Origin of the sequence: Streptomyces sp. NPDC060002, from assembly GCF_042737245.1 — a bacterium.
GTDB lineage: Bacteria > Actinomycetota > Actinomycetes > Streptomycetales > Streptomycetaceae > Streptomyces.
Genome location: NZ_JBHWUW010000011.1, coordinates 40,322 through 96,451 on the forward strand (window position 1 = coordinate 40,322; position 56,130 = coordinate 96,451).

Genomic DNA, 56,130 nt, shown 5'->3' on the forward strand with positions numbered 1-56,130 from the left:
CCAGGTCCGGATCACGGTCGCCGGAGGAAAGATCACCAAGGCGGAGGCCGTCCAGGCCCCCAAGGGCGGCACCAGCGACCAGAAGACCGCGCTGGCCGTCCCCAAGCTCAACGCGGCGGCGGTCGCGGCCGGCAGCGCCGGCATCGACACCGTCTCCAGCGCGACCTACACGAGCGAGGGCTACAAGAAGTCCCTCCAGTCGGCGCTGGACAAGGCGAAGGCGGCAGCGGGTTCGTCGTCCGGGTCCGGCGACGCGGGGGCCTCTTCCGGGGCCGCGCAGGCCAAGACCGTCACCGGCACCGTCGCGCAGACGCAGTACGGCGCGGTCCAGGTCCGGATCACGGTCGCCGGAGGAAAGATCACCAAGGCGGAGGCCGTCCAGGCCCCCAAGGGCGGCACCAGCGACCAGAAGACCGCGCTGGCCATCCCGAAGCTCAACGCGGCGGCGGTCGCGGCCGGCAGCGCCGACATCGACACCGTCTCCAGCGCGACCTTCACCAGCGAGGGCTACAAGAAGTCCTTGCAGTCGGCGCTGGACCAGGCCGGTGGCTGACACGGTGACCGAGTCGGCCGCGGCCCCCGCCGTGCTGCGTCACGCGGAAGAGGTCATGGGGACCGTCTTCTCCTTCGACGTCCGCGGCGGGGAGCCCGGGGCGGTGCGGGCGGCGCTGGAGGAGGCGATCGCCTCGCTGCACCGGGTGAACGAGGTGTTCAGCACCTACCGCGAGGACAGCCAGGTGTCCCGGCTGGTACGCGGTGAGCTGACCGTCGAGGAGTGCGATCCGGAAGTCGCCGAGGTGCTGGAGCTGGGCGCCGAGGCGGAACGGGTGAGCGACGGCTGGTTCAGCATGCGCTACCAGGGCCGGCTCGACCCGACCGGCATCGTGAAGGGCTGGGCCGCCGAACGCGCGGCCCGGCTGGTCGCGGCGGCGGGCGTGAGTGGGGTGAGCGTCAACGGCGGCGGGGACGTGCAGTTGCTGGGTGTCCCCGGGCCCGAGCGGCCGTGGCGGGTCGGCGTGTCGGACCCGCTGCGCCCGGGCGGTCTCGCCGCGGTGGTCTCGGCGGCGGGAGCGGACGAACTGGCGGTCGCGACGTCCGGTACGGCGGAGCGGGGCGCTCATATCGTGGACCCGCGAACGGGCCGCTCCGCGGTGACCGACCTGGTCGCCGTGACGGTGGTGACCCCCCAGCTGACCTGGGCGGACTGCTGGGCGACAGCCGCGTTCGCGATGGGGTCACGGGAGGCTCTGGCGTGGTTGGAGGCGTTGCCGGACGTGGAGGCGCTGCTGATCACCGCGGGCGACGAGGTGCGCTGCACCGGCGGACTCGCCGGACGTCTCGGCTGAGCCGCGGCCACGCGGGCGTGCGGTGCGGCACACCGGACGGACCGGCGGGACGACCACGCTGAACCGCGGCCGGACAGGCGATGCCGTCCGGCACACCGGACAGACCGGCGGGACGACCACGCTGAACCGCGGCCCGGCGGCCGGGCGGTGCCGTGCGCAGCCCGGCGCTGACGGGGTGCCGTCCCGCTGCGGCCGGGAGCGGCCCCAGCGGCACGACTCCCGCGGCCGAGCTGCTGAACCGAACCGTGCAGCGCGCGTGACTGCGTCTCCCCGGGGGCGCGGGGAACTGCGCGACCAGCCCCCACTCACCCGCAGCCGGCGAACCGGCAGTCGACGAACCGGCAGTCGACGAACCGGCAGCCGCGGACAACCCGAAGAACCTTTTCAGTGGCCGTTCTGAGCGAGCCGCAGCAAATGATCCGCGAGCGCCTGTCCGCCCGTCGGCTCCCGGCTGATCAGCAACAGCGTGTCGTCGCCCGCGATCGTCCCGAGGATGTCCTGCAGCTCGGCCTGGTCGATCGCCGAGGCGAGGAACTGGGCCGCACCCGGCGGGGTACGCAGCACCACGAGGTTGGCGGACGCCTCCGCGGAGATCAGCAGCTCCTGCGAGAGCCGCCGCATCCGCTCCTCCTTCGCCGACTCCCCCAGCGGTGCCCGAGGAGTCCGGAAACCCCCCTCGCTGGGCACCGCGTAGATCAGGTCGCCGTCGTTGTTGCGGATCTTCACCGCGTTCAGCTCGTCCAGGTCCCGCGACAGCGTCGCCTGGGTGACGCTCAGCCCGTCGTCGGCCAGCAGCTTCGCCAACTGGCTCTGCGACCGCACCGGTTGCCGGTTGAGGATGTCCACGATCCGGCGGTGACGCGCGGTGCGGGTCTGCGGCACGGCGGGCCCGCCCGCGCCCGGCTGCTCATGGTCCTGCGCCTGACTCATCGTCGTCTCATTCTCCGGTTCTCCGGATCGTCACTCCCCGCTCGCGGCTGCGTCGAGGATGCCGGTCAGTGCCCCGAGGAACGCCTCCGCCTCATCGTCGCCGAGGTTCAGCGGCGGCATCAGCCGGACGACGTCGGGGGCGGGTACGTTCACCAGGAATCCGGCCTCCTGAGCCGCCGTCCGCACCTGGGGCGCGCGGGGCTCGGTGAGCACGATACCCAGGAGCAGGCCCGCTCCCCGGACATAATCGATCAACGGGTGGCCCACACCCTCGATCCCGGTCCGCAACTTCTCGCTCTGCCGCTTGACGTTCTCCAGCAGCCCCTCGTTCTCGATGGTGTCGAGAACGGCGAGTCCGGCGGCGCAGGCGACGGGGTTGCCGCCGAAGGTGGTGCCGTGGTGGCCGGGCTGAAGCAGCTCGGCGGCCCGCCCGAAGGCGATCGTCGCGCCCAGCGGCAGTCCGCCGCCGAGGCCCTTGGCCAGCGTCACGACGTCCGGCAGGACGCCCTCGTGGGCCTGGTACTCGAACCAGTGCCCGGTCCGGCCGACGCCGGTCTGCACCTCGTCGAGCACCAGCAGCGCGCCGGTCGCGGCGGTGATCGCGCGGGCGGCCTTGAGATAGCCGGCCGGGGGCACCACGACCCCCAGTTCGCCCTGGATCGGCTCGAGGACGACGAGCGCCGTCTCCTCGGTGACCGCGGCGGCCAGCGCCTGCGCGTCGCCGAACGGCACATGGGTGACGTCGCCTGGCAGCGGCAGGAACGGGTCCCGCTTGCCGGGCTGGCCGGTGAGCGCCAGCGCGCCCATGGTCCGGCCGTGGAAGGCGCCCTCGGTGGCGACGACATGGGTCCGCCCGGTCAGCCGGCCGATCTTGAAGGCGGCCTCGTTGGCCTCGGCGCCCGAGTTGCAGAAGAAGACCCTGCCGTCCCGGCCGAAGAGTTGGAGCAGCCGTTCGGCGAGCGTGACGGTCGGCTCGGACATGAAGAAGTTGGAGATGTGGCCGAGGGAACCGATCTGCCGGCTGACGGCGTCGACGACGGCCGGGTGGGCGTGGCCGAGCGCGTTGACCGCGATGCCGCCGACGAGGTCGAGGTACTCCTTGCCGTCGGCGTCCCAGACCCGGCTGCCCGCGCCGCGCACCAGGGGCAGCAGCGGGGTGCCGTAGTTGTTCATGAGCGCGCCCTGCCACCGCGCGGTCAGTTCCTCGTTGCTCATGACGGCTCCCCCTGTGCCTCCGGCCGCGCGGCCGGCTGTGCGTGCGGCTTCTCGTCGGGCACGACCATCGTGCCGATGCCCTCGTCGGTGAAGATCTCCAGCAGGATCGAGTGCTGGACCCGCCCGTCGATGACGCGGGCCGTGTTCACGCCGTTACGGACGGCGTGCAGGCAGCCCTCCATCTTCGGGACCATCCCGGAGCTCAACTCCGGCAGCAGTTTCTCGAGTTGGGAAGCGGTGAGGCGGCTGATCACCTCGTCGCTGTTCGGCCAGTCCTCGTAGAGGCCCTCGACGTCCGTGAGGACCATGAGGGTTTCGGCGCCAAGTGCCGCAGCGAGTGCCGCAGCCGCCGTATCAGCATTGACGTTGTAGACATGTCCGTCGTCCTGGGAGCGGGCGATCGACGAGACGACCGGGATGCGGCCGTCGGCGAGCAGCGCCTCGATGGCGCCCGTGTCGATCGCGGTGATCTCGCCGACCCGCCCGATGTCGACCAACTCGCCGTCGATCTCGGGCCGGTGCTTTGTGGCGGTGATGGTGTGGGCGTCCTCGCCGGTCAACCCGACGGCGAGCGGCCCGTGTTGGTTCAGCAGCCCGACCAGCTCGCGCTGGACCTGTCCGGCGAGCACCATCCGTACGACGTCCATGGCGTCCTCGGTGGTGACCCGCAGGCCGGCCTTGAACTCGCTGACGATGCCGTGCTTGTCGAGGGCGGCGCTGATCTGCGGGCCGCCGCCGTGCACGACGACGACATGGAGACCGGCGTGCCGCAGGAAGACGACGTCCTGGGCGAAGGCGGCCTTCAGGTCCTCGTCGATCATGGCGTTGCCGCCGAACTTGATGACGACCGTCCTGCCGTTGTGCCGGGTCAGCCAGGGCAGCGCCTCGATGAGGATCTGCGCCTTGGGCAGCGCGGTGTGCTTGCGGGTAGTGCTCATGACGAGTACGCGCTGTTCTCGTGGACGTAGTCGGCGGTGAGGTCGTTGGTCCAGATGGTGGCCGTCTCGGAGCCGGCGGCCAGGTCGGCGACGATGTGGACCTCGCGGTAGCGCATGTCGACCTTCTCCCGGTCCTCTCCGACGCCGCCGTTCTTGCAGACCCAGACGCCGTTGATGGCGACGTTGAGCCGGTCGGCCTCGAAGACGGCCCCGGTCGTGCCGATCGCGGAGAGCACCCGGCCCCAGTTGGGGTCCTCGCCGTGGATCGCGCACTTGAGGAGGTTGTTGCGGGCGATGGAGCGGCCCACCTCGACGGCGTCGTCCTCGCTCGCCGCGTTGACGACCTCGATCCTGATGTCCTTGCTCGCGCCTTCGGCGTCCCGGATCAGCTGCTGACCGAGGTCGTCGCAGACGGTCCGCACGGCGGCGGCGAACTCCGCGTACCCCGGGGTGACCTCGGAGGCGCCGGAGGCGAGCAGCAGCACGGTGTCGTTGGTCGACATGCAGCCGTCGGAGTCGACGCGGTCGAAGGTGACCTTGGTGGCGGCGCGCAGCGCCTTGTCCAGGGTCTCGCTGTCGAGGTCGGCGTCGGTGGTGAGGACGACCAGCATGGTGGCGAGACCGGGGGCGAGCATGCCCGCGCCCTTGGCCATGCCGCCGACGGTCCAGCCCCCCTCGGTGACGACGGACGTCTTGTGGACGGTGTCGGTGGTCTTGATGGCGATGGCGGCCTTCTCGCCGCCGTGCTCCGAGAGTCGACCGGCAGCGGTCTCGACCCCAGGCAGCAGCTTGTCCATCGGGAGCAGGACGCCGATGAGGCCGGTGGAGGCGACGGCGACCTCGGCCGCGCCCAGCCCCAGGACCTCGGCGACCTTCTCCGCGGTCGCGTGGGTGTCCTGGAACCCCTTCGGCCCCGTACAGGCGTTGGCGCCGCCGGAGTTGAGGATCACGGCGGACACCTGGCCGCTTTTCAGGACCTGCTCGGACCACAGCACCGGCGCGGCCTTCACGCGGTTGGAGGTGAAGACGCCCGCGGCGGACAGACGGGGCCCGTTGTTGACCACGAGGGCCAGGTCCGGGTTGCCGTTCTGTTTGATCCCGGCGGCGATGCCCGCCGCCGTGAATCCCTTGGCTGCCGTGACGCTCACGGTGCGACTCCGATCGTGGAAAGCCCGGTGGTCTCGTCGAGCCCGAGGGCGATGTTCATGCTCTGGAGGGCGCCGCCCGCGGTGCCCTTGGTCAGGTTGTCGATGGCGCTGATGGCGATGATCCGGCCTACGGCGGCGTCGTACGCGACCTGCACCTGAACGGCGTTGGAACCGTGGACGGACGCCGTGGCGGGCCACTGCCCCTCGGGGAGCAGGTACACGAAGGGCTCGTCGGCGAAGGCCTTCTCGTACGCGGCGCGGACGGAGTCGGCGGTGACACCCGGCTTCGCCTTGGCGCTGCACGTGGCGAGGATGCCGCGGGACATCGGCACGAGGGTGGGGGTGAAGGAGACGGAGACCGGCTCCCCCGCCGCCGCGCTCAGGTTCTGGATGATCTCGGGCGTGTGCCGGTGGCCACCGCCGACGCCGTACGGGGAGACCGAGCCCATGACCTCGGAGCCCAGCAGGTGCGTCTTGGGCGACTTGCCGGCGCCGGAGGTGCCGGAGGCGGCGACGATCACGGCCTCCTGTTCGGCGAGGCCCGCCGCGTACGCCGGGAAGAGCGCGAGCGAGACGGCCGTGGGATAGCAGCCCGGGACCGCGATGCGCCTGGACCCCGTGAGCGCCGCGCGGCCGCCCGGCAGTTCGGGGAGGCCGTAGGGCCAGGTTCCGGCGTGCGCGGAGCCGTAGAACCGCTCCCAGTCGCCCGCGTCCGTCAGCCGGAAGTCGGCACCCATGTCGACGACGAGGACCTCCGGACCGAGCTGCTCGGCGACGGCGGCGGACTGGCCGTGCGGCAGGGCGAGGAAGACGACGTCGTGTCCGGCGAGGACGTCGGGGGTGGTCTCCTGGAGGACCCGGTCGGCCAGCGGCAGCAGGTGCGGCTGGAGCGCGCCGAGCCGCTGACCCGCGTTGGAATTGCCGGTCAGGGCGCCGATCTCGACCTCGGGGTGCGTGAGGAGCAGGCGCAGCAGCTCTCCGCCCGCGTACCCGCTCGCTCCGGCCACCGCCGCACGTACCACCATGACTCCTCCTCCTGGATGGCATGACTATACGTTTCGCTGCACGTTTATGCAATCCATCGCGGAGGCGGGGCCCGGAGCGATCTTTGCCCGGGCCGTGGGTCTGCGTAACCTCGACCCGATGATCGCCATGACACCGATATCCGGCCTGGACCTGACCGGCTTCACCGAGCGTGAGCCGGGGGTGTGGACCGACGCGGCGGGACTCGTCCTGTCGGTCCACTTCTTCCCGCTGATCCCGGACCTGCCCGCCCCGCTGCACGAGGCGGAGCGCCTCGGGGCAGGGCTCGCGCAGCTCGCGGCCGGGGCCGGTGGCGGGCTGATCGAGGCGGCGCCCGGCTCCGTGGACGGCGTCCCGGCGGTCCGCCAGCTGGTCAAGATGCCGTTGGGCAGCCGGCCCGGGCAGGCGTTCCTCGGCTCCTGGACCGTGCCCAGGGCCCAGTCCAGCACGGTCGTGAAGGTGCAGGCCGCCGAGGGCGCCACGACCGGGATGCGGGAGGCCATGATCATGGCGCAGGTGGGCCCGGCCGCGTACTTCCGGCCCCGTCCCTACGCGGGCGGACAACCGGACGGGCAGCCGGGCGGGCTGCCGTACCACGTCGGCGACGACGAGCAGTGGGACGAGCAGTTCCCCGGCCATCCGCTCACGCTCGTACGGGCCGCGCTGCGCCGGCTCACGCCGACGATCACCTTCGACGACCGTTTCAAGGCCCAGCCGCCGTTCGGCGGGCCGGCCACCCCGCAGTCGCCGCCGTCGCAGTCGCTGCCCCACTTGCCGCCGGCCAGGCGCGGCTGGTTCCGGCGCAAGGGCGCCTGAGGGGCAGGGGACGCCCGGCGGGCGCGGGCCGCGGCCGCCCACGCCCGCCGGATCTTCTACCGCTGCCTGATCCGCAGGAAGGTGATCGAGTTCGCCGGGAAGGTGTAGGTGAACTCGCCCGCGACCCCGGTGAAGGTGGAGGTCACCGGCGCGACCGGGGCCGCGGCCTCCGTGTTGACCGCGTCCGGCGCGGCGGCCAGCGTGGTCACCTTCGCCTTGGAGGCGACCTTGGCGCCACCGAGGTCGATCGCCGTACGGGCGTCCGCGGACTGGGCGTTGACGACCTTGACGATCAGGTCGCCGGTCTTCTTGTCCAAGGTGGCGACCTGGCGGAACGGCTCGGCCGGCTTGTCGTCGGTGAAGCTGCCCCACTCCTGACCGTCGAGGTAGAGGGTGACCTGGCGGCCCCGCACCTTGACGTCGATGTCGTAGGCGCGGCCCGTCTCGACGGACCCGGCCTTGGAGATCAGCGTCGATTTGCCGCCGTCCACGGCCTGCTCGACGGCGGACTGGGTGTTGTTCCAGCCGCCGAGGTTCCACCAGTAGTAGTTGCCGGTGTCCTTTACGCCGAAGGCGACGAGGAAGCCCTCCTTGCCGGCCTTCTTGGTGGCCTTCACCCGCAGGTCGTAGTCGTGCCAGCCGGCGTCACCGGCCGAGACCATGGTGTTCTCGGCGGCGGTGTCGGTCTGCGCGTACTGCCCGTCCTGGAGCGACCAGCTGCCGCCGCCCGTGTGCGTCCACTGCGAGGCGTCGCCGGAGAAGTCGTCGCTCAGCAGCGGGCCGCCGGCCGCGTCGGTCACCTTCACGTCGTCGTACGCCGCGCTGGTGGCCCAGGTGGACAGGCCGACGGCACCGGTGATGGGGCCCTGGAGGGACGGGGTGCCGGTGGCCGTGGACGGCACCACCCGGTCGCCCACGTTCGTCATGAACAGCTTCTGGACCTCGTAGTTGGCCGAGTTCCAGGAGGCGTGGTTGTTGAACCACACCAGGTCCGGGCTCCACTGCACATAGTCCTCGTTCGCGAACAGCGGCGCGTAGGAGGCGAGCTCGACGACGTCCGCGTTGCGTTCGAGGCCGGTCATGAAGGCGGCCTCGGCGAGGCCGTTCCTGAAGGCGTTGCCCCAGGAGGCGTACTCGCCGAGGAAGACCTTGGGGCCGCCGCGGTCGTAGGTGTCGTAGCGGTCGTTGTTCTGGAGGAACCACTGCGGGCTGTTGTAGTAGTGCTCGTCGACCATCGCGACGTCCGCGTCCCGGTTGAGCTTCCAGGCCGCGTCGAAGGTCGAACCCGAGTCGTCGGGACCGGAGTTGGAGATGACGGTGATGTCCGGGTACTTCGCCTCGATCGCGGTGCGGAACTGCTCGAAGCGGGCGAAGAACTCGACGGGCAGGTTCTCCTCGTTGCCGACCTCGAGGTGGGTGAGGTGGAAGGGCTTGGGGTGGCCCATCCGGGCGCGCTTCTTGCCCCAGGTGGAGGTGACCGGCCCGTTGGCGAACTCGATGAGGTCCAGGGTGTCCTGGATGTGACGCTTCAGGAGCGCGTCGTCGACGACGGCCTTGTTCTGGCCGCAGCCGGTCACCAGGGCCGGCACGACGGGCAGCGGCATCGCCCCGATGTCCTCGGCGAAGCGGAAGTACTCGTAATAGCCGAGGCCGTAACTCTGGTTGTATCCCCAGAAGTTGGAGTTGGTGGCGCGCTCCTCGACGGGTCCGACGGTGTCCTTCCACTGGTAGGAGCGGGCGCGCTGCCAGTCGGAGGCCTCGCTGTACTCCTGCATGGAGCCGGTGTTGACCAGACATCCGCCGGGGAAGCGCACGAAGCCCGGATCGAGGGCGGCGATCCTCTCGGCGAGGTCCTTGCGCAGCCCGTTGGGCTCGTTCTTGTACGTGTCACGGGGGAACAGGGACACCATGTCGAGGGCGGCCGCGGCCGAGGAGGCCACCGACAGACGGCCGGCACTGCTGGTGCGGGCGCCGGTGAAGGTCGCCCGGTACTGGACCCAGCCGCCCGTGCGCACGGCGACCTCGCGGGCGGTGGCCAGCGCACCGTCGGCGTCCTGGAGGCTCACGGTGAGCGTGCTGCCGCTCTCGGCGCGGGCCCACACCGAGAAGTCGTACTTCTTGCCCTGCTCGACCCGGACACCGGTGTTGTAGCCGGCGTTGGTCACGGAGGAACCGGCATTCAGGGAGAGGTAGTTGCGGTTGCGGTCGTTGAGGCGGCCCGCGTCGTCCAGGACCTGCGCGGCGCCGTCGACCGTCCAGGAGGTCAACGGGGTGTACGACCGGTTGTCGACGGTGGAGTACTCGAAGGACCGGTTCTGCACGAGTTCGGCGTACAGGCCGCCGTCGGCCGCCCGGTTGATGTCCTCGAAGAAGACCCCGTACATCGTGTCGTCGATCTTCGCGCCCTTGGCGGCGGGATCGACGGTGATGGCGTAGTCGGTCACGGACTCGGCGTGCGCCGGGGCGGGGACGAGGGCGGTGGCCGTCAGGAGGGCGGTGGTGGTGAGACCCAGTCTCCAGCGGGTGCGGGTGGCGCGGGTGGTGCTGCGTGACATGGATAACTCCGCGGCTCAGTGATGCGAGTTGTATGTCAGGGGGAACATCGTGTTCGAGATGTCGGACATCGATCAGCACTTCGAACGGCAAGATAGGGAGGAGGCCGAGACGCGTCAATGGGGCCTACGGCGACGGATGTGACGGAGGGCGGCACCGTATGGGCGAGTTCCGGCCGGTGCCGGACGCACTGGCGTACCTGGCGGGGAGCTGGCGGGTGCGGCGGTCGGTGCGGGACCGGAGGAGCGGCGACGAGGGCCGCTTCGACGGCGTCACCGTCTTCGGCCCGCTGGACGGGGGCGGATCGCCGGACGCGGGCGGACTGCCGGACGGGGGCAGGCGGCCGGACGCGGGCGGGCTGCTGCACGCGGAGTCCGGCACGTTCGTCTGGCTCGGGGTCCCCCGGCCCGCCGAACGCACCCTGCGCTTCCTGCCGGGGCCGACGCCCGGCACGGCGGACGTACGGTTCGCCGACGACCGCCCCTTCCACGACCTGGACCTGACGACCGGGCGGCACATCGCCGACCACCCCTGCTCCGCCGACCTCTACCGGGGCGAGTTCACGGTCCGGGACGCCGACCACTGGCGGACGGTCTGGCGCGTGGCGGGCCCCGCCAAGGACCTGGTGCTCACCACCGACTACGTACGGGTGGGCTGAGCCGAGGCCCCTTCGAGGCGGAGGTTCCAGCGGCCGGCCCGGCCGGTGACCGTGGTCGTCGACAGCGGACGCACATCGATGTTCCAGTACGTCGCGGGCGGCGCCTTCAGCGCGTACACCAGGGCCGCGCGGATCACGCTCGGCTCGGCGACGGCGACGATGCGGCCGCCGTCGCCCACCGGCCGGGTGTCGAGCCAGCCGGCGACTCGGGAGATGAACGCCAGCAGCGACTCGCCGCCGTGCGGGGTGGCGAGCGGGTCGGCGAGCCAGGCGTCCACCGCCTCCGGCTCACGGGCCATCGCCTCGCCCAGCGTGAAACCGCGCCAGCGGCCCATGTCGCAGTCCCGCAGGGCGAGCTGCACCAGCGGGGCGTAGCCGAGCGCGTCCCCGGTGGCACGGCTGCGCGGGGTCGGCGAGCAGTAGCGCAGCTCGGCGGCCGCGAGCGGCAGCAGAGCGTCGGCCACGCGCAGCACCTCGGCCCAGCCGTCCTGGTCCAGCGGCCGGTCGTCCTCGAAGCGTTCCGCGAGCAGCGAGGAGCTGCGAGCGGCGGCGACGAACGTGACCCGAAGTGGCATGCGGTGATGGTGAGCCGCGTAACTGCGCAGGTCAAGGGGTGTTGGCCGACGGCCGGAAGAAAACTTACCGGCGAGTCAGGACCTGCCGGACAAGTCGCCAAAAAAGCAGTGCCCCGCTCACGCCGTCCCGATCACGCCTTCCCGCGCACGGCGTCCCGGGCACGCCCTCCCACGCCCGTCGTCCCGATCACGCCTTCCCGCGCACGGCGCCCCGCTCACGCCCTCCCACGCCCGCCGTCCCGATCACGCCGTCCCGATCACGGCGTCCCCCCGGCCCCGCGCCACGCACGCCGTCCCGCTCACTCCGTCCCGGGCTTCTCGAAGATCAGCGCCATCCACTGGTCCGGCTTCTCCAGCGCCTCGAAGCCGGTCTGCCGGTAGACCCCGTGCGCGTCGTGCGTGGCGAGCAGGATGCGGCGCAGCCCGTGCGGCCGCAGGTGGTCGCGGACGGCGGCGACGAGAGCGGTCCCGATGCCCTCGCCGCGCACCGCCGGGTCCACGTACACGTCGCACAGCCACGCGAAGGTCGCGAGGTCGGTCACGACCCGTGCGTAGGCGACCTGCTCCCGCGACGCCGTGTCGTAGACGCCGAAGTTCAGCGAACCGGCGATCGCCCGCTCGTGCTTCTCCCGCTCGCGCCCGAGCGCCCAGTACGCGTCCGTGGACAGCCAGCGGTGCACCCGCTCGACGTCGACGCGGGCGGGTTCGGTGGAGATCTCGTAGCCCTCGGCGAGGGGCGGGGTGGCGTTCATGGCGTCCGTGGCGTTCATGGCCGGATCCTCACAGGGCGGCGTTCATCATGTCGAACGTTTTCCGGGGAACACCTCGTCGCACGCCGTCCGCAGCCGCCGCACCCCCTCCGCGATCTCCTCCGTCCCGGCGACGGCCGCGAAACTCAACCGCACATGGGCGGCCGGGGGTTCGGCACTGAAGTAGGGGCGGCCCGGGGTGAGGGCGACGCCCGCGCGCAGGGCGGCCGCCGTGAACGCGCTCTCTCCCCCGGAGCCGAAAGCCCGGGAGGCGCTCCCGCTGCCGTCGGGCAGGCGCAGCCACAGGTGGTAGCCCCCGGACGGGATGTGCGGGAGGGCCAGTTCGGGCAGCCGCAGCCGCAGCGCGGAGGTCATCGCGTCCCGCCTGACCCGCAACTCGGCGGCGATGGACCGCAGATGACGTGGCCAGGCGGGCGAGCCGACGAGTTCGAGGGCCGCTTCCTGGAGCGGGCGGGGCACGAAGAAGGTGTCGACGACCTGAATGGCGCGCAGGCGTTCCAGGGCCGGGCCGCGGGCGGCCAGCGCGCTGACCCGGAAGCTCGGCGAGGTCGCCTTGGTCAGCGAGCCGACGTGTACGACGACGCCGTCGGGATCGTCGGCGATGAGCGGGCGCGGCAGCTGCCCGGCGTCCTCGTGCGCGAGCCGCCGCACGAAGTCGTCCTCGACGACGAACGCGCCCGCCTCCCGCGCGATGCGCAGCACCTGCGCGCGCCGGTCGGGGGCGAGGACGGCGCCGGTCGGGTTCTGGAACAGCGGCTGGCAGACGAAGACCCGGGCGCCGGTCGCCCGGAAGGCGTCGGCGAGCAGTTCGGGTCTGACCCCGTCCGGGTCGACCGGGACCGGTACGGGGCGCAGCCCCGCCGCCCTGGCGATCGCGAGCATGCCCGGGTAGGTGGGCGACTCGACGAGCACCGGCGCGCCGGGCGGGGCGAGGGCTCGCAGGGCGGTGGTGAGTGACGTCTGGCCGCCCGCGCTGACCAGCACCTCGGCCGCGGTGACGGAGCCGCCGATGGTCCGCGCGAACCAGTCGCGCAGCTCGGGCAGGCCCTCCATGGGCGGCCGGCCCCAGGCGCCCGGCCGCCGACCGGCCCGGGCGAGGGCCGCGGCCATCGCCCGTTCCGGCTGCAACGAGGCGTGCAGATAGCCGCCGCTGAACTCGATCACGCCGGGTGGCGGGGCGGCCAGCGACACGATGACGCCGGTGGCGTCCACCGAGCGCGGGACGAGGTCGGCGGCGCCGTCCGCGCTCAGCGCGACCTCCTGCCAGGAGGTGTCGCCCACGGGAGCGGCGGTCGGGCGCGCCGGCCGGGCCCGGAAGGCGCCCGCGCCGGGCCGGGTGACCACCAGCCCCTCGGCGGCCAGCTGCGCCAGTGCCCGCGAGACGGTCACCGGGCTCACCCTGAACCGTTCGACCAGGGCCCGGCTCGACGGGAGCTTTCCACCGGGAGAGTAGCGGTCGAACTCCCGTCGCAGCTGATCCGCCAGCTCACCCACACTGCTACGCTCTTGCATGAAGACACAGAGTAGCGCTACCGACCGGTCGGCGATAGCGGTCAGCACCTCGGCCGGCACCCCGGCCGCCCACCTCGCCGGCGTCCCGGAGGCGAGTGGCTTCGGTACCCTCCTGGCCGCCCTCGGTGTCGTCGCCTTCTCCCTGACCTTCCCCGCGACCGCCTGGGGTCTGCAGGGGTTCGGCCCCTGGTCGCTGGTCGCCGTGCGCAGCGTCCTGGCCGCACTGATCGCGGGCGGGTGTCTGCTGGCCCTCCGCGTTCCGCTGCCCGCCCGGCGGCACTGGGCGGGGCTCGCCGTCGTGGCCGCCGGGGTCGTCGTGGGCTTCCCGCTGCTCACCACGCTCGCGCTGCGGACGTCCAGCACCGCGCACGCCGCCGTCGTGGTCGGCCTGCTGCCGCTGACGACCGCGTCGCTGTCCGCCCTGCGCATGGGGGCCCGCCCCTCCCGCACCTTCTGGGCGGCCGCGCTGGCGGGTGCCGCCGCCGTGATGGCGTTCACCGTGCAGCAGAGCGGCGGGGCCCTGACCACCGCCGATCTGTATCTGTTCGGGGCGCTGCTGGTGTGCGCGGCCGGCTACACCGAGGGCGGCCGGCTGGCCCGGGTCATGCCGGGCTGGCAGGTCATCGGCTGGGCTCTGGTGTTCTGCCTGCCGCTCACGGTGCCCGGCGCCGCCCTCGCCCTGGCCCATGAACCCGCGCATCCGACCGCGCACAGTGTGGCCGGGCTGCTGTGGGTCGCGGCGGGCTCGCAGTTCCTCGGCCTGGTCGTCTGGTACCGGGGCATGGCGGTCATCGGCATTCCGAAGGCCAGCCAGTTGCAGTTGGCCCAGCCCCTGCTCACACTGGTGTGGTCGGTGCTGCTGCTGGGCGAGCACCTCACGCCCGCAGCTCCGCTGACGGCCGCCGCCGTACTCGTCTGCATCGCCGTCACGCAGCGGGCGCGCGGCTAGCCACGGCAGACGTCCGTCGCACCCGGTGAGGAGGCCCCGCAGATGCGCGCAACCAAGGGCGACCAGTTCGTCCAGCACGGCAGGGTGGTCGGCCAGCACGACAAGGTCGGCGAGATCGTAGAGGTCATGGGCCAGGGAGGAAATCCCCCGTACCGCGTCCGCTTCACGGACGGGCATGTGGGCGTGTGCTCGCCCGGCCCCGACACCGAGATCCGTCACAGGACGGCCGAGGAACAGCGGTAGATCAGCGCGGGGGCTCCGCCGGCTGGCGGTAGTGGTCGGCGACCACCCGCGCCATCGCCCCGATCCGGTCCGTCCGCACGTCCTTGGCGGCGAAGAAGACATGCCCGCGCACCTGGGGGTGAGCGGCGGCCAGATCCAGGTGGTCCGACAGCTCGGCCGGGTTCTGCCAGGCCGCGGGCTGCGCCGGGTCGCCCGCCCGGTACAGGGCCTCGCCGAGGTAGAGGCGGGTGCGGCTGCCCTTCGCCACCTCCGACCACCAGGGCACGAGCTTGGCGTAGTCGGCGACCGACAGCCCGATGTTCCAGTAGAGCTGTGGGACGACGTAGTCGATCCAGCCCTCCCGTACCCACTTACGGGTGTCCGCGTGGATGTCGTCGTACGACTGGAGCGCCCGGGTGTCCGAGCCGCGCGAGTCGGTGGAGGCGTTGCGCCACACCCCGAAGGGGCTGATCCCGAACTGGGTGCCGGGCCGTACCGCCTTGATCCGGGCGGCCGTCTCCAGCACCAGCCGGTCGACGTTGTCGCGCCGCCAGGCCGCCCGGCTGGGGAAGGCGCCGCCGTAGGTGTCGTACGCGGCCCCGTCGTCGAAGGTCTGGCCGGCCACCGGGTACGGATAGAAGTAGTCGTCGAAGTGCACGGCGTCCAGGGGGTACTTCTTCACGGCGTCGAGGATCGCGTCCTGGACGAAGGCGCGGACCTCGGGCAGGCCGGGGTTGTAGTAGAGCTTCCCGCCGAACGAGATCACCCACTTCGGGTGCCTGCGCGCGGGGTGGGAGGCGACGAGCTTCGAGGGGTCGTCATGGGTCGCGACCCGGTAGGGGTTGAACCAGGCGTGCAGCTGCAGGCCGCGCGCATGCGCCTCCGTGACGGCCGTGCCCAGCGGGTCCCAGCCCGGTGACCTCCCCTGGGTGCCGGTGAGGACCTGCGACCACGGCTCGTACGGGGAGGGCCACAGCGCGTCCGCAGTGGGCCGCACCTGGAAGATCACCGTGTTGAGCCGCCGGCGCACCGCCAGGTCGAGCATGGCGATCAGTTCGGCGCGCTGCGCGGCGGCGGTCAGGCCTGGGCGGGACGGCCAGTCGCGGTTGGAGACGGTCGCCAGCCACATCCCCCGCATCTCGGTCGCCGCCCGCCGTTCCCCCACGGGAGCGGCGACCGCGCCCGTCGTGGTGAACGTCGACAGCGCTGCCAGCGCGAACGCCCGCCGGGTCAGTCGCCCCATCGCACACATCCCCACACACTCTGCGGATCCGCTCGGTCACGGATCGTCTCGCGCTCCAGCATGCCTCCACCCCGACGATCGATCATCGATACTTGCTAGTAACGTGCACGATCGGAGCAGGGCGGCCGGAACCCGGCAGACCTGCCCCTGCCATCTGAGTCAGCGCGGCGAAAGGGACTGATGTGACGGGCACCCCAGCGGGAGATCTCTCACGGGTCGGAGTGGTGGGCTGCGGCCAGATGGGAGCGGGCATCGCAGAGGTCTGCGCCCGCGCCGGTCTCGACGTCAAGGTCGCCGAGACCACCGGCGAAGCCCTGGAGATCGGCCGTACCCGGCTGTTGAACTCCCTGGCCAAGGCCGCCGAGCGCGGCAAGATCTCCGAGGAGGAGCGGGACGCCACCCTCGCGCGCCTCAGCTTCACCACCGATCTCGGCGAGTTCGCCGACCGTGATCTGGTCATCGAGGCCGTGGTCGAGAACGAGCAGGTCAAGACCGAGATCTTCCAGGTCCTCGACCAGGTGGTGACCCGTCCGGACGCGATCCTCGCCTCGAACACCTCCTCCATCCCGCTGGTGAAACTGGCGGTCGCCACCTCACGGCCCGACCATGTCGTCGGCATCCACTTCTTCAACCCGGCTCCGGTGCAGCAGCTCGTCGAGCTGATCCCGGCGCTGACCACCTCCGAGGGCACGCTCAGCCGGGCTCAGCTGTTCGCCGAGAAGGTGCTGGGCAAGCACGCGATCCGCGCCCAGGACCGGTCCGGCTTCGTCGTGAACGCGCTGCTGATCCCCTATCTGCTCTCCGCGATCCGGATGTTCGAGACGGGCATCGCCAGCCGCGAGGACATCGACAACGGCATGGAGATGGGCTGCGCCCACCCGATGGGTCCGCTGAAGCTGTCCGACCTGATCGGCCTGGACACCGTCGCCTCGGTGGCGCAGAGCATGTACGACGAGTACAAGGAGCCGCTGTACGCCGCTCCCCCGCTGCTCCAGCGCATGGTCGACGCGGGCCGGCTGGGCCGCAAGACCGGCTCGGGCTTCTACGCCTACTGATCACCCACCGTGTTCCTCACGGGCCCGGCGCTCCTCGGAGTGCCGGGCCCGCGGCATTCACACACCGTGTGGCCCTGGGAGCGCTGGTCGCGACGGTCTGGCAGGCGCTGGCCCACTGACCTGCTAGCCCTGGGCGAGCCTGACGTGGTGCAGCAGCATCAACGCGGCCGCCATGTTGGCGGCCGGGACCTCCCCCCGGGCGACCAGGTCGGGAACGACCTTGAGGGGAACCCATTCCCGGCGGTCCGACTCGAAGTCGTCCACCGGGTGTCCCACGTACTCCCCGTGGTCCGACCAGTAGATGTGATGGACGGCGTCGGTGAGCCCGTTGGACGGCTCCACGCTCATCAGGTGGTGCAGCGGCCCCGGCCGCCAGCCGGTCTCCTCCTCGAGCTCCCTGGCGGCCGCGCGGGCGATGTCCTCGCCGTCTTCCACGACTCCCGCCGCGAGCTCCCATCCCCAGCTGTCGGTGATGAAGCGGTGGCGCCAGAGCAGGAGAACCTCGTTGGCCCGGTTCACGACTGTCGCGACCGCTACCGGCCTCAGCCGTATGAGGAAGTGGTCGAGGTGCCGGCCGTCCGGCAGCTCCACATCTGCCAGGTTGACGCTGAACCAGCGGTTTTCATACACAGTTTGTTCGTTCTGTTTCGTCCACTGCACGGTTCTGCCACCTTCCGTCGAGTGAGTGGCAATATCGCAGCAGGAACTATGCAGCGTCGGCGTAGCTGCCGGTGTCGGCGCCCGCAGAGGTGTCGTGACGGTGTCGGTGATCGGTGGTGGGATACCCCGCCGTGCCCCGCCGTGCCCCGCCTACAGCGGTACGCGCAGTGCCCCGTCGATGAGTTCGGCCGCCTCGGCCGTGCCCGCGCAGCCGCTGCGCACCAGGTGTTCGCGCACCGCCCGGAGTCTGTCGCGCAGGCGCTGGGACTCCATTCCCCGGGCCTGTTCGGCCATCTGCACCGCGGTGACCACCGCCTTGTCGGTGTTCCCCTGGCGCAGTTCGATCGTGCTGAGCATGGCGAGCCGGTGCACCCGCCCCCGGTCGTGCGCCGGGGTGTCGACGGCGGCCGCGGCGTGCTCGGCGGCGGCGGCGAGGTCGCCGAGGCTGAGCAGCGCCTCCGCCACCTGGACGTTGACCAGGCCCGGTTGGACATAGCCGGTCTCGTCGGGCTCGTGTCCGCGCCGGATGCGATCGGCGGCGGTCTCGGCACGCCGGATGCACGACAGGGCGCTCGTGCCGTCGCCGAGGTGGGCGTACGCCTTGGCCTGCATCGCGTACAGGTCGGAGGCGAGGGCGGGCGTGATGTGCCGGCCCGCGGCCCGCAGCGCGGCCTCCGCGAAGGCGACGGCCTGCCGGTACTCCCGCATGAACAGCGACTGGTTGACGAGGAGGGCGATCACGTACGCCCCGAGTCCCCGGTCCCCACTGGCCTTTGCCAGTCGGAGCGCCTGGTGGAAGTAGCGCTGGGCCAGGCCGTGCGCGTCCGCGTCATAGGCGCAGATCCCGGCGACCGCGACCAACCCGCCGGTGGCCCGGTGCACTTGACGGCCCGTCTCGTCGGTGTAGCCGCCGCGCAGCAGGGGCGCCGCCTCCGCGTTCAGGAAGCCGACGATACGGCTGCGGGTCGCGATGCCGCCGGCCTTGCGGTACATCTGCTCGTAGTGGGCGCGGGCGGCCCGCAGCATCTCGAGGTCGGCCGAGGTGACACGGTGCCGGCCGCCCCGGGAGACGTCGACGTCCTCCGGCGGGTTCTCCCACTCCCACACCGGCATCACGGCCGGCGTGCCGGTGACGGCGGGCGCCCCCAGGAGGTGCGGGCGCTGCTGCTCGTCGGAGCGCCACAGGGCGGTGGCCCGCTCGACGAAGCCGGAGAGCGAGGTGCCGTGCGGGCCGGCCGGTTCGCCCGGCACGCCGAGGCCGATGTCGTCGAGGGTGACGGGCCGGTGCAGCCGCCCGGCGAGCACCTCGCAGATCAGGTCGGGCACCTGGCCCCGCGGCCGTTGGCCCTTCAGCCACCGGGCCACCGCCGTGTGCTCGTACCGCAGCGCGAGTCCGCGGGCCCGTCCGGCCTGGTTGACGTGGGCGGCGAGGCCCGCGTGCGAGACGCCCGCCTCGTCCAGGATCGCGTCGAGCAGAGTGTTGGGCTGCATGGGTGCCCCCCGGTGCCTCGGTGCCGTCAGAGTAGTGGGTTGGTCCTCACACGGGGTGTGAACGGAGTACGCGCATTCGCAGGGTGCGCGCGCTGTCGCGGAGCGTTCCCGGCCGGTTGACTGGAATGCCTCGCGAGAGGTTCGCCGGGCCGTCCGCTCCCCCTCATAAAGCGACGGCCCGGCGACTCGCTCGGCGGGTCGGGCCGGGCACCACAGGTGCGTTGTCGGCTGCGGATGTGTGGTGGCTGGTCGCGCCCGCGCGACGGAGCCGCTGATGTCACTGCCCCGCGCCCCCCGGGGGGCTGAACCCGCGTCCGTTCTCCAGCACCAGTAGATCGATGTCGTCCGTCGGTCCGCCTGCCGTGTGCCGTAGGAGTGCGGCCCAGGATCGTGCGCAGGATCTGCCGGGGTGACACGGGACGGTCGTGAGCCGCCTTGGTGAGCGCCTCCGGCAGGGAGAGGAACCTGCCCCGTGCCTCCCTCGCGTCCTCGGCGCCGTCCGTGAACAGGACCACGGACTCACCCCGGAGCGGCTGACCGCAGGGCAGGGGCGACACTTCGGCCGGCAGGGGGATCGGGGCCAGGGGCGGAAGGGGATCCGCCCGCGACATGGGTATGTCGTTGGTCAACATGTCGTTGGTCCCCCGTCCAGGCCCCCGACAACGCAGAACGGACCGGCCCCGAAAGGCCGGTCCGATTCTGTCGAGGTCCTGGCCCGGATGGACCGGTTCGCCTCGGATTGCCACTCGGACGAGTGAAGAAACCCAGGGGCGCGGGGAACTGCGCGGCCGGCCACGACGGAGTCGCAGCCGGCCGGGAACCGAAGCTCCCCCGACGCCCAACCGCTAACCGCGCAGAACCGCTCCCGTACGCTCGCCCGCCAGGGCGACCGCCGCGTCCCTCGCGGCCGACGCCTCGTCGACGGTCAGCGTCCGGTCGTCCGCGCGAAAGCGCAGCGCGTACGCGAGCGACTTCCGCCCGTCGCCGAGCTGCTCCGCGTTCTCGTACACGTCGAACAGCCGAATTGCCTCCAGCAGTTCACCCGCGCCTTCGCGCAGCGCGGCCTCGACCTCGGCGTGCGGGACGAACCTGTCGACGACGAGGGCGACGTCCTGCGTGGCCACCGGGAACGCCGAGATGCTCGGCGCCTGGGGCGTGTCATCGCCGACCTGCTCCAGGACGTCCAGGTCCAGCTCCATCGCGGAGGTGCGCGAGGGCAGCCCCAGTGCCTTCAGGACCCGCGGGTGCAGCTCACCGGCATGGCCGACGACACGCTCGGCGCCGTCGACGACGACCAGGAGCTCGGCGCACCGGCCCGGGTGCCACGGCCCGTACTGCCCACCGCGGACGACCAGATCGGCCCCGGCCTCACGGGCGACGGCACGCGCCGCCTCGACGGCGTCGGCCCAGTCCGCCGGACGGCCCTTGCCCCACCAGCCGGCCTGCTCGCGGGCGCCCGCGAGAACGGTGGCGACATGGCGCGGCTGCGCGGGCAGCACGGCGTCCAGCGACGCGATCTCCTCGTCGGTGGGACGGCGGTCGACGGGCAGGTGTCCGGCGACGCGCTGCTCCTCCTGCGGGAGGAACACCAGCCCGGTCTCGAAGAGCGCCAGGTCGTGCGAGCCCCGGCCGTCGTTGCGGCGCAGGGCGGCCAGCAGGCCCGGCAGCAGCGACGTACGGAGCGCGGGCTCCTCGTCGTTGAGCGGGTTGGTGAGCTTCACGACACGGCGGGCCGGGTCGTCGGCGTCCAGGCCGAGCTGGTCGAAGACCTGCTCGGCGATGAACGGGTGGTTCGGCGCCTCGACGTAGCCGGAGCCGGCCAGCACGCGGCCGACGCGGCGGTGGAGACGCTGGCGGTGGGTGAGACCGCGGCCCGAGGGCGGCCTGGGCAGCGTGGAGGGCAGGTTCTCGTAGCCCTCCAGCCGGATGACCTCCTCCGCCAGGTCGTTGGCCTCGGCGAGGTCGGGCCGCCAGGACGGGACGGTGACGATCAGCTCGTCCTGCCCGTACACGTCGCAGCCGATCTCCTGGAGGCGGCGGACGACGGTCTCACGGCCGTACTCCACGCCCGCGACCTTGTCCGGGTGGTCGGCCGGGACGCTGATCGTGTGCGGGGCGGACGGGGCGATGATCTCCGTGACGCCCGCGTCGGCCGTACCGCCCGCGAGCAGGACCAGCAGGTCGACCGTGCGCTGCGCGGCGGCCGCCGCGGCCTGCGGGTCGACACCGCGCTCGAAGCGCCTGGACGCCTCGGAGGACAGCTTGTGCCGGCGGGCCGTACGCGCGATCGACACCGCGTTGAAGTGGGCGGCCTCGATGACCACGTCGGTCGTCGGGGCGCCCCCGTTCCCGGCGGCCTCGTGATCGGCGATCTCGGTGTTCGCGCCGCCCATGACACCTGCGAGGCCGATGGGACCGCGGTCGTCGGTGATCACCAGGTCCTCGGCGTGCAGCTCGCGCGTCACCCCGTCGAGGGTGACGATCCGCTCGCCCTCCCCGGCCCGGCGCACGCCGATGGTGCCCTGGACCAGCGAACGGTCGTAGGCGTGCAGCGGCTGGCCGATCTCCGTCATCACGTAGTTGGTGATGTCTACGGCGAGCGAGATCGGACGCACGCCGACCTTCTGGAGCCGGCGCTTCAGCCAGATCGGGGAGCGCACCTCGGGGCTCAGACCGGTGACGGTGCGGGCGGTGAAGCGGTCGCAGCCCATCGGCTCGGAGACCTGCACCGGGTAGCCGAAGGCGTTCGGCGCCGGTACGTCGATCAGCGCCGGGTCGCGCAGCGGCAGACCGTAGGCGATGGCCGCCTCACGGGCGACACCCCGGATGGACAGGCAGTCGCCGCGGTTTGCGGTGACGGCGATGTCCAGGACCTCGTCGACCAGCTCGAGCAGCTCGATGGCGTCCTTGCCGACCTCGGTCTCCGGCGGCAGCACGATGATGCCGTGGCTGCCGTCGTCGCCCATGCCCAGCTCGTCGCCGGAGCAGATCATGCCGTGGGAGGTCTTGCCGTACGTCTTGCGCGCGGCGATGGCGAAGCCGCCGGGGAGGACGGCGCCCGGGAGGACCACGACGACCTTGTCGCCGACGGCGAAGTTGCGGGCGCCGCAGACGATCTCCTGGGGCTCGCCGGTTCCGTTGGCGGTGCCGACGTCGACGGTGCAGAAGCGGATCGGCTTCTTGAAGCCCTCGAGCTCCTCGACGGTGAGCACCTGGCCCACGACGAGGGGGCCCTTGAGGTCGGCTCCGAGGGGCTCGACGGTCTCGACCTCGAGGCCCGCCGAGACGAGCTTGGCCTGCACGTCACGGCCGGTCTCGGTGGCCGGCAGGTCGACGTACTCCCGCAGCCAGGAAAGCGGGACCCGCATCAGATCTCCATCCCGAACGGCCGGGTGAACCGGACGTCACCCTCGACCATGTCTCGCATGTCTTCGACGTTGTGGCGGAACATCAGCATCCGCTCGATGCCGAACCCGAAGGCGAACCCGCTGTACTTCTCCGGGTCGACGCCGCAGGCGGCCAGCACCTTGGGGTTGACCATGCCGCAGCCGCCGAGCTCGATCCAGCCCTCGCTGGAGCAGGTGCGGCAGGGGCGGTCGGGGTTGCCGACGGACTCGCCGCGGCAGACGTAACACACCATGTCCATCTCGGCGGACGGCTCGGTGAAGGGGAAGAAGTTCGGCCGCAGCCGGGTCTTCATGCCCTCGCCGAACAGCGACTGGACCATGTGGTCCAGGGTGCCCTTGAGGTCGGCCATGGTCAGGCCCTCGTCCACGGCCAGCAGCTCGACCTGGTGGAAGACCGGGGTGTGCGTCGCGTCCAGCTCGTCGGTGCGGTACACGCGGCCGGGGCAGATCACGTACACCGGCAGCTCACGGCCGAGCAGCGAGCGGATCTGGACCGGCGAGGTGTGGGTGCGCAGCACGACACCGGACTCGGTGCCGCCCTGCGGGCCCTGCACGAAGAACGTGTCGGCCTCGCCGCGGGCCGGGTGGTCCGGGCCGATGTTGAGGGCGTCGAAGTTGAACCACTCGGCCTCGACCTGCGGGCCCTCGGCGACCTCGTAGCCCATGGCCACGAAGACGTCCTCGATGCGCTCCGACAGGGTGGTGAGCGGGTGGCGGGCGCCGGCCGGCACGCGGTCGTACGGCAGTGTGACGTCCACCGCCTCCTCGACCAGCACGCGCTGGTCGCGCTCGGCCTCCAGCTCCTCCTGACGGGCGGCGAGGGCCTTGTTCACCGCGCCCCGGGCCTGGCCGACCAGCTTGCCGGCGGCCGCCTTGGCGTGCGGGGGCAGGGCGCCGATCTCGCGGTTGGCCAGGGCCAGCGGCGACGTGCCGCCGGTGTGGGCGACCTTGGCCTCCTGGAGTGCGTCGAGGGAGTCCGCGGCGGCGAAGGCGGCGAGCGCCCCGTCCCGCATGCGCTCGATCTCTTCCGGTTTCAACGCCTCGACCTCTACCGGGTCGTACGACTTATTCGGTGCCGACATCTCTTCCCGTGCTTCCGATTGGCTGGCTGAAGGTCCCCGTCACCGACTCACGCAGAGGTCAGAGGGCCGTCCATGGGACACAAGGGTGCCAAAGGCCGAGTCTAACGGGGTGGAGGTGTGCGCATGCGCCCGCGGGCCGCCCGGCAGGTTCTCAGGTGAGATACGCCGGGACGCTCACGGGCAACGTAAATCGGAACTCGGCGCCGCCGCCGGGGGCCCGGCCGACCGTGATGATGCCGCCGTGGGCTTCGACGATGCCCTTGACGATGTACAGCCCGAGGCCCGTGCCGCCGCGCTTGCTGCCCCGCCAGAAGCGGGTGAAGACGCGGTTCATGGACTCCTCCGGGATGCCTGCGCCCTCGTCGCTCACGGTGACCGATGTGCCGGTGTCCTCTCCCTCACGGGGAGACGCGGCGGGCGTTACGTCGATCGTGACGGTTCCCTCGCCGTGGCGCACCGCATTTTCCAGAAGGTTGCTGAGCACCTGGTCGACCTTGTCGGGGTCGGCCCACAGGGCGGGCAGCGGCTGTTCGAGGCGCAGCAGGAACCGGTCGGCGGGCTGTCCGGCCGCGACGTAGGCCTGGATGTGCCGTCCCACGGCCGCGCCCATGTCGACGGGCTGGCGGCGCAGCTCCAGCCGTCCCGAGTCGATGCGCGAGATGTCGAGCAGCTCGGCGATGAGGCGGGTGACCCGGTCCGCGTCGGCGTCGACGGTCTCCAGCATCAGCCGCTTCTGGTCGTCGGTGAACCGCGACCACTTGGCGAGCAGGGTGGCGGTGAAGCCCTTGACCGAGGTGAGGGGCGAGCGCAGCTCGTGGGCGACGATGGCGATCAGCTCGGCGTGGCTGCGTTCGGTGCGGCGGCGGGCCTCCGTGTCGCGGATCGAGACGACGACCCGGCGGACCGGTCCGGTGGGTTCGCCGCGGACGTACCGCACCGTGACGAGCACCTCGCGTCCGCCCGGCAGCAGCAGGTTGCGCTCGGGCTGTCCGACCCGGATGGCGAGGCCGCCGTAGGGGTCGGTCAGCTGCCACCAGCGGCGGCCCTCGAGGTCCTCCAGCGGCAGGGCCTTCTCGAGTCGCTGTCCGAGGGCGTCGGCCGCGGCGACGGCGGTGATGCGCTGGGCGGCGGCGTTGAAACAGACGACGTGCCCGTGTTCGTCGGCGACCACGAGCCCGTCGGGCAGGTCGTCGGGGTCGATGCCGAGGCCGGCGAGGTCACCGGCCGGCCGGGGTGCGGCGGCGTCGGGACCGGTCTGCGCATCCCGTGTACCGCTCATGCCGACGCTCATTCCCCGTACCCCACCTCTCAGACGACTGAGGGGCCCCCGAGCTGGTCACCCTACTAGCTCTCGGTGACGGAGCGGCACCCTCCGGAGGCGCGCTGTGCACGGGCCGATGCATAGAGACATACGGCGGCGGCGGTCGCGAGGTTCAGGCTCTCGGCCTTCCCGTGGATCGGAACCCGCACGACGGCGTCCGCGAGGTCCCGGGTCTCCTCGGGGAGCCCCCAGGCCTCGTTCCCGAACACCCACGCCGTGGGCCCGCCCATCGTCCGCTTGTCCAGCTCGTCGTCGAGGTCGTCGTCCCCGGCGCCGTCGGCGGCGAGGATCCGTACCCCCGCGTCCTTCAGCCCGGCCACGGCCTGTTCGACGGGGACCCCGACCGCCACCGGAAGGTGGAAGAGGGAGCCCACGGAGGCGCGGACGGCCTTGGGGTTGTAGAGGTCGACGGAGGCGTCGGTCAGGACGACGGCGTCGGCGCCCGCGGCGTCCGCGCACCGCAGGACGGTGCCGGCGTTGCCGGGGTCGCGCACATGGGCCAGTACGGCCACCAGCTTCGGCCGGGCGGCGAGGATCTGCTCGAAGGGCGTGTCCAGGAACCGGCAGACCCCGACGAGCCCCTGCGGGGTGACGGTGGTGGAGATGTCCTCGATGACCTGTTCGTCGGCGAGGTGCACCCGGGCACCGGCGGCGCGGGCCTCGCCGATGATGTCGGCGTAGCGCTCCGCGGCCTCGACGGTGGCGAACAGCTCCACGAGGGTCGCGTCGCCGCCGGCCCGGTGCGCGGCCGCCTCCCGGACGGCCTGCGGCCCCTCCGCGAGGAACAGCCTCTCCTTGCCCCGGAAGTTCCGCCTGGCGAGCCGCCGGGCGGCGGAGACCCGGGGAGAGCGGGGGGAGATCAGCTCGGGGGTGGCGGAGGTCATGGGGGGTTCGCTTTCACCAGTCACTCGGGTACGGACACAGCAGGACCCGCAGGCTTCGGGAGCCTGCGGGTCCTCACGTCACGTCGGCTCGACGCCGGCGGGGCGTCACGCAGCCTTGGGCGCGTTCACGTCCGCCGGGAGGGCCTTCTGCGCGACCTCGACCAGCGCGGCGAACGCGGTGGCGTCGTTCACGGCCAGCTCGGCCAGGATCTTGCGGTCGACCTCGATGTTCGCGGCGTTCAGACCCTGGATGAAGCGGTTGTAGGTGATGCCGTTGGCGCGGGCAGCGGCGTTGATGCGCTGGATCCACAGCCGACGGAAGTCGCCCTTGCGCTTCTTGCGGTCGTTGTAGTTGTAGACCAGGGAGTGGGTGACCTGCTCCTTGGCCTTGCGGTACAGGCGCGAACGCTGACCGCGGTAACCCTTGGCGGCCTCGAGGATCGCCCGGCGCTTCTTGTGGGCGTTGACTGCCCGCTTGACGCGTGCCACTTGTTTAACTCCTTGTAGCGGGGCCGTGGTGGGACTCACACGACCCGGAATCGATGGGTCCCGGTCTGAGATCAGGCGCGCTTCGCGCGCCCGACGTCACTTGCCGAGAAGCTTCTTGATCTTCGCGGCGTCGCCCGGGGCCATCTCGGCGTTGCCGGTGAGGCGACGCGTCACGCGGGACGACTTGTGCTCGAGCAGGTGGCGCTTGCCGGCGCGCTCACGAAGCACCTTGCCGGAGCCGGTGATCTTGAAGCGCTTGCTGGCACCGCTGTGCGTCTTGTTCTTCGGCATAGCGCCGTTATCTCCTCGTCGGTGGCGTTCCGGTGCCCGGTCGTGAAACCGGGCACGGTGGAACGTCGCTGGTTATCGGTTACGTCCTCGGGACTCGCGTCCCGCGGATCACGCCTGGGCGGGAGCCTCGGCAGGGGCCTCGGCGTCAGCCTCGACCTCGACCTCGACGTCGACCTCGACGTCGACCTCGGCGTCGGCCTCGAGGTCACCCTCGGCGCCGTCCTCGAAGTCACCCTCGGCGTTCACGGCGTCGGCGTCCGCGGCGTTCTGCGAACGGCCGGGGTTGGCCTTCGCCTCGGCCTTGCGGGCTTCCTGCGCCTGGCGGGCCTCGGCCATGGCCTCGGTCTTCTTCTTGTGCGGGCCGAGAACCATGATCATGTTCCGGCCGTCCTGCTTCGGGTTCGACTCGATGAAGCCGAGGTCCTCGACGTCCGACGCGAGACGCTGCAGCAGTCGGTAGCCGAGTTCCGGCCGGGACTGCTCGCGACCACGGAACATGATCGTGATCTTGACCTTGTCGCCCTGCTTGAGGAACCGGACGACGTGACCCTTTTTGGTGTCGTAGTCGTGCGGGTCGATCTTCGGCCGGAGCTTCATTTCCTTGATGACCGTGTGCGCCTGGTTCTTGCGCGCCTCACGGGCCTTCATGGCCGACTCGTACTTGAACTTCCCGTAGTCCATGAGCTTGCAGACCGGCGGGCGAGCGCTCGCCGCCACCTCGACCAGGTCGAGGTCGTACTCCTGCGCAAGCTCCAGGGCCTTGGCCAGCGGCACGATGCCGACCTGCTCGCCACTGGGACCGACAAGTCGCACTTCGGGAACGCGAATCCGGTCGTTGATGCGGGGCTCAGTGCTGATGGATCCTCCTTGGTAGCACCACACGGCGGTCTGGCGGACGGCCGCGTAACGTCTGTGTTCGGTAGTTTTATAACCACGCCGAAGCACAAAAAATGCCCCGAACGATCACATGCGGGGCTCCAAGCACTACCGGAGCACCGCCGCAAGGATCGCGGGGCGCACTACCGGGCGACTCCATCGTCCGTACGGAACGATGGTGGCCGCCTGACCGGGGTGACCCGCCATCCCTGGGGACGGTCGGGTGGGAGTTCGGAGCCTCCACTTGTGGGCCGGATCCGCCTGCTGAGGGGCACGCGTGTCCGACCGGTCGTTACACGAGATTACCAGTCTGCGTCAGGAACGGCCAATCGAGCCTCGGTACGAGGTCCGGACCGGCCTGCGCCTATCGTGTGGGGCATGAGTGAGACCTCCCCCGCCGGCTCCGCCGAGACCCCCGGTACCCCCGACTTCGACGCGATGACCCGTGACATCGCCGAGGTCCCCGCCGTCGAGGTGATCGTGACGGTCGCCGTCAACCTGATGAGCGCCGCCGCCGTGAAGCTGGGCCTCACCGAGGAGGGCGACAAGTACAAGGACCTCGACGAGGCCCGCAAGCTGATCCACGCCCTCGCCGGCCTGCTGGACGGGAGCGCGACCGAGATCAGCTCCTTCCACGCGGCGCCGCTGCGCGACGGTCTGAAGTCGCTCCAGCTGGCCTTCCGCGAGGCGTCGATCGTCCCGGACGAGCCGGGCCAGGGCCCGGGCGAGAAGTACACGGGCCCGATCTACGGCTGAGCCGCCGGTTCAGCTCCTCACGTACAGGGGCTCGCCCGGAGGCGTCGTCCCGGCCGGCAGCAGTGCCAGGTCGAGGCCGCGCACCAGGCGGGCCCTCAGTGTCTCGTCGGCGGCGAGCCGCTCGGCCACCGCCCGGGCCGCCTCGGCGGGAACGGCCGCCGGGTCGAGGACGAGGGCGAGGGTGCCGTCCGCCCGCCCCGGCCCGAGGTGGGCGCTGAGCACCTCCGGTGCGGCGGCCACGGCGGCCCGTACCGCCGCCCGCACCGCCGGATCGGCGAGCGGGTCGGTCGAGGTACGGCCCTCGGCGAGCGCCAGCAGCGCCGGTCCCGTCAGTTCGAAGGCCACCGGTCCGGCCAGGTCGAGGACGACCGTGTCCGCCTTCTCGTGGGCGGCGGCCTGAAGCGCCTGGTGCAGGGGGACGGCGACCGGGCGGGCCTCGGGGTCCCAGCGGGCCAGGGAGTCCGTGGACGTGAAGGCCGGCAGCGCGGTGCGGGCGCCCGCCTTCAGCGTCGGCACGGCCATGTCGCTCGTCTTCTCACGGCGCAGACCCTTCTCGTCCTCCTCCACCTCGCCGAGCACGGCCACCACCGGCACGAGGAGCCTGGCGCCCGTGAGGGCCGCCAGGACCGGGCCCACGGCGGTGCGGTCCTCGGCCCAGGCGGCCAGCGCCGCGCTCAGCCGGGGGTCGGCGGAGCCGTCGTCGTCGGAGAAGCCGGAGTCGGGAATGTTCTTGTTCGCCACGGTCGTCGACCCTATCGGGGGGATGATGCCGGGCTTGTGCGGGGCCCGAAACACGGCGGTGACACCTTTCACGGGATTCTCAGACATCCCTGACGTGCCTCTAACCTCCGTCTAACGGCGCGCACAGTCAGCACCCCGAGCATCAAGGGTCATGGAGTCCTCCAGAGCACGTCGCGGCCGCCGCGCTCACCCCTCCCGGCGCCGTCCGCTCCTGTACACCGCGCTCGCCACGGTCGCCGTTCTGGGGGCGACGGCGGGCGGGACCGTTTACGTAAAGGCACAGGCGCACCCGGGGACCGGAGCCGTATCGTCGTCCTCCGCGACGCCGTCGGCGTCCGGATCGGGCAGCGGAAAGGTTTCGGTGGAGACGGTGGCGGCGCCCGAGGTGGACCACGACGCGCTGCTGGCGTCGGCGCTGGAGTCGGTGACGGTGCCGGGTGACGCGGCCGTGTCCGCGGCCGTGCTCGACCTGGACTCCGGTGACAACGCCACGTACGGCGAGAACGCCTTCGACACGGCGAGCATCGTCAAGGTGGACATCCTGGCGACGCTGCTGCTCCAGGCGCAGGACGCGGACCGGCATCTCACGGCGGCCGAGAAGACGTACGCCGCCGCGATGATCGAGAACAGCGACAACGACTCGGCGTCGGCGCTGTGGCGGATCATCGGGAAGGCGGAGGGGCTCGACGCCGCGAACGAGCGGTTCGGGCTGACGGCCACCGCGGGCGGCGACGACATGCTGTGGGGCCTGACGCAGACCACGGCCGCCGATCAGCTCATCCTGCTCCAGCAGGTCTTCGGGGACGACTCGGAGCTGAGCGAGGCGTCGCGGACTTACCTCAGGGGCCTGATGGGGCAGATAGCCGTCGACCAGCGCTGGGGTGTCTCGGCAGCGGCCGACGGGTCCTCGTGGGCGCTGAAGAACGGCTGGCTGGCGCGCAGCACCACCGGGCTGTGGGACATCAACAGCATCGGCCGGGTCACCGTCGACGGCCATGACTGTCTGGTGGCCGTCCTGTCGAACGGCAACGCGACCCAGACGGCCGGGATCTCGCTGGTCGAGCAGGTGGCGCAGGCGGCGGTGTCGACGCTGCGGGACGGTGACGCGTCCGCATCCGCGTCGGCGTCCACCTCGCCGTCCGCCTCGCGGTCCGCCGAATAGCTAGAGCGCCTCGTAGGCCTCGGGCCGTTCGCGCTCGCGGCGGCCGCGCCACAGGACGACCGCCGTCACCAGCAGCACTCCCCCGGCACCACCCGCGAGCAGGCCCGCCCAGCCGGCCGTGTCGTCGTCCGCCTTCGGCTTGTCCGGGCCGGAGCCGAAGTACTGCTCGCCGTAGGCCGCGGACTGCAGGCCCTCCTGCTTGAGCCCGGCGGCGGCCTTGATCGCGGCGGCCGGGTCGATGAACCCGAAGCCGCGGGAGTCGTCGCGCCCGCCGGTGGGGGCGTTGCGGGCGGTGTCCTCCAGGAGCTTCTTGATCTGGGCCGGGGTGAGCCCGGGGTGGGCGCCCTTGATGAGCGCCACGGCCCCCGAGACGAAGGCGGAAGCGGCGCTGGTGCCCCATCCCTCGTAGTACTTGTGGTCCGGGTCGGCGATGACGACGTCGACGCCGGGCGCGCTGACCGTGGCGTACCAGCGGCGGGTGGAGAAGGAGGCGCGGGTGCCGTAGCGGTCGACGGCGGTGGCGGCGATGACGCCCGGGTAGGCGGCCGGGTAGGAGATGTGGTCGCCCTTCTCGCCGCCGTTGCCCGCCGAGGCGACGACGACCGAGCCCTTCTTCAGCGCGTACTGGACGGCCTCGTCCTCGGCCGGCTCGGGGTGGGCGGAGGCGGAGTCGTCGCCCAGGGAGAGGTTGATGACGTCGGCACCCTGGTCGGCGGCCCAGCGGATGCCCTCGGCGAGGGCGTTGCCGCGGGTGTTGCGGGCCTTGGTGCGCTGCGCGTCGCCGTCCTCCAGGATCACGCGGACGGGCAGGATCTTCGCCTCCGGGGCGATGCCGAGCACACCGTCGGCGTTCCCGTTGCCATGGCCGTGACCGGCGATGATGCCCGCCATCGCGGTGCCGTGGCGGGCCCACGCGCGGTCGCCGGGACCGGCTCCGAAGCCGACCATGTCCTTGCCGGTGAGCACATTGCCGGCGAGGTCGGGGTGGTCGGCCTCGACACCGGTGTCCAGGACGGCGACGGTGACGCCCCCGCCCTTGGTGGTCTGCCAGACCTCCTGGGTGTGCAGGGCCTCCAGGGCCCACTGCTTGGCACGGATGCCGTCGGCGTAGGCGGTGGAGGGCGGCACGAGGGCGACGGTGGCGGCGAGCAGACAGCACAGGAGCCCGGCCCTGCGGGTCGTACGGGTCGTACGGGTCGTACGGGTGCTCATGAGGGCTGCTCCGAGGGCGTGACGGCGGTCTTGCGCAGGCCGCGCTCGACGCGGTCGGCGAGGCCCTGGGCCTCGTTGCCGAGGCCCGCCTGGGCGGGTGCCGTGGTGGCGCCCGCCGCGGTGGCCGCCGAGGCGGGCTGCGGGGTGTCGACCACGCGGCCGTCGGCCCAGCCGGAGACGGCGTAGACGACGACGGGCGCGTCGGTGAGGACGGAGACCGTCCACGCCGCGCGCTGCTTGGCGCCGAAGGCGGCGGCGACGGTGCCCTTGGCGGCGTACGGCCGGGGCATCAGGTCCGTACGCCCGGCCAGCCCCTCCTTGGTGAAGCGGGTGTCGAGCGAACGCATGGCGGCCGCGTCGGCCGTGGTGAACAGCAGACCGACGGTGGTCACATAGCTCTGCGTGGCGTCGGTGTAGGTGGCACGCAGGAGCCGCTGACAGCCGACCGGGGCGAGGGTCTTGAGCAGCAGCGGGTCGAAGGCGTCGGCGCAGCCGCTGTCCGGGGCGACGGCGATCCGTGTCCAGGTGCGGTCGGCGCCGCCGGGACCGGCGCCCTGACCGTCGACCGTGGGCGGGAACAGCTGATCGACCGGCACGTTGTGCCACAGACCGCCGGCGGTGACGTAGGTGCTGCGCTCGGCGGCGTCCGCCGAGTCCCCGACCAGCCAACTGCCCGTGACCGCACCGCCGATGAGACCCAGACCGAGGACGACGCAGGCGGCGGCCGCGGCGAGGCGTCCCCGCCGGCCGAGGGTCCGGGGCGTGTCCCTGTACCCCTCGGGCCGCGCGAAGGTCACCACGGGCCGGGTGGCGCCGAGGGTGGCGCCCGGGGTCATGGGAGCGCTCCACGAAAGCGACGGATCGGGGCCGCCTGTCATGCCCGGTCCGCCGTAGGTCCGCTGCGGAGTCTCTGGCGCGGGGGGTGCGGCAGGGGCGGGCGGTACGGCGAACCCGGGCTGCCGTACGGCCGCGCCGGGGCTCCAGGCCGGCCCGTCGTCCGCCACCGCCGGGGCCGCCGGGGAGTCACCGCGCGGACCGCCCTCGGCGCCCTCTGCCTCGGTCTCCCGGCGACTCCGCCCGGGCGCGGGCACCCAGCCGCGGGGCAACGGCGACCAGGCGCTCTCGGACGCGGGCGCGGCCGAGGGGCCGCCCGTCGGGCCCGCGGGGCGGGAGGGCGGTGGCGGCGGGGCGACGGGACGGGAAGGCGGCGGGGGAACGACAGGACGGGAGGCCGGCGGCGCGACCGGACGGGAGCCCTCGGGGGCGGCGGGGCGCGGGGATCCGTCACCGCCGGGACGGACGCCGGGGGTGCCCGCGGCAGAGGAGCCACCGGGGCCGGCGGGGCGGGTGGGCTCCCCGTCGGCGGGACGGGGAACGGGCGTAGCGGCGCGGAAGGCGGCGCCGCCCGTGGGGCGGGAGTCGTCCGAGGAGGCGGGGCGGGTGGCCGGCCTGGTGGGCCGGGGGGCGCGGCGGAAGTCGTGGGGCGGGGCGGGGCGGGGGACGTGGGGTGCGGCCGGGCGTTCTTCGGCTCGCGCGGGCGTCCCGGTGTCGTCGCGTCGTGGTGCCTGAGCGGGGTGGGCCGGCTGCGGCGGGGTGTCCGGGAAACGGGCCGACGCGGGGGGCGGGGGCGGGGGCATGGCGTCCGTGTGCCGGCCCCGCAGGTCGGTGAAGCGGGGGGCGGTGCGGAAGAAGGGGGAATCCGTGTCCGACGAGGGGAAGCCGTCGGCGGCTGTGCCCTCGCCCCGCGTGGCGGGCTGGGCTCCGGCCGGACCGGCGGAGCCTCGACGCCCGCCCTGCGGCTCGGCCGGACCGGGAGTCGCCGCACGCGCGCTCTCACGCGCGGCAGTCTGCTGACGCGGCGGGCCGGTGGGCGTGCGAGGCGCTACGGCGGGCTCCCGCGGCTCCACGTCGGAGGTCGCCCGGCGTGCGGGATCGTGTTTCGGCGGCTCGGCGGGGGCCTGGCCGGCGCTCTCCCGGTCCGTCGGGTCGGCCGGCGGCCGGGACGGGCGGGGAGGAGTGGCCGGGCGGGGCGGGACGCCGGGCTGGGGCGGCACGTCCGGGCGCGGGGGGACGGAGGCGCGGCGTGCTTCCGTACTCATGCACCCCCCGTTTCCTCGTCCCCGGGCCGTCGTTCTGGTACGCGGGCGGTCGGTCTCTTGCCCGGGCGGCCCGGCGCGGACGCGGCGGTCCGTCCCGGGCACGCATACCCGCACGGGCGGACCGGCATCCCGACACGGTTGCCCGGCCGGAGCCGTCCTCCGTGCGTGCGCGTCACTCTACGGCTTGTCGCCGGGCGAACGGGAACCAGTCCGGGACGCCCGGGGCTTCTGCCCGGAACGTCCCCCTACCCTGCGGTAATCCTGTCTGGCAGGCTGCGTTCATGACTGCGCGCGCCGCCGACCGGGCCCGTTACGACCGGGCCACCGCCCATCTCGACGCCCCTCTCGCCCTTGTGGACCTGGACGCCTTCGACGCCAACGCCGAGGACCTGGTCCGCCGGGCCGGCGGCAAGCCGATCCGTGTCGCCAGCAAGTCCGTACGCTGCCGGACGCTCCTGGAGCGCGTCCTGGCGAAGGACGGCTTCGCCGGCATCATGTCCTTCACCCTCGCCGAGTCCCTGTGGCTGGCCCGGTCCGGGTTCGAGGACATCCTGCTCGCCTACCCGTCGGCCGACCGCACCGCCTTCGCCGAACTGGCCGCCGACCCCAAGCTCGCCGCCGCCGTCACCGTCATGGTCGACGACGTCTCCCAGCTCGACCTGATCGACGGCGCGCGCGGCGAAGGGCGCGAAGTCATCCGGGTCTGCCTGGAGTTGGACACCGCGCTGAAGCTCCTCGGCGGCCGGGTCCGGGTCGGCGCCCTGCGCTCTCCGCTGCACTCCCCCGCCCAGGTCGCCGACGTGGCGAGGGCGGTCGCCAGGCGGCCCGGTTTCAGGCTCGTGGGGATCATGGCCTACGAGGGACACATCGCCGGGGTCGGCGACGCCGTCGCCGGGCGGCCCTTCCGGTCCCGGGCCATCCGGCTGATGCAGGCCACCGCCCGGCGCGAACTCGCCGAACGCCGCGCCGCGGTCGTGCGCGCGGTGCGGGCCGTCGTACCGGATCTGGAGTACGTCAACGGCGGCGGCACCGGCAGTGTGCAGCACACCGCCGCCGAGGACGCGGTCACGGAGATCGCGGCCGGGTCGGGGCTGTACGTGCCGCGTCTGTTCGACAACTACACGTCCTTCAGCGGGCGTCCGGCGGCCCTGTTCGCGCAGCCCGTCGTCCGGCGGCCGGGGGTGGGGATCGTGACCGTCCTCGGCGGCGGTTATCCCGCGTCCGGCGCCGCGGGGCCCGACCGGCTGCCCGTGCCGTACCTGCCGGAAGGGCTGCGTTACGACCCCCAGGAGGGGCCGGGCGAGGTGCAGACGCCGCTGCTCGGCTCCCCCGCCGACGATCTGCTGATCGGCGACAAGGTGTGGTTCCGGCACGCGAAGGCCGGTGAGCTGTGCGAGCGCTTCGACGTGCTGCACCTCGTCGAGGGGGACGCGGTGACGGCGACCGCGCCGACCTACCGGGGCGAGGGGCAGACCTTCCTGTAGGCCGGCCGGCGCGAGACGTCCTACAGCGGGGTGACGTAGGCCCCGGAGATCCCGCCGTCCACCAGGAAGTCGGAGGCGTTGACGAAGGAGGAGTCGTCGCTGGCCAGGAAGGCGACGGCGGCGGCGATCTCCTCGGCCTCGGCGAACCGGCCGACGGGAATGTGGACCAGGCGGCGGGCGGCCCGCTCCGGGTCCTTGGCGAACAGCTCCTGGAGCAGCGGGGTGTTGACCGGCCCCGGGCAGAGGGCGTTGACGCGGATGCCCTCCCGCGCGAACTGCACGCCCAGCTCACGGGACATGGCGAGGACGCCGCCCTTGGACGCCGTGTACGAGATCTGCGAGGTGGCGGCGCCCATCCGGGCCACGAAGGACGCCGTGTTGATGATGGAGCCTTTGCCCTGGCGCCGCATGTAGGGGATCGCGGCCTTGCAGCACAGGTAGACGGAGGTCAGGTTGACCTCCTGGACGCGCTTCCAGGCCTCGAGGCCGGTCTCCAGGATGGAGTCGTCGTCGGGCGGTGAGATGCCGGCGTTGTTGAAGGCGATGTCGACGCTGCCGTAGGTGTCGTACGCGGTCCTGAACAGCGCCTCGACCTGCTCGGGGTCGGTGACGTCCACCTTCACGAAGGTGCCGCCGACCTCCTCGGCGGCGGCCTTGCCGCGGGTCTCGTCGACGTCGCCGCAGACGACGTGCGCGCCCTCGGAGGCGAGCCGGCGCGCGGTGGCGAGGCCGATGCCGCTGCCGGCTCCGGTGATGACTGCGGTGCGGCCGACCAGACGGCGGCAGATGATCTCGTCAGGCGATGCGGTCACTGTGCGGGGCCCTCCGTGCTGATGAAGACGTTCTTGGTCTCGGTGAAGGCGGTCAGGGCGTCCGGACCCAGTTCACGGCCGACGCCGGACTGTTTGTAGCCGCCGAAGGGGGTCCAGTAGCGGACGCTGGAATGGGAGTTGACGGACAGGTTGCCGGCGCGGACGGCCTGGGAGACGCGCAGCGCCCGGCCGACGTCCCGGGTCCAGATGGAACCGGAGAGGCCGTAGGGGGTGTCGTCGGCGAGCCGGACGGCGTCCGCCTCGTCGGTGAAAGGGAGCAGTACGGCGACGGGGCCGAAGATCTCCTCGCGGGCGGCGGGCGAGTCGGGCGCGGCACCGGTCAGGACGGTCGGCGGGAACCAGAAGCCGGGTCCTTCGGGCGCGGTGCCGCGCAGTGCCTCGGCGTCGTCCGGCACGAACGACCGTACGCGGTCCACTTGTTGCCGGGAGATCAGCGGGCCCATTCGGGTCTTCTCGTCGGCCGGGTCGCCGACCGTCACGGCGGCCAGTTCCCGCGCCAGGTGGTCGGCCACCTCGTCGTAGACCGATTCCTGGACGAGGATCCGGGTGCGGGCGCAGCAGTCCTGGCCGGAGTTGTCGAGGAAGGAGAACGGGTCGGCCGCGGCCTTCAGGTCGGCGTCCGCGAAGACGATGTTGGGGCTCTTGCCGCCGAGTTCCAGGGTGACGGGCTTGATCTGCCGGGCGCAGCGTTCCATGACCTCGCGGCCGGTGCGGGTGGAGCCCGTGAACACGATCTTGGCCACGCCCGGGTGGTCGACGAGCGCGCGGCCGGCGACGGCTCCGTGGCCGGGCAGTACCTGGAAGAGGTGCTCCGGCAGGCCTGCCTCCAGGGCCAGTTCGGCCAGGCGCAGGGCGGTGAGCGGGGTGGTCTCGGCGGGCTTGAGGACGACGGCGTTGCCTGCCGCGAGGGCCGGGAAGGAGCCCCAGGCGGCGATGGGCATCGGGAAGTTCCAGGGGGCGATCACCCCGACCACGCCGAGCGGCTCCTGGAAGGTGATGTTCCAGCCGCCGGGTACGGGGATCTGCCTGCCCAGGAGCCGTTCGACGCCGCCGGCCGAGTACAGGAGCAGGTCGCGGGCGTTGCCGGCCTCCCAGCGGGCGTTCCCGAGGAGGTGGCCGGCCTCGCGGACCTCGAGGAGCGCCAGTTCCTCGACATGTGCGTCGACGACGTCGGCGAAGCGGCGCAGCAGCCGCGCCCGGTCGGCCGGGGCGGCGGCCGCCCAGGCCTTCTGGGCGGCGCTCGCGCGCGCGACCGCCCGGTCCACGTCGGCCGCGTCGGCGGCCGGAACGGTGGCGAGGACCTCCTCGGTGGCCGGGTTGAGAACGGTCAGCTCGTGCGCGTGCGGCGGCAGGTCGGACAAGGAGGGACCGGACAAGGAAGGGCCTTTCGCGGGCGGGTGCGCGGGCGGGTGCTCAGAGACGTTCGAAGGAGCGGCGCAGCTCCCAGTCGGTGACCGCCGCGTCGAAGGCCTCCAGCTCGACGCGTGCCATGTTGCGGTAGTGCGCGACGACCTCCTCGCCGAACGCGGCCAGCGCGATCGGACTGTTCGCCCAGAGTTCGGCGGCTTCGCGCAGGGTGGTCGGGACGTGTGCGTACTCGGCGGTGTAGGCGTTGCCGGGACAGGCCTCGGGCAGCTCCAGCTTCTGCTCGATGCCGTACAGCCCGGCCGCGACCAGGCCCGCGACCGCGAGGTGGGGGTTGACGTCGCCGCCGGGCAGCCGGTTCTCGAAGCGCATCGAGCGGCCGTGGCCGACGACGCGGAGGGAGCAGGTGCGGTTGTCGTGTCCCCAGGCGACGGCGGTCGGGGCGAAGGACCCCGGCTGGAACCGCTTGTAGGAGTTGATGTTGGGGGCGTAGAGGAGGGAGAAGTCGCGCAGGGCGGCGAGCTGTCCGGCGAGGAAGTGCCGCATGACGTCGGACATCCCGTCTTCCCCGTCGCCGGCCATGACGTTGGTGCCGTCGGCGTTGTTGAGCGAGAGGTGGATGTGGCAGGAGTTGCCCTCGCGCTCGTTGTACTTGGCCATGAAGGTCAGCGAGACGCCCTCCTGGGCGGCGATCTCCTTGGCGCCGGTCTTGTAGATCGCGTGCTGGTCGCAGGTGACCAGGGCCTCGTCGTAGCGGAAGGCGATCTCGTGCTGACCGGGGTTGCACTCGCCCTTGGCGGACTCGACGGTGAGTCCGGCGCCGGCCATCTCGTTGCGGATGCGGCGCAGCAGCGGCTCGACCCGGCCGGTGCCGAGCACCGAGTAGTCGACGTTGTACTGGTTGACCGGGGTGAGTCCGCGGTAGTTCGCGTCCCAGGCGGCCTCGTAGCTGTCCTTGAAGACGATGAACTCCAGCTCGGTGCCGACCTGGGCGGTGAAACCGTGCCCGGCGAGGCGCTCCAGCTGGTGGCGCAGGATCTGGCGCGGTGCGGCGACGACGGGCGAGCCGTCGTTCCAGGCCAGGTCGGCGATGAGCATGGCGGTGCCGGCGTTCCAGGGCACGCGGCGCAGGGTGGACAGGTCGGGGCGCATGGCGAAGTCGCCGTAGCCGCGCTCCCAGGAGGACATGGCGTAGCCGTCGACGGTGTTCATCTCCGTGTCGACGGCGAGGAGGTAGTTGCAGCCCTCGGTGCCGTGCTGGAGGACCTCGTCGAGGAAGAATCCGGCGGCGAACCGCTTGCCCTGGAGACGCCCTTGCATGTCGGGGAAGGCCAGGACGACAGTGTCGATCTCACCGCTCGCGACGTGAGCGTGCAGTTCCTCGACACTGAGCGGGGGTGTGCGGTCTGCCACGGGAGGGCCTCCTTCGGCTTCCCCGGCTCCTTCGTCTTCTTCGGGCGGGCCGGGAGCCATAAGGTATTGCGGAGAACCATTGCTTGGGAAGGGGGCACGGCCAGATGTCGGTGGACGCTGACGGCGGACCGGACGACCGGCTGACGCCGGTACTGCGGCCGGTGCGGGCCGGGAACGGCTTCGAGGAGGCGCTGGAGCAGATTCTCCAGGTGGTGCGGCTGGGCCTGGTGCCGGGGGGCGAACGGCTGCCGGCCGAGCGGGACCTGGCGGAACGGCTCGGGATCAGCCGGGTGACGCTGCGCGAGGTGCTGAAGGTCCTCCAGGACCAGGGCCTGGTCGAGTCCCGCCGGGGACGCTACGGCGGAACGTTTGTCCTGCCGCGTACGGACGCCGGTGGCGAGGACGAGCTGCGGCGGCGGATCGCGGAGGTCGACGTCGAGGACGTGCTGCGCTTCCGGGAGGTGCTCGAGGTGGGCGCGGCGGGCCTGTGCGCGGCACACGGCCTGGACGACGAGCAGGCGGGCCGGTTGCGCGAGGCGCTGGCCCGCACGGCGGACGCGCCGCTGGCCGACTACCGCCGCCTGGACACGATGCTCCACCTCACCCTGGCCGAGCTGAGCGGCTCGCCCTCGCTGACCGCGCGCTACGCGGCGGTCCGGGCCACGGTGAACGACCTGCTCGACTGCATCCCGCTCCTCGTGCGCAACCTGGAGCACTCGCAGCGCCAGCACATGGCGCTGGTCGAGGCGGTGCTGGACGGGGACGCGGACGGGGCGCGGGAGATGATGCGGGAGCACTGCGCGGGGACGGCGGCCCTGCTCAGGGGCTTCCTGACCTGAAATGGTATGACTACGGTCCATTGCGGGAGTGGGAGGGCACATGACGGACGGCGCACGGCCGCTGATCGGCGTCAGCACGTACCTGGAGTCCGCGACGCGCTGGGGCGTGTGGGCGCTGGACGCCGCGCTGCTGCCCGTCGGGTACCCGCGGCTGGTGCAGCGGGCCGGCGGGCTGGCCGCGATGCTCCCGCCGGACGCTCCCGAGCACGCGACGGCGACCGTGGCCCGCCTGGACGGCCTGGTGATCGCGGGCGGCCCCGACGTCGAACCGGCCCGCTACGGCGCCGGGCCCGACCCCCGCACCGGACCGCCGGCGCGGGAGCGGGACGCCTGGGAGCTGGCCCTGATCGAGGCGGCGCTGGCGGCGGACCTCCCGCTGCTGGGCATCTGCCGGGGCATGCAGCTGCTGAACGTCGCGCTCGGCGGCACCCTGACCCAGCACATCGACGGACACGCCGAGGTCGTCGGCGCCTTCGGCCGGCACCCGGTCAAGCCGGTCCCCGGCACCCGGTACGCCGCTGCCGTCGAGGAGGAGACCTCCGTACCGGCCTACCACCACCAGGCCGTGGACCGACTCGGCGCGGGCCTGATCCCGTCGGCGTACGCGGCGGACGGCACCGTGGAGGCGGTGGAACTGCCGTCGGCGGCCTGGGTACTGGGCGTCCAGTGGCACCCGGAGATGGACGAGGACACTCGCGTCATGCGAGCCCTGACAGAAGCGGCGCGTCAAAGCCCGTCCGGCGTTTGAGGACGAGGCCGTCCAGGCCGAAGGGGGGCTGGGTGCAGCGCCCCCAGGGACGGGAAGGGAAGGGGCGGCGGGGGCGAGAAAACCTACCCTCGCGTCAGCGACAGCAGCTCCCGGGCCGGCCCGGCAGGCCGATGCCCCGTAGGCCACACGGCCCGCAGATCACGCGCCAGCACGACGCCCTCGACCGGCACCTTCACCAGCCGCCGCAGTCCCAGCTCCTCACCGACCGCCAGTTCGCTCAGCACCGCAGGACCCGCCCCACTGACCGCCGCCGCCTTGACCGCGGTCGTCGAGGAGAGCTCGATCAGCGGCCGGGCCAGTCCGCCCAGCGCCGTGTCGAGCACCTGACGGGTCCCCGAACCCTGCTCGCGCAGGATCAGCGGCGTCGAGGCCAGCTCGGCCGCGGGCAGCGGCCGCCGCCGGCGGGCCCACGGGTGGGCGGGCGCGACCACGACGATCAGGTGGTCGTGGGCTATCACGGCGGAGTCCAGGCCCGGCGGCACCGTGAGGCCCTCCACGAAACCGAGGTCCGCCTCCCCGGAGAGCAGGCGCTCGGCGACGGCCGCCGAGTTGCCCGCGAGCAGCGACACCGCCGTGTCCGGCCGCCCGGCGCGCAGCGCGAGCAGCCAGCCTGGCAACAGGTACTCGGCGATCGTCATGCTCGCCGCCACCCGCAGCCGCGAGTCACGGCGCACCCGCAGCGCCTGCGCCCCCGCGTCGAACGCCCGTGCCGCCTCGACGACCCGCCCCGCCCAGTCCGTCACCAGCGCGCCGGCGTCCGTGAGCCGGGAGCCGCGCGGCGAGCGGTCCACCAGGGCCACGCCCAGCTGGCGTTCCATGGAACGGACCCGGCTGCTTGCGGCCGGCTGCGTGATGCCGAGCTCCCGCGCGGCCGCGCCCAGACTGCCCAGCCGTGCCACCGCCAGCAGCAGCTCCAGCGCACCCAGGTCCGGGACACGGTGCGCGATCGAACCCGACGCGCTGTCCGCGGGCTGTTCCTCGACACTCCCCATAAGCCCAGCTTATGCCCCCATAGAGTCGTCCTCCCTGGTCGCGGGCGGGCGGCCCGGCGACCGTGGAGGCATGGTCACCGCCGCCCAGCCCCTGAACACCCTCCCCCGTGCGCGCGCCGGCGCCGTCCGTCACCTCGGACCGAACTGGTACGCCACGGTCATGGGGACCGCGATCCTCGCCACGGCGGGAGCCGCGCTCCCCGTCCGTCCGCCGGGGCTGCGACCGCTCCTCACCGCCTGCTGGGTCCTCTCCCTCGTCCTTCTGACGGCCCTGCTCGGAGCCCGCGCCCTGCACTGGCGCCATCACCGCGACCAGGCCCGCGCCCACCTGCTGGATCCGGCCACGGCGCCGTTCTACGGCTGCCTGGCGATGGCGCTGCTCGCCGTCGGGGGCGGCGCCCTCACCGTCGGCCGGGACTGGATCGGCACCCGGACCGCGGTCGCCCTCGACGCCGTGCTGTTCACCGTCGGAACGGCTGTGGCCCTCACGGCCGCCGTCGCCGTCCCGTACCTGATGGCCGTACGCCATCGGGTACGGGCGTCCCGGGCCACGCCCGTGTGGCTGCTGCCGCTCGTCGCGCCCATGGTGTCCGCCGCGCTCGGGCCGCCGCTGGTGCCGTATCTGCCGGCCGGGCAGCCCCGGCAGACGCTGCTCCTGGCGTGCTTCGCGCTGTTCGGACTGAGCCTGCTCGCCACGCTCGCCATGCTGCCGGTGGTGTTCGCGCGGCTGGTGACCGGCGGGCCGCTGCCCCTCGCCCTCACTCCGACCCTGTTCCTCGTCCTGGGTCCGCTCGGGCAGTCCACGACCGCCGTCGCGAAGTTCGCGGAGGTCGCTCCGGGGGTCCTGCCCGGGCCGGACAGCCGCGGTCTCGCCGTGCTCGCGGTGCTGTACGGGGTGCCCGTCATGGGGTTCGCGCTGCTCTGGCTGTGCCTGGCCACCGCGCATGTGGTGCGGGCCCGCCGGCACGGGATGGGCTTCGCGATGACCTGGTGGGCGTTCACCTTCCCGGTCGGCACCTGTGTGACCGGAGCGGCGGCGCTGGCCCGGCACACCGGGCTGGTCGCCTACGACGTGCTCGCCTGCGCGCTGTACGCCGTCCTCGTCGCCGCGTGGGTCGTGGCCGCCACGCACACCGTCCGCGGGCTGCTCAGCGGTGGGCTGCTCGCAGCGCCTCGCCCAGCACCTTCGGCGCCTCGGCGAGCGACGGGCCGTACCACGTCAGGTGCCGTCCGCTGAGCAGCGCGCAGGGCAGACCGGGGAAGGCCTCCGGGCCGTCGTCGGCGGTGAAGCGGTAGGGCTCGTCCGGCAGCACGACCAGGTCCGGCGCCGCGGCGAGCAGTTCCCCGACCGGGATCCGCGGATAGCGTTCGGCGTGCCCGGCGTACAGCTGGTCGACGCCCAGGCGGGCCAGCACGTCCCCGGCGAAGGTGTCGCGGCCCAGCACCATCCACGGGCGGCGCCAGACCGGTACGACGGCCGTCCGACGGCGGGTGAGCGACGGCGGCGCCGCCCACGCCTCCTCCGCCTCGTCGAGCCACTGCGGTCGCGAGGGCGCCCCGCACGCCCGGAGCACCCGCGCCAGCTCGGCGAAGGCCTGCGGGACGTCCCGGACGTCGGTCACCAGGACCTCGAGGCCCGCCGCGCGCAGAGCGGCGAGGTCCGGTTCCCGGTTCTCCTCCTCGTTGGCGATCACCAGATCGGGGGCGAGGGCGACGATCCGGTCGACCCGGGGGTTCTTGGTTCCGCCGATCCGCGTGACGTCGAGGCCGGCCGGGTGGCTGCACCAGTCGGTGGCGCCGACCAGGGCGCCGGGCACGGAGGAAGCCACCGCCTCCGTCAGCGACGGCACCAGCGAGACGATCCGCACTACCGCTTCCGGCCCCGGTCCCGGTCCCGTACCGCCTCGATGTGCTCCGCCACGGCGACGACGACCACCCGGGTGTCCGGCACGGTCGCCCGCCAGCGGTGGCGGACCCCGCCGGTGAGGTACAGGGTGTCGCCGCGGCCGAGGCGGTAGGCGCGGCCCTCCGCCTCGATCTCCACGGCGCCGTCGGCCACGTACATCAACTGGTCGTTGCGGTACTGGAATTCACGGCCCGCGTCATGGTCGCCGGTGAACTCCGAGGCATGCATCTGGTGGTGACCGCGCACGAGGGAACGGGAGCGCGGCTCCGGCCCCGGACCGGGTTCGGTCACCTCGGCGCGCACGACGTCCACGCTGCACGCGGGGTCGGCGGCGGCGAGGAGCTCGACGGCCGTGGTGCGCAGGGCGTCGGCGACCTTCTCCAGGGAGCTGGTGCTGGGCCGCGCGCGCTCGTTCTCGATCTGACTGAGGAACGGGACGGACAGGCCGCTGCGTTCGGCCACGACGGCGAGGGTGAGCTCGAGGGACCGGCGTCGGCGCCGCACGGCCGCGCCCACCCGCAGGGGCTGTTCTTTGTGGTCGCCCATCGCTCCGGCTCCCTCCTTGACTCGTCGCTGCCGTGATGTCCTCCACGCCCTCCGAGGAGTTGTCTGCACCCTACGCATGTTCGGCAAACCGTTTCATGCGCCCGTCACATCGAGGACACCTGGCGTAACACCGGACCTCACAGTTCGCGCCAGCCGATCGGTCCCCGGAGTCGCCGGGCAGGGGCCCGCTGCCCGGCTCTCCGGTTCAATGCGCGAACGGCCGCGCATGTTCCCGCTCGTCCCCGGCTTCGCGGGGCGCCGGTTCGGGCATGGGCGTAGCTCTCCGTACTTGGCCGGATCCTTGCCGTGGCGGGACGGCCGCGGACCGGGTCCGCAACAGCGCCGTGGCAGGGAGAGAGCGGCGGAAAGAGCACCGGAGAACGCGGCGAGGACAAGCGGCGAAGAACACACGGGAACGACACGAGGGGCGGGCCCCGACGCGGGCCCGGAAGGCCGTACGTCGGTGCCCGCCCCTCGTCGGGCGGTCACGGTGCTGTCAGGTCACCGGGCCGCCCGGCTTTCCTGCCCCGAATCGGCGACCGGTACCCACTTCTCGACCAGAGCCGGATTCTCCTTCAGCCAGCTCCGGACCGCGTCCTGCTCCTTGCCCTTGCCGGCCTGCTGGATCCGCGCCTCCAGACCGGTGAGCTGGGCCTCGGTCATCCTGAAGTCCTTCAGCCACTTGCCGACCTCGGGGTTGTCGGCGGCGAAGCCCTTGCGGGCGACGGTGTGCACGCCGTCTCCCTTGCCCCAGGCGCCCTTGGGATCCTCGAGCTTCCTCAGGTCGTAGTCGCTGTACGCCCAGTGCGGCGACCACAGGGTGACGACGACCGGCTTCCTGGCGGCGTACGCGCGCTTGAGTTCGGCGAGCATCGCCGGGGTGGAGCCGTCGACGACGGTGTAGGAGTCGTCGAGGCCGTACTGCCCCAGGACCTTGTCCTTGAGCAGGCCCATCATCCCGGCGCTGGGCTCGATGCCGGTGATCTTGCCGTCGAACTCGGCGGCATGGCTCTTCAGGTCCGCCAGGGAGCCGACGTCCTTCACGTACGAGGGGACGGCGAGCTCCAGGGAGGTGGGGCCGTACCAGGAGCCGAGATCGTCGAGCTTGTCGCCGTACTTCTTCCAGTACTCGTCGTGGGTGGTGGGCAGCCAGGCGTCGGTCTGGAAGTCGATCTGCCCGGTGGCGACGCCGGTGTAGAGGGGGCCGGCGGCGTACTGGGTGGTGGTGACGTCGAAGCCGCGTTCCTCCAGGAGTTCCTTCCAGAGGTAGGTGGAGGCGATGCCCTCGTCCCACGGGATGTAGCCGATCTTGACCTCCTTGCCCTTGCCGATGTCCGAGGCCGAGGCCCCGGCGGTACCGGACGAGGGGCCGAAGACGTTCATGCCGCCGGCGACCAGGGCGAGCACGACCACGCCGGCCACGGCCACGGCCGGACGCGGACGGTACGTCCACACCGTGCCGCGGGCCTTGGCGGCGGCGCGACGGCCGAGCGGGGAGATCCGGGTGCCGAGGGCGCCGGTCATCCGGTCCAGGTAGATGGCGAGGACCACGATGCCGAGGCCCGCCTCGAAGCCGAGGCCGATGTCGAGCTGGCCGATGGCCTCGTTGACGGCGCCGCCGAGGCCGCCGGTGCCGACCATGCCGGCGATGACGACCATCGACAGGCCCAGCATGATGACCTGGTTGATGCCCGCCATGATCGTCGGCAGGGCGAGCGGCAGCTGCACACGCAGCAGGGTGTCGCGGGGCGTCGTGCCGAACGCCTCGGCGGCCTCGACGAGTTCGGCGTCGACCTGGCGGATGCCGAGCTCGGTCATCCGGACACCCGGGGCGAGCGCGAAGATCAGGGTGGCGATGACGCCCGCGGGGACGCCCATGCCGAAGAACAGGATCGCCGGGATCAGCAGGACCATCGACGGCATCGTCTGGAGCAGGTCCAGCACGGGCCTGAGAGTGGCGCTGACGGCCCTTGAACGGGCGGCCCAGATGCCCAGCGGGAGGGAGATCACCAGGGCGATCACCGTGGCCACGAGCACCAGGGAGAGCGTCGACATCGCCTCGTCCCACAGGGCGAGGGAGTCGATGAGGGCGAACCCGGCGAAGGCCAGGACACCCGCGACGAGACCGCGCAGCCACCAGGCGAGCACGGCGAGGATGCCCGCGAGGAGGAGCGGTTCGGGGGCGGTGAGCACGGTGTCGAGACCGTCGTACATGCCTTCGACGACCGTCTTGATCGCGTCGAAGAGCCAGGACAGGTGGGTGACGAGCCAGTCGACGCCGGAGTCGACCCAGTCGCCGAGGTGCAGCCTAGGCACGGGCCATCACCTTCTTCCCGCCGTCGCGCGGACTGTCGCAGGCCGTCGCCCGGCCCTGTTCGTCGCCGAGGAAGCGGACGAGGCGCTGTCCCGACACGACGCCGACGAGTTTCCGTTTCCCGTCGAGGACGGCGACCGGATGGCTCAGGCGGGCGCTGAGCGCGCACAGTGCGGTGAACGGGGTGTCGGGGGTGGCGGTCTCGCAGCCGCAGTCGGCTTCGTCGCCGCGCACGACGGTGTCCATGACGGCGGAGGCGGTCAGCACGCGCGAGCGGTCGACGTCCTGGATGAAGGAGGCGACGTAGTCGTTCGCGGGGCGGATCAGGATGTCCTCGGCCGTGCCCGTCTGCACGATGCGGCCGTCGCGCATGACGGCGATCCGGTCGCCCAGGCGCATGGCCTCGTTGAGGTCGTGGGTGATGAAGACGATGGTCTTCTTCAGCGTCTGCTGGAGCGTGAGGAGCTGGTCCTGCATGTCGCGGCGGATCAGCGGGTCCAGCGCGCTGAAGGACTCGTCCATCAGGAGCAGGTCGGCGTCGGTGGCGAGGGCGCGGGCCAGGCCGACGCGCTGCTGCATGCCGCCGGACAGCTCGTCCGGCCAGGACTTCTCCCAGCCGGCCAGACCGCAGAGCCGCAGTGCCTCGGCGGCGCGCTCCTCGCGTTCGCGGCGGGGGACGCCCTGGACGGCGAGACCGTAGGCGGCGTTGTCGAGGACGCTGCGGTGCGGGAAGAGCGCGAAGTGCTGGAAGACCATGCTGATCTTCTTCGCCCGGACCTCGCGCAGTGCGCGGTCGGCGAGGGCGGTGAGGTCCTGGCCGTCGAAGAGAACGCGCCCGGCGGTCGGCTCCAGCAGCCCGTTGAGCATCCGCAGCAGGGTGGACTTGCCCGAACCGGACAGACCCATGACGACGAAGATCTCGCCCGGTTCCACCGTGAAGGAGGCGTCGATGACGGCGGCCGTGGTGCCGTCGGCACGCAGCTCCTCCCGGTCGGCTCCCTCCCGGAGCCGCTCGACTGCCTGCTGCGGTCGTCTGCCGAACACCTTGTGCAGATGCTCGGCCTCAAGCCTGGAGGACACGCGTACCTCTCGTCGGGGACAGGAATCGGAGCACTCGGCAACAGCAAACAGTTGAAAGCGCAACCGGACGTTGCTCCGAGGCCGCCCCTGCCCTGGTCCGATGGGGGCAAACGTACGAGTGGTTCAGTTCACAGCAGGTTTCACAAGAGGTTCACTCCTGCCACGGGAGTGAATACGCACCGGTCGCCAGGGCGCTGGTGCGGCATGATGCGAGGCGTGACCGGACGACTGATGCTCCTCGACACCGCCTCGCTCTACTTCCGCGCCTACTTCGGCGTGCCGGACTCCGTGAAGGCACCGGACGGCACCCCGGTGAACGCCGTGCGCGGGCTGCTGGACTTCATCGACCGGCTGGTGAAGGACCACCGGCCGGACGAGCTGGTCGCCTGCATGGACGCCGACTGGCGCCCCCAGTGGCGGGTCGACCTGATCCCCTCCTACAAGGCGCACCGCGTCGCCGAGGAGCGCGAGTCGGGACCGGACGAGGAGGAGGTGCCGGACACGCTCTCGCCGCAGGTGCCGATCATCGAGGCGGTCCTGGACGCGGTCGGCATCGCGCGGGTGGGCGTCGCCGGCTACGAGGCGGACGACGTGATCGGCACGTTCGCCGGCCGGGCGAAGGGCCCGGTCGACATCGTCACCGGCGACCGCGACCTCTACCAGCTGGTGGACGACGCACGCGGGGTGCGCGTGCTGTACCCGCTGAAGGGCGTCGGCACGCTCCAGCTCACCGACGAGGCGTGGCTGCGCGAGAAGTACGGCGTCGACGGGAGCGGGTACGCGGATCTGGCGCTGCTGCGCGGCGACCCGAGCGACGGCCTGCCGGGCGTGCCGGGCATCGGGGAGAAGACCGCGGCCAAGCTGCTGGCCGAATTCGGCGACCTGGCCGGGATCGTGGCGGCGGTCGACGACCCGAAGGCGAAGCTGACCCCCTCCCAGCGGAAGCGGCTGGACGAGTCGCGGCCGTACCTCGCCGTCGCGCCGAAGGTGGTCGCGGTCGCCGACGACGTGCCGCTGCCGGACGTGGACACCGCTCTGCCGCACGCGCCGCGGGACGGAGCGACACTGGAGGCACTGGCGCAGCGCTGGGGACTCGGCGGGTCGCTCCAGCGACTGCTGACGACGCTGGGCGCACCGCCCGCGTAACCAATGTTCCCGTGTCGGGGAATGACAATGACGCAGGCCGAGAGTCATCCTCTGCATGAGTTCCGGATGAGAGGTGGGCCCACCTCTCGAAGGGGGAGGGCATCACCCGGGGGAGAGATGCTAACTTAGGTAAACCTAACCATAGCCACATGGGAGGCCGTCATGGCAGAACGTCCGGCACGGAAGCCGCGGAAGCCCCACTCCGCGCAGGTCGTCCGCACCGAACGGCTCACCCCACATATGCAGCGCGTCGTACTCGGCGGCGAAGGCCTGGCCGAGTTCACGGCCGGCACCTGCACCGACCACTACGTCAAACTGCTCTTCGGTCCCGAGGGCGTGACCTATCCCGAGCCCTTCGACCTGGAACGCATCCGCGCCGAGTTCCCCCGTGAGCAGTGGCCCGTGACCCGCACGTACACCGTGCGCAACTGGGACGCCGAACTCCACGAGCTGACCCTGGACTTCGTGGTCCACGGCGACGAGGGCCTGGCCGGGCCGTGGGCGGCGCGCGTCCAGCCGGGCGAGACCGTCCGCTTCATGGGCCCCGGTGGCGCCTACGCGCCCGACACGGCCGCCGACTGGCATCTGCTGGCCGGCGACGAGAGCGCCCTGCCCGCCATCGCGGCCGCCCTGGAGTCGCTGCCCGCGGGCAGCGTCGCCCACGCCTTCATCGAGGTGTCGGGCCCCGAGGAGGAGCAGAAGGTCGACTCCGACGTGGAGGTCGTCTGGCTGCACCGCGGCGACCGCCCGGTCGGCGAGAGGCTCGTCGAGGCGGTACGGGCGCTGGAGTTCCCCGAAGGCCGCGTGCACGCGTTCGTGCACGGCGAGGCCGCCTGCGTGAAGGATCTGCGCAAACTCCTGCGCGTCGAGCTGCAGATCCCGCGCGAGGACCTGTCGATCTCCGGCTACTGGCGGCTCGGCCACAACGAGGACGGCTGGCAGGCCTCGAAGCGGGACTGGAACGCGCGCGTGGAGGCGGAGCAGGAGGGCGCGGCGCCGGCCGCGTGACCTGGCGGCCGGACGTCCGGCCTGCGGGACACGTCCGCCGATGCGCACCAGTCCGGCGTCGGCGCCGGGCGTGGCGCGGGGCCGACCGGCGACGGCCGCCGTGGTCCCGGAAGCGGCCCGCACTCGTGGCGCGGGCCGCCCCTGCGACCCCATGAGGCCAGCTCCTACGACTCCGCAGGGGCCCGCCCCGGCTCGCTGCTACACCGACCGCTGGTACGACCGGAACGTCCTGATCGAGAGCCACACCGCCGCCGTCGCGAGCGCGAGGAGCGCCCCGCCGCGCAGGAGCACCGCGCCCCAGTCGGGGTCGGCGGACAAGGCCGAACGGCCCGCGACCATCGCCCAGTCCAACGGGTTGAAGCGGGCCACCTGCCGTATCCAGCCGGGCATCCGGTCCGGCGCCATGAACGCGCTGGAGAGGAAGGTCAGCGGCAGCAGCAGGAACGTGTTGACGCCGATGATCGACTCCCGCTCCCGCACCAGCATGCCCAGGGCGTTGGACAGCGCCCCGAAGACCGTGCCCAGCAGCACCGAGGCGACGACCAGGACGACGACGCCCACGGCCCCGCCCGGGTACTCCGCACCGCCCGCCAGGCCGAGCAGCACGATGACGGCCGACTGGAGAGCGGTGACGATGCCGTTGTGGACGACATTGCCGTTCATCAGCGCGGCCCGGCTGGCCGGAGTGGTCAGAAACCGGTTGAGGGTGCCGCGCTGGATCTCCTCCAACGTGCCCATGCCCGCCCACAGGTTGGAGGCGAGCGCGCTCATCACGACCACGCCCGGCACCAGGTAGTCGAGGTAGGAGGCCGTGCCGAAGCCGCCCAGCGACACGACGTTCCTGAAGAGGCTGCCGAACAGGAACAGCCAGATCACCGGCTGGATCAGCGTGATCACGGCGTACGCGGGCTGGCGGGCGAACACCATCAGCTGGCGTTGCGTCATGTACCAGGTCTGGACGATCGCGGTACTCATCGCGCACCCCCGGTGACGACGAGGGCGTCGGCGGCGACGGTCCCGCTCTCGGCCTCGGCCTCGGCGTAACGGCGGCCCGCGTACCGCAGGTAGACGTCGTCGAGGGAGGGACGGGCGACGAGCGCGGTGGCCACGGCCACCCCGGCCCGCTCCAGGGCGCCGAGCAGCGCGGGCACCGCGGCCGCTCCGTCCTCGGCGCGGACGCTGACCCGGGGCCCGTCGCACACCACCTCGTGGACACCCGGCAGCCCGCCCAGGGCACTCTCCAGCAGTGTGCGGCCGCCCTCGCCCGGCGCGGAGCGCAGCTCCACATGCACGGCGTCACCGCGGAGTTCGCCCTTGAGGGCGTCGGGAGTCCCCGTGACGACGATCCGGCCGCGGTCGACGATGGCGACGCGCTCGGCGAGTCGGTCGGCCTCCTCCAGGTAGTGCGTGGTGAGCAGGATGGTCAGCCCCTCCTCACCGGCCAGCCGGCCGATCTCGTCCCACATCGCGGTGCGGGCCTGCGGGTCCAGACCGGTGGTGGGCTCGTCGAGGAAGAGCACCTCGGGCCGGTGCACCAGGCCGAGCGCGACGTCGAGCCGGCGCCGCATGCCGCCGGAGTAGCCCTTGACCGGGCGCCGGGCGGCCTCGGTGAGCGCGAAACGTTCGAGCAGCTCGTCGACGCGCCGGTCGAGGGCGGCGCCCCGCACCCCGTAGAGCCTGCCCTGGAGGCGGAGGTTGTCGCGGCCGGTGGCGACCGGGTCGGCGCCGGAGTTCTGGGCGACCACGCCGATCGCGCGGCGCACCCGGTCCGGGTGGCGCAGCACGTCGTGCCCGGCGACGGTGGCCGACCCGGAGTCGGGGCGGGCCAAGGTGGTGAGGATCTTGACGGTGGTGGACTTGCCGGCGCCGTTGGGGCCGAGCAGCCCGAAGACGGTACCGGGCTCGACGGTGATCTCGAGGCCGTTCAGGGCGGTGACGCCACCGGGGTAGGTCTTGACGAGTCGACGCGCCTCGACCGCGGGCGCGCGGGTGTTGCTCATGACGGTGCTCCTTCGTGAGCGGACAGGACTGCTGATCCGCGTGAAGAGCGCCGGGCTATCCTGGGTGTGCCGCACCTCGATGGCCCGGAGCCGCCTCACGGCGGATTCCGTTCGGGGTTGGGACCCCGGCGGAGCTGCTGCAACAGCGCTGCCGGGGTCGTTCTCAAGAGGTGAATTCCGTCGGCAGCTCCCCCGTCTCGTGGAAACGCCGCCATTCCTCGACGCCGGGCAGTGAGCCCTTCCTTACCTCCTCGAGGAATCCGCCGACCCACTCGGCCTGCGCCTCGACCATGTGCAGCTGGTACTCGACCTCGACGAGGAAGAGCCTCGGCAGCGTCTCGTACAGCTTCTCGAGGGCGCCGCGGCCGCTGGCCACCTGGACCTCCAGCGAGCTCAGCCGGGTCTGCAGCAGGCGCACCACGTCGTCGGGAGGCAGCGCCGCCATCAGCGAGAGCGCCGTCTCGAAGATCGGGTACTCCTTCGCGGGGATGGCGATCAGATCGGACAGCCACTCGGCCATCTCCTCACGCCCTGCCTCGGTGAGCCCGTAGACCGTGCGCTCGGGGCGGTTGCCCTGGCGTTCCACACCGGTCACCTCGACGAAGCCGTACTTCTCGAGGTTCTGCACGACGGTGTAGAGCGAGCCGTAGTTCGTCTTCGTACTGGTGTCCTTGCCCTGGCTGCGCAGGGTCTGGGCGATCTCGTACGGATGCATCGGCTTCTGCCAGAGCGTCGTCATCACGGCGAGCGCCAGCGGATTGCTGAGCTTGCGGCGTTTCCTCGCCACGACGACCACCTCGCTCCCCGACCTCGGGTTCGCTTCCGAATATCCGTAGCCGAACATATCGCGAGTTCCCCGCCACCCGCAATAGACGCGATGTAACGCGTTCGAGTGAGGTGTGCGAGGACGTGAGGACTTGGGCCCGCCCCGGACACGGCGGCGTGACGCGCACGAAACAGCGCGTCCCTAATTTCTGTCGCCCGACAGGAATCACGTTCCCTCTGGGCCCAAGGCAGGTTCCGCCGTGACGACAACAGCCCCTTCCGACGTACGCCCCGACCCGCCGCACTCCCCCGACGCGGGCGACGGCTCCCTCGCCGAGTTCGGCTACCGCCAGGAACTGCACCGCAGCCTGGGCCGGTACGCCTCGTTCGCCGCCGGGTTCTCCTTCATCTCCGTCCTGACGACCGTCTTCCAGTTCTTCGGCTTCGGTTACGCCTTCGGCGGCCCGGTCTTCTTCTGGGCCTGGCCGGCCGTGCTGATCGGTCAGCTGCTGGTCGCCGCGTGCTTCGCGGAACTGGCGGCGCGCTACCCGATCTCGGGCGCGATCTACCAGTGGTCGTCACGGCTGTCGACGCCCTCGTTCGGCTGGTTCGCCGGCTGGATCATGGTGATCGGGCAGATCGTCGTGGTCGCCGCGGCCGCGCTGGCGCTCCAGATGGTGCTGCCGGCGATCTGGTCGGGCTTCCAGCTGATCGGCACCGGCCCGGCGCCCACCTCACCCGACGGCGCGGCGAACGCGGCGCTGCTCGGTGTGCTCCTGCTGGCGCTGACCACGTTCGTGAACGTCGTCGACAACCGTGTGATGTCGGTGATCAACCGGGTCGGCGTGACCGCCGAGATCATCGGCGCGGTACTCATCGTCGTCCTGCTGCTCACCCACTCCGAGCGCACCCCGACCATCACGTTCCACACCGAAGGGGCCGCGCAGAACGGCCTGTTCGGGGCGCTGCTCGTCGGCTCGTTCACGGCCGCGTACGTGATGATCGGCTTCGACAGCGCGGGCGAGATGAGCGAGGAGACGCACAACCCCCGCCGTACGGCGCCCCGCACGATCCTCACCGCGCTCGGCGCGGCCGGTCTCCTCGGCGGGCTGATCGTGCTGGGCGGGCTGCTGGCCGCGCCCAGCCTCACCGACGGACGCCTGGGGGTCGAGGGCCTCGGCTACGTCCTCACCAGCAGCCTCGGCGACGGGGTCGGCAAGGGGCTGCTGGCGGACGTGGTGGTCGCGATCGCGGTGGCGACGCTCGCCATCCAGACGGCGGCCTGCCGGATGCTGTTCTCCATGGCCCGCGACGGACAGCTCCCGTTCTCCGGCCGCCTCGCGCGCGTGAACCCCCGCACCGGCATGCCGAGCGCCCCGGCGCTGATGGTAGGCGTCCTCGCGGCGGCCCTGCTGCTGCTCAACTTCGCCTCACCGGACGCCTTCCTGGCCATCGGCACGACCTGCATCGTGATGCTGTACCTGGCGTACGCGATGGTCACCGGCCCGCTGCTGGTGCGCCGACTGCGCGGAGAGTTCTCCTCGGCCGGCACGGACGAGACGGGCGCCCGCCTGTTCTCCCTGGGCCGCTGGGGCGTCCCGGTGAACGCCCTCGCGCTCCTCTACGGGCTGCTGATGACGGTCAACCTGGCCTGGCCGCGCGCGGCGGTGTACGACCCGGCGGGCGGCCACTGGTACTTCCAGTGGTTCACCGTGCTGTTCCTCGGCGCGACGCTCACGGCCGGCGTGGCCTTCCGGTCCTATCGCAGGCGGGCCCCGGCCCCGGCCGTACCAAAGACGGCAGCCGCGTAAACGCCGCGGGGCAGGCCGAGCGGCCGCAAGGTAGCCCGGCCACCCCGGGCCGCCGGGCCGCCGGGCCGCCGGGCACGCGGCGTTCGGTGCGCCTCGCTCAGTCGCCCTGCACGCGCGCGTGGAGGTGCATGTCGTGCCAGCCGTCCTGGTGGAGGGCGGCGCTGCGCCGGGTGCCCTCCAGGAGGAAGCCGGCCTTGCCCGCGACCCGGCAGGAGGCCTCGTTGGCGGTGGCGTGCATCAGCTCCAGTCGGTGGAAGCCGATCTCGTCGAAGGCCCAGCGGGTGAGGGTGGTCGTGGCCCGGGGTGCGACTCCCCGGCCACGGGCCGCCCTGGTCGTCCAGTAGGCGATCTCGGCCACGCCCTCGGCGAGCAGGATGCCGCGCAGCGCCACGCGCCCGAGCAGTTCACCGGTGTCCGTGTCGACGACCGCCCACTGGGCGTTCCGCTCCTCCGCCCAGCTCGTGCGCCACTCCTCGATCCAGCCGGTGACCTCCTCCTCGGAGTCGGCGGCCCTGATGTGCCACTGGTGCATGGCCGGGTCCTGGAAGGCGGCGTACACGGCGGGGGCGTCCTCGGCCCGCCACGGGCGCAGGAGCAGTCCGTCGCCGCTGCGGAGCACGGGCTGCGGGGCCCCCGAGAGGGTTCCGGCGGGCAGGACGGAGCCTGCGGTGTAGGGCATGATCCGCATCCTGCCAACCGGTCACGGCCCGGACCAACGGGTTTTCCGGTCCCCGTAGGCTTGACCCCGATGAGACGCCGTACGCCTCCCCCGCCCTCCCCGCTGCCGCAGCGCGACGGGATCGATCCGGTGCGGGTGCGGTTGCCCGGCGAGGGCGCCTGGACCACTGTGCGGGAGCACCTGGTGGAGCGGCTGGGCGCGGCGCGCGCCGGGGTCGTGGACGCGATGCTGGGGGCCGGGCTCGTCGTCGGCGCCGACGGGCGGGCCGTGGCGCCGGACGCGGCCTACGTGCCGGGGATGTTCGTCTGGTACCACCGCGAGCTGCCGCCCGAGGTGCCCGTGCCGTTCCCGCTGGAGATCGTGCACCGCGACGAGCACATCGTCGTCGTCGACAAGCCGCACTTCATGGCCACCACCCCGCGCGGCAGCCATGTCACCGAGAGCGCGCTGGCCCGGCTGCGACGGGAGCTGGACATCCCCGCGCTCGGCGCCGCGCACCGCCTCGACCGGCTCACCGCCGGGCTGGTGCTGTTCACCGTGCGCCCCGAGGAGCGCGGCGCGTACCAGTCGCTGTTCCGCGACCGCCGCGTGCGCAAGGTGTACGAGGCCGTCGCGCCCTACGCCCCGGGGCTCGCCCTGCCCCGGACCGTGCGCAGCCGGATCGTCAAGGAACGCGGCGTCCTGGCCGCCTACGAGGTGGCGGGTGAGCCGAACGCCGTGAGCCGCGTCGAGCTCGTCGAGCACGGGGCGCGGGGACTCGGCCGGTACCGGCTGCTGCCCGCCACCGGGCAGACCCATCAGCTACGCGTCCACATGAACACGCTCGGCGTGCCCATCCTGGGCGATCCGCTCTACCCCGAGGTGGCCGCCGCCGTGCCGGCCGGCGACTTCCGGCGCCCGCTGCAACTACTGGCGCGGGAGCTGGAGTTCACCGATCCGGTCACGGGGACGGAGCACCGGCTGCGGAGCGGCCGGGTGCTCGAGGCCTGGACGTCGTACGACGGCTGGGCCGCCGCTCCGTCGGCGGGCGCCGCTCGGTAGCGCTCCGTCGGCGGCCGCCGCTCAGTAGCCGCGCCACCAGGACAGGAAGCGCCGCCAGGCGTTGGGCCTGCGGACCGGCCCCGTCGGCTGCGGGACGGGCGGCGCGGAGCGCGGCGCCGGTCGCGGCGCGGGCGCCGGAGCGGCCACCGGTTCGGGGGTGGGGGCCGGCGCGGGCCGCGGCTGCGTGCTCACCGGCGGCTTCAGGCGCTGCGGCGGGATCGGGGCGTGGCTCGGCTTGTGCTTGACGTCCTGCTGGTCCTTCGGCTCGAACCGGACCGGCAGCTCCACCAGGTGCCGCGAGGCGATCGACATCGTCCACCGCAACTCGTCCTCTTCACAGTCGAGTTGCACGTCCGGCAGCCGCATCAGCAGCGCGTCGACGCCGACGTCGGCGATGGCGCGGCCGATGTCCTGGCCGGGGCACTCGTGCGGGCCGCTGCCGAAGGCGAGGTGGGAGCGGTTGCCCTGCATGTGGGCGGACAGGTCGGGGCGGACCCGGGGGTCCACGTTGCCGGGTGCGGGCGCGAAGAAGAGACCGTCGCCCCGGCGGATGCGCTGACCGCCGAGCTCGGTGTCCTGCTTGGCGAAGTAGCCGAAGATGGTGCTGAACGGGGGCTCGTCCCACAGGGACTGCTCGACCGCCTCCGCCACCGTCATCTGGCCGCCGTTGAACTGGGCGAGGAAACGCGGGTCGGTGAGGACCATGCGCAGCGCG

Annotated in this window: 52 protein-coding genes (1 of these 52 running past the window's edge); 17 read left to right on the top strand and 35 right to left on the bottom strand. The window is 72.3% G+C overall.

Annotation, left to right across the window (positions count from 1 at the left end; all coding sequences use genetic code 11):
* A partial coding sequence (locus ACFWBD_RS13070; RefSeq protein WP_385666352.1) for an FMN-binding protein occupies positions 1–553 on the top strand: 553 nt, incomplete at its 5' end.
* Positions 546–1,346: an FAD:protein FMN transferase gene (locus ACFWBD_RS13075; protein ID WP_385666354.1), complete on the top strand. Its 801-nt coding sequence runs from the start codon at positions 546–548 to the stop codon at positions 1,344–1,346. The genes ACFWBD_RS13070 and ACFWBD_RS13075, both read left to right, overlap by 8 nt.
* Before the next feature lie 384 nt (positions 1,347–1,730).
* Here the strand turns inward: ACFWBD_RS13075 and ACFWBD_RS13080 are convergent, their stop codons facing one another.
* Genes ACFWBD_RS13080 through argC form a run of 5 tightly spaced genes read right to left on the bottom strand, consistent with a single transcriptional unit; the run spans position 1,731 to position 6,602 of the window.
* The gene (locus ACFWBD_RS13080) at positions 1,731–2,276 is read right to left on the bottom strand and encodes an arginine repressor (protein WP_355706524.1); all 546 of its coding nucleotides are present in this window, start codon (positions 2,274–2,276) and stop codon (positions 1,731–1,733) included.
* Between the two features lie 30 nt (positions 2,277–2,306).
* Positions 2,307–3,491, bottom strand: coding sequence for an acetylornithine transaminase (locus ACFWBD_RS13085; protein WP_385666356.1), 1,185 nt, complete (start codon positions 3,489–3,491; stop codon positions 2,307–2,309).
* Positions 3,488–4,429 (bottom strand): acetylglutamate kinase, encoded by a 942-nt coding sequence (gene argB, locus ACFWBD_RS13090; protein ID WP_385666358.1) that lies wholly within the window; start codon positions 4,427–4,429, stop codon positions 3,488–3,490. Before argB ends, ACFWBD_RS13085 begins: the two co-directional genes overlap by 4 nt.
* Complete coding sequence (argJ, locus tag ACFWBD_RS13095; RefSeq protein WP_385666360.1) at positions 4,426–5,577, bottom strand: bifunctional glutamate N-acetyltransferase/amino-acid acetyltransferase ArgJ; 1,152 nt, start codon at positions 5,575–5,577, stop codon at positions 4,426–4,428. The genes argB and argJ overlap by 4 nt, the downstream gene beginning before the upstream one ends.
* Positions 5,574–6,602, bottom strand: a complete 1,029-nt coding sequence (gene argC, locus ACFWBD_RS13100; protein WP_385666362.1) for an N-acetyl-gamma-glutamyl-phosphate reductase — start codon at positions 6,600–6,602, stop codon at positions 5,574–5,576. The genes argJ and argC overlap by 4 nt, the downstream gene beginning before the upstream one ends.
* 127 nt (positions 6,603–6,729) lie before the next feature.
* On the opposite strand from argC, the gene ACFWBD_RS13105 reads away from it, so the two are divergent.
* Positions 6,730–7,416 (top strand): hypothetical protein, encoded by a 687-nt coding sequence (locus ACFWBD_RS13105; RefSeq protein ID WP_385666545.1) that lies wholly within the window; start codon positions 6,730–6,732, stop codon positions 7,414–7,416.
* Between the two features lie 56 nt (positions 7,417–7,472).
* Here the strand turns inward: ACFWBD_RS13105 and ACFWBD_RS13110 are convergent, their stop codons facing one another.
* Positions 7,473–9,971: an alpha-L-arabinofuranosidase C-terminal domain-containing protein gene (locus ACFWBD_RS13110; RefSeq protein ID WP_385666363.1), complete on the bottom strand. Its 2,499-nt coding sequence runs from the start codon at positions 9,969–9,971 to the stop codon at positions 7,473–7,475.
* Between the two features lie 158 nt (positions 9,972–10,129).
* Between ACFWBD_RS13110 and ACFWBD_RS13115 the strand changes: the two genes are divergently transcribed.
* Positions 10,130–10,627: a DUF6314 family protein gene (locus ACFWBD_RS13115; RefSeq protein WP_385666365.1), complete on the top strand. Its 498-nt coding sequence runs from the start codon at positions 10,130–10,132 to the stop codon at positions 10,625–10,627.
* Here the strand turns inward: ACFWBD_RS13115 and ACFWBD_RS13120 are convergent.
* The 3 genes from ACFWBD_RS13120 to ACFWBD_RS13130 all read right to left on the bottom strand — a co-directional run bounded on the left by ACFWBD_RS13120 (position 10,609) and on the right by ACFWBD_RS13130 (position 13,712).
* Entirely contained in the window at positions 10,609–11,202 is a 594-nt protein-coding gene (locus tag ACFWBD_RS13120) for a histidine phosphatase family protein (protein WP_385666367.1), read from the bottom strand. The two genes, ACFWBD_RS13115 and ACFWBD_RS13120, sit on opposite strands and share 19 nt — an antisense overlap.
* A gap of 299 nt (positions 11,203–11,501) precedes the next feature.
* Positions 11,502–11,954 (bottom strand): GNAT family N-acetyltransferase, encoded by a 453-nt coding sequence (locus ACFWBD_RS13125; protein ID WP_385666547.1) that lies wholly within the window; start codon positions 11,952–11,954, stop codon positions 11,502–11,504.
* 45 nt (positions 11,955–11,999) lie between these two features.
* Positions 12,000–13,712: a PLP-dependent aminotransferase family protein gene (locus ACFWBD_RS13130; protein WP_385666549.1), complete on the bottom strand. Its 1,713-nt coding sequence runs from the start codon at positions 13,710–13,712 to the stop codon at positions 12,000–12,002.
* Between ACFWBD_RS13130 and ACFWBD_RS13135 the strand changes: the two genes are divergently transcribed.
* Positions 13,627–14,433 carry a DMT family transporter gene (locus ACFWBD_RS13135; RefSeq protein WP_385666551.1) on the top strand — a complete coding sequence of 269 codons (807 nt, stop codon included), beginning with the start codon at positions 13,627–13,629 and terminating at the stop codon, positions 14,431–14,433. The genes ACFWBD_RS13130 and ACFWBD_RS13135 overlap by 86 nt on opposite strands.
* 42 nt (positions 14,434–14,475) lie before the next feature.
* Positions 14,476–14,676 (top strand): DUF1918 domain-containing protein, encoded by a 201-nt coding sequence (locus ACFWBD_RS13140; RefSeq protein WP_020132326.1) that lies wholly within the window; start codon positions 14,476–14,478, stop codon positions 14,674–14,676.
* 1 nt (position 14,677) lies between these two features.
* Here ACFWBD_RS13140 and ACFWBD_RS13145 read toward each other — a convergent pair whose 3' ends face one another.
* Complete coding sequence (locus ACFWBD_RS13145) at positions 14,678–15,898, bottom strand: glycoside hydrolase family 10 protein (RefSeq protein ID WP_385666369.1); 1,221 nt, start codon at positions 15,896–15,898, stop codon at positions 14,678–14,680.
* 182 nt (positions 15,899–16,080) lie between these two features.
* Between ACFWBD_RS13145 and ACFWBD_RS13150 the strand changes: the two genes are divergently transcribed.
* A complete protein-coding gene (locus ACFWBD_RS13150) occupies positions 16,081–16,953 on the top strand; it encodes a 3-hydroxybutyryl-CoA dehydrogenase (protein WP_307162312.1) in 873 nt (290 codons plus the stop codon).
* 123 nt (positions 16,954–17,076) lie between these two features.
* Here ACFWBD_RS13150 and ACFWBD_RS13155 read toward each other — a convergent pair whose 3' ends face one another.
* The 9 genes from ACFWBD_RS13155 to infC all read right to left on the bottom strand — a co-directional run bounded on the left by ACFWBD_RS13155 (position 17,077) and on the right by infC (position 27,460).
* Positions 17,077–17,613, bottom strand: a complete 537-nt coding sequence (locus ACFWBD_RS13155; protein WP_385666371.1) for an NUDIX hydrolase — start codon at positions 17,611–17,613, stop codon at positions 17,077–17,079.
* A gap of 150 nt (positions 17,614–17,763) precedes the next feature.
* Positions 17,764–19,104: a transcriptional regulator gene (locus ACFWBD_RS13160; protein WP_385666373.1), complete on the bottom strand. Its 1,341-nt coding sequence runs from the start codon at positions 19,102–19,104 to the stop codon at positions 17,764–17,766.
* 845 nt (positions 19,105–19,949) lie between these two features.
* Positions 19,950–22,472, bottom strand: a complete 2,523-nt coding sequence (gene pheT, locus ACFWBD_RS13165) for a phenylalanine--tRNA ligase subunit beta (protein WP_385666375.1) — start codon at positions 22,470–22,472, stop codon at positions 19,950–19,952.
* A complete protein-coding gene (pheS, locus tag ACFWBD_RS13170) occupies positions 22,472–23,593 on the bottom strand; it encodes a phenylalanine--tRNA ligase subunit alpha (RefSeq protein WP_356254873.1) in 1,122 nt (373 codons plus the stop codon). The genes pheT and pheS overlap by 1 nt, the downstream gene beginning before the upstream one ends.
* Positions 23,594–23,744: 151 nt before the next feature.
* Positions 23,745–24,884, bottom strand: coding sequence for an ATP-binding protein (locus ACFWBD_RS13175; protein WP_385666376.1), 1,140 nt, complete (start codon positions 24,882–24,884; stop codon positions 23,745–23,747).
* Between the two features lie 53 nt (positions 24,885–24,937).
* Positions 24,938–25,798 (bottom strand): TrmH family RNA methyltransferase, encoded by an 861-nt coding sequence (locus ACFWBD_RS13180; RefSeq protein ID WP_385666378.1) that lies wholly within the window; start codon positions 25,796–25,798, stop codon positions 24,938–24,940.
* A gap of 105 nt (positions 25,799–25,903) precedes the next feature.
* Positions 25,904–26,287: a 50S ribosomal protein L20 gene (gene rplT / locus ACFWBD_RS13185; RefSeq protein WP_319094073.1), complete on the bottom strand. Its 384-nt coding sequence runs from the start codon at positions 26,285–26,287 to the stop codon at positions 25,904–25,906.
* 96 nt (positions 26,288–26,383) lie between these two features.
* On the bottom strand, positions 26,384–26,578 hold the full coding sequence (rpmI, locus tag ACFWBD_RS13190) for a 50S ribosomal protein L35 (RefSeq protein ID WP_006607578.1): 195 nt from the start codon (positions 26,576–26,578) through the stop codon (positions 26,384–26,386).
* Between the two features lie 108 nt (positions 26,579–26,686).
* On the bottom strand, positions 26,687–27,460 hold the full coding sequence (gene infC / locus ACFWBD_RS13195) for a translation initiation factor IF-3 (RefSeq protein WP_385666553.1): 774 nt from the start codon (positions 27,458–27,460) through the stop codon (positions 26,687–26,689).
* Positions 27,461–27,832: 372 nt separating this feature from the next.
* On the opposite strand from infC, the gene ACFWBD_RS13200 reads away from it, so the two are divergent.
* Positions 27,833–28,210: a DUF1844 domain-containing protein gene (locus ACFWBD_RS13200; RefSeq protein ID WP_385666379.1), complete on the top strand. Its 378-nt coding sequence runs from the start codon at positions 27,833–27,835 to the stop codon at positions 28,208–28,210.
* A gap of 9 nt (positions 28,211–28,219) precedes the next feature.
* On the opposite strand, the gene ACFWBD_RS13205 is transcribed toward ACFWBD_RS13200, so the two are convergent.
* A complete protein-coding gene (locus tag ACFWBD_RS13205; RefSeq protein ID WP_385666381.1) occupies positions 28,220–28,951 on the bottom strand; it encodes an SseB family protein in 732 nt (243 codons plus the stop codon).
* Positions 28,952–29,102: 151 nt separating this feature from the next.
* Between ACFWBD_RS13205 and ACFWBD_RS13210 the strand changes: the two genes are divergently transcribed.
* Positions 29,103–30,113, top strand: a complete 1,011-nt coding sequence (locus ACFWBD_RS13210) for a serine hydrolase (RefSeq protein WP_385666383.1) — start codon at positions 29,103–29,105, stop codon at positions 30,111–30,113.
* On the opposite strand, the gene mycP is transcribed toward ACFWBD_RS13210, so the two are convergent.
* Together mycP and ACFWBD_RS13220 are read right to left on the bottom strand one after the other, a co-directional pair.
* Complete coding sequence (gene mycP, locus ACFWBD_RS13215) at positions 30,114–31,325, bottom strand: type VII secretion-associated serine protease mycosin (RefSeq protein WP_385666385.1); 1,212 nt, start codon at positions 31,323–31,325, stop codon at positions 30,114–30,116.
* Positions 31,322–33,424, bottom strand: coding sequence for a hypothetical protein (locus ACFWBD_RS13220; RefSeq protein WP_385666387.1), 2,103 nt, complete (start codon positions 33,422–33,424; stop codon positions 31,322–31,324). Before ACFWBD_RS13220 ends, mycP begins: the two co-directional genes overlap by 4 nt.
* 281 nt (positions 33,425–33,705) lie before the next feature.
* On the opposite strand from ACFWBD_RS13220, the gene ACFWBD_RS13225 reads away from it, so the two are divergent.
* Complete coding sequence (locus ACFWBD_RS13225) at positions 33,706–34,908, top strand: amino acid deaminase/aldolase (RefSeq protein ID WP_385666389.1); 1,203 nt, start codon at positions 33,706–33,708, stop codon at positions 34,906–34,908.
* Positions 34,909–34,928: 20 nt separating this feature from the next.
* Here ACFWBD_RS13225 and ACFWBD_RS13230 read toward each other — a convergent pair whose 3' ends face one another.
* The 3 genes from ACFWBD_RS13230 to ACFWBD_RS13240 are packed head-to-tail and all read right to left on the bottom strand — an operon-like array spanning position 34,929 to position 38,519.
* Entirely contained in the window at positions 34,929–35,720 is a 792-nt protein-coding gene (locus ACFWBD_RS13230) for a 3-oxoacyl-ACP reductase (RefSeq protein ID WP_385666391.1), read from the bottom strand.
* On the bottom strand, positions 35,717–37,102 hold the full coding sequence (locus ACFWBD_RS13235) for an aldehyde dehydrogenase family protein (protein WP_385666393.1): 1,386 nt from the start codon (positions 37,100–37,102) through the stop codon (positions 35,717–35,719). The genes ACFWBD_RS13230 and ACFWBD_RS13235 overlap by 4 nt, the downstream gene beginning before the upstream one ends.
* Positions 37,103–37,154: 52 nt before the next feature.
* On the bottom strand, positions 37,155–38,519 hold the full coding sequence (locus ACFWBD_RS13240; RefSeq protein ID WP_385666395.1) for a glutamine synthetase family protein: 1,365 nt from the start codon (positions 38,517–38,519) through the stop codon (positions 37,155–37,157).
* A gap of 104 nt (positions 38,520–38,623) precedes the next feature.
* On the opposite strand from ACFWBD_RS13240, the gene ACFWBD_RS13245 reads away from it, so the two are divergent.
* Positions 38,624–39,358 carry a FadR/GntR family transcriptional regulator gene (locus tag ACFWBD_RS13245; RefSeq protein ID WP_384112617.1) on the top strand — a complete coding sequence of 245 codons (735 nt, stop codon included), beginning with the start codon at positions 38,624–38,626 and terminating at the stop codon, positions 39,356–39,358.
* A gap of 40 nt (positions 39,359–39,398) precedes the next feature.
* Positions 39,399–40,106 (top strand): gamma-glutamyl-gamma-aminobutyrate hydrolase family protein, encoded by a 708-nt coding sequence (locus ACFWBD_RS13250; RefSeq protein WP_385666397.1) that lies wholly within the window; start codon positions 39,399–39,401, stop codon positions 40,104–40,106.
* Positions 40,107–40,189: 83 nt separating this feature from the next.
* Here ACFWBD_RS13250 and ACFWBD_RS13255 read toward each other — a convergent pair whose 3' ends face one another.
* Entirely contained in the window at positions 40,190–41,119 is a 930-nt protein-coding gene (locus ACFWBD_RS13255) for a LysR family transcriptional regulator (RefSeq protein ID WP_385666399.1), read from the bottom strand.
* Between the two features lie 70 nt (positions 41,120–41,189).
* Here ACFWBD_RS13255 and ACFWBD_RS13260 point away from each other — a divergent pair, with 70 nt between their 5' ends.
* Positions 41,190–42,356 carry a TDT family transporter gene (locus ACFWBD_RS13260; RefSeq protein WP_385666401.1) on the top strand — a complete coding sequence of 389 codons (1,167 nt, stop codon included), beginning with the start codon at positions 41,190–41,192 and terminating at the stop codon, positions 42,354–42,356.
* Here the strand turns inward: ACFWBD_RS13260 and ACFWBD_RS13265 are convergent.
* The 4 genes from ACFWBD_RS13265 to ACFWBD_RS13280 form a co-directional block, all read right to left on the bottom strand.
* Positions 42,268–42,987 (bottom strand): helical backbone metal receptor, encoded by a 720-nt coding sequence (locus tag ACFWBD_RS13265; RefSeq protein ID WP_385666403.1) that lies wholly within the window; start codon positions 42,985–42,987, stop codon positions 42,268–42,270. The genes ACFWBD_RS13260 and ACFWBD_RS13265 overlap by 89 nt on opposite strands.
* Complete coding sequence (locus tag ACFWBD_RS13270) at positions 42,987–43,571, bottom strand: helix-turn-helix domain-containing protein (protein WP_057607009.1); 585 nt, start codon at positions 43,569–43,571, stop codon at positions 42,987–42,989. The genes ACFWBD_RS13265 and ACFWBD_RS13270 overlap by 1 nt, the downstream gene beginning before the upstream one ends.
* 501 nt (positions 43,572–44,072) lie before the next feature.
* Positions 44,073–45,887, bottom strand: coding sequence for an ABC transporter permease/substrate binding protein (locus ACFWBD_RS13275; RefSeq protein WP_385666405.1), 1,815 nt, complete (start codon positions 45,885–45,887; stop codon positions 44,073–44,075).
* Positions 45,880–46,965: a glycine betaine/L-proline ABC transporter ATP-binding protein gene (locus ACFWBD_RS13280; RefSeq protein ID WP_385666407.1), complete on the bottom strand. Its 1,086-nt coding sequence runs from the start codon at positions 46,963–46,965 to the stop codon at positions 45,880–45,882. Before ACFWBD_RS13280 ends, ACFWBD_RS13275 begins: the two co-directional genes overlap by 8 nt.
* A 207-nt stretch (positions 46,966–47,172) precedes the next feature.
* Between ACFWBD_RS13280 and ACFWBD_RS13285 the strand changes: the two genes are divergently transcribed.
* A complete protein-coding gene (locus tag ACFWBD_RS13285) occupies positions 47,173–48,111 on the top strand; it encodes a 5'-3' exonuclease H3TH domain-containing protein (RefSeq protein ID WP_385666555.1) in 939 nt (312 codons plus the stop codon).
* 162 nt (positions 48,112–48,273) lie between these two features.
* Positions 48,274–49,119 carry a siderophore-interacting protein gene (locus ACFWBD_RS13290; protein ID WP_385666409.1) on the top strand — a complete coding sequence of 282 codons (846 nt, stop codon included), beginning with the start codon at positions 48,274–48,276 and terminating at the stop codon, positions 49,117–49,119.
* 198 nt (positions 49,120–49,317) lie between these two features.
* Here the strand turns inward: ACFWBD_RS13290 and ACFWBD_RS13295 are convergent, their stop codons facing one another.
* The 3 genes from ACFWBD_RS13295 to ACFWBD_RS13305 form a co-directional block, all read right to left on the bottom strand.
* Positions 49,318–50,094 (bottom strand): ABC transporter permease, encoded by a 777-nt coding sequence (locus ACFWBD_RS13295; protein WP_385666411.1) that lies wholly within the window; start codon positions 50,092–50,094, stop codon positions 49,318–49,320.
* Positions 50,091–51,119: an ATP-binding cassette domain-containing protein gene (locus ACFWBD_RS13300; RefSeq protein WP_385666413.1), complete on the bottom strand. Its 1,029-nt coding sequence runs from the start codon at positions 51,117–51,119 to the stop codon at positions 50,091–50,093. The genes ACFWBD_RS13295 and ACFWBD_RS13300 overlap by 4 nt, the downstream gene beginning before the upstream one ends.
* 163 nt (positions 51,120–51,282) lie before the next feature.
* Positions 51,283–51,906, bottom strand: a complete 624-nt coding sequence (locus ACFWBD_RS13305; protein ID WP_385666415.1) for a PadR family transcriptional regulator — start codon at positions 51,904–51,906, stop codon at positions 51,283–51,285.
* 238 nt (positions 51,907–52,144) lie between these two features.
* Here ACFWBD_RS13305 and ACFWBD_RS13310 point away from each other — a divergent pair, with 238 nt between their 5' ends.
* A complete protein-coding gene (locus tag ACFWBD_RS13310; protein WP_385666417.1) occupies positions 52,145–53,695 on the top strand; it encodes an amino acid permease in 1,551 nt (516 codons plus the stop codon).
* A 97-nt stretch (positions 53,696–53,792) separates the two neighbouring features.
* Here the strand turns inward: ACFWBD_RS13310 and ACFWBD_RS13315 are convergent, their stop codons facing one another.
* Positions 53,793–54,374, bottom strand: coding sequence for a GNAT family N-acetyltransferase (locus tag ACFWBD_RS13315; RefSeq protein WP_385666419.1), 582 nt, complete (start codon positions 54,372–54,374; stop codon positions 53,793–53,795).
* Positions 54,375–54,443: 69 nt separating this feature from the next.
* Between ACFWBD_RS13315 and ACFWBD_RS13320 the strand changes: the two genes are divergently transcribed.
* Entirely contained in the window at positions 54,444–55,415 is a 972-nt protein-coding gene (locus ACFWBD_RS13320) for an RluA family pseudouridine synthase (RefSeq protein ID WP_385666421.1), read from the top strand.
* Between the two features lie 21 nt (positions 55,416–55,436).
* Here the strand turns inward: ACFWBD_RS13320 and ACFWBD_RS13325 are convergent, their stop codons facing one another.
* Positions 55,437–56,130: the 3' portion of a cytochrome P450 gene (locus ACFWBD_RS13325; RefSeq protein WP_385666423.1), read on the bottom strand. 815 nt of this gene lie beyond the right edge of the window; the window shows 694 of its 1,509 coding nt (coding positions 816–1,509); the start codon falls outside the window, past its right edge; its stop codon occupies positions 55,437–55,439.

Bases quoted from the DNA above. Each gene is read 5' to 3' on its own strand.
- ACFWBD_RS13080 (WP_355706524.1), bottom strand. From the start codon at position 2,276: ATGAGTCAGGCGCAGGACCATGAGCAGCCGGGCGCGGGCGGGCCCGCC.
- ACFWBD_RS13085 (WP_385666356.1), bottom strand. From the start codon at position 3,491: ATGAGCAACGAGGAACTGACCGCGCGGTGGCAGGGCGCGCTCATGAAC.
- argB (WP_385666358.1), bottom strand. From the start codon at position 4,429: ATGAGCACTACCCGCAAGCACACCGCGCTGCCCAAGGCGCAGATCCTC.
- argC (WP_385666362.1), bottom strand. From the start codon at position 6,602: ATGGTGGTACGTGCGGCGGTGGCCGGAGCGAGCGGGTACGCGGGCGGA.
- ACFWBD_RS13105 (WP_385666545.1), top strand. From the start codon at position 6,730: ATGACACCGATATCCGGCCTGGACCTGACCGGCTTCACCGAGCGTGAG.
- ACFWBD_RS13110 (WP_385666363.1), bottom strand. From the start codon at position 9,971: ATGTCACGCAGCACCACCCGCGCCACCCGCACCCGCTGGAGACTGGGT.
- ACFWBD_RS13115 (WP_385666365.1), top strand. From the start codon at position 10,130: ATGGGCGAGTTCCGGCCGGTGCCGGACGCACTGGCGTACCTGGCGGGG.
- ACFWBD_RS13120 (WP_385666367.1), bottom strand. From the start codon at position 11,202: ATGCCACTTCGGGTCACGTTCGTCGCCGCCGCTCGCAGCTCCTCGCTG.
- ACFWBD_RS13125 (WP_385666547.1), bottom strand. From the start codon at position 11,954: ATGAACGCCACCCCGCCCCTCGCCGAGGGCTACGAGATCTCCACCGAA.
- ACFWBD_RS13140 (WP_020132326.1), top strand. From the start codon at position 14,476: ATGCGCGCAACCAAGGGCGACCAGTTCGTCCAGCACGGCAGGGTGGTC.
- ACFWBD_RS13145 (WP_385666369.1), bottom strand. From the start codon at position 15,898: ATGGGGCGACTGACCCGGCGGGCGTTCGCGCTGGCAGCGCTGTCGACG.
- ACFWBD_RS13160 (WP_385666373.1), bottom strand. From the start codon at position 19,104: ATGCAGCCCAACACTCTGCTCGACGCGATCCTGGACGAGGCGGGCGTC.
- pheT (WP_385666375.1), bottom strand. From the start codon at position 22,472: ATGCGGGTCCCGCTTTCCTGGCTGCGGGAGTACGTCGACCTGCCGGCC.
- pheS (WP_356254873.1), bottom strand. From the start codon at position 23,593: ATGTCGGCACCGAATAAGTCGTACGACCCGGTAGAGGTCGAGGCGTTG.
- ACFWBD_RS13175 (WP_385666376.1), bottom strand. From the start codon at position 24,884: ATGAGCGTCGGCATGAGCGGTACACGGGATGCGCAGACCGGTCCCGAC.
- ACFWBD_RS13180 (WP_385666378.1), bottom strand. From the start codon at position 25,798: ATGACCTCCGCCACCCCCGAGCTGATCTCCCCCCGCTCTCCCCGGGTC.
- rpmI (WP_006607578.1), bottom strand. From the start codon at position 26,578: ATGCCGAAGAACAAGACGCACAGCGGTGCCAGCAAGCGCTTCAAGATC.
- ACFWBD_RS13200 (WP_385666379.1), top strand. From the start codon at position 27,833: ATGAGTGAGACCTCCCCCGCCGGCTCCGCCGAGACCCCCGGTACCCCC.
- ACFWBD_RS13210 (WP_385666383.1), top strand. From the start codon at position 29,103: ATGGAGTCCTCCAGAGCACGTCGCGGCCGCCGCGCTCACCCCTCCCGG.
- mycP (WP_385666385.1), bottom strand. From the start codon at position 31,325: ATGAGCACCCGTACGACCCGTACGACCCGTACGACCCGCAGGGCCGGG.
- ACFWBD_RS13220 (WP_385666387.1), bottom strand. From the start codon at position 33,424: ATGAGTACGGAAGCACGCCGCGCCTCCGTCCCCCCGCGCCCGGACGTG.
- ACFWBD_RS13225 (WP_385666389.1), top strand. From the start codon at position 33,706: ATGACTGCGCGCGCCGCCGACCGGGCCCGTTACGACCGGGCCACCGCC.
- ACFWBD_RS13245 (WP_384112617.1), top strand. From the start codon at position 38,624: ATGTCGGTGGACGCTGACGGCGGACCGGACGACCGGCTGACGCCGGTA.
- ACFWBD_RS13250 (WP_385666397.1), top strand. From the start codon at position 39,399: ATGACGGACGGCGCACGGCCGCTGATCGGCGTCAGCACGTACCTGGAG.
- ACFWBD_RS13255 (WP_385666399.1), bottom strand. From the start codon at position 41,119: ATGGGGAGTGTCGAGGAACAGCCCGCGGACAGCGCGTCGGGTTCGATC.
- ACFWBD_RS13260 (WP_385666401.1), top strand. From the start codon at position 41,190: ATGGTCACCGCCGCCCAGCCCCTGAACACCCTCCCCCGTGCGCGCGCC.
- ACFWBD_RS13270 (WP_057607009.1), bottom strand. From the start codon at position 43,571: ATGGGCGACCACAAAGAACAGCCCCTGCGGGTGGGCGCGGCCGTGCGG.
- ACFWBD_RS13285 (WP_385666555.1), top strand. From the start codon at position 47,173: ATGCGAGGCGTGACCGGACGACTGATGCTCCTCGACACCGCCTCGCTC.
- ACFWBD_RS13290 (WP_385666409.1), top strand. From the start codon at position 48,274: ATGGCAGAACGTCCGGCACGGAAGCCGCGGAAGCCCCACTCCGCGCAG.
- ACFWBD_RS13295 (WP_385666411.1), bottom strand. From the start codon at position 50,094: ATGAGTACCGCGATCGTCCAGACCTGGTACATGACGCAACGCCAGCTG.
- ACFWBD_RS13300 (WP_385666413.1), bottom strand. From the start codon at position 51,119: ATGAGCAACACCCGCGCGCCCGCGGTCGAGGCGCGTCGACTCGTCAAG.
- ACFWBD_RS13315 (WP_385666419.1), bottom strand. From the start codon at position 54,374: ATGCCCTACACCGCAGGCTCCGTCCTGCCCGCCGGAACCCTCTCGGGG.
- ACFWBD_RS13320 (WP_385666421.1), top strand. From the start codon at position 54,444: ATGAGACGCCGTACGCCTCCCCCGCCCTCCCCGCTGCCGCAGCGCGAC.